A 56,642-nucleotide genomic window follows, 5' to 3' on the forward strand; every position below is an offset into this window, starting at 1 on the left:
TCCCATATGGCATATGCACGAGCTCGAAGTTGCTCTTCATTGGACTGCTGCATCGCGTGTTCCTCTGGTTGATTGGGTCATGTCTTCTTGGTGACGTTCGGTATTGCGACATCGCCTCAAGTCTGCTGCGGGAACAAGGCCGCGGCTGCCGCCACCTCCGCACGCATCGCGTCAAGCGATGCTCGGAGAACGCGGATGTCGGCGCTCAGGGCCGGTGCGGCCTCCTGCTCCTCCCAGTAGAGGAGAGTGTCATGCCATCCTGCCGCGGTCTGCAGCAGCCCGCGCATCCGTTGCAACGTCCGTTCATCCATCTGAATTGCAGCCCGCTCGGCATTGCGGGCGAGCTCGACGAGATCGTTGGCCTCCGTTCCCCAAACCGGCAGGGCGACCCTGAGCTTTGCCATCTGCTTTTGAATGTCGTCGACTTGAACTTGTTCCATCTTGGCCATGTATGGCTCCTTCGAAGCAGTGATATTCGAAATCCTGCGGCATTAGACAACTTCCCGGAAGATCAGCTTCGTCGCAGGTCGATCCGGCTGGTGACGACGGGCTTGCCTGTTTTCGGATCCGTGTCGATGGTCGTGAGACGCATGCCGGACGCTCCGACCTTCTCGATCGTCATCTGAGCTTTGCGATCGCCGTTCACTTCCTTCGCCCAGGTGATGCCCAGGTTGATGGTGTCGCCTGCACGTTGCCCGCGCAGGCCTGCGGTGCCGGTGCCCGCTCCGACATAGGAGCCGGAGTACCTGCTGCCGCTTGCCTGGAGGTCTGCGGAGATCGCACGGGAGAAGATGGCGAGGCTCGTGCACTTGCCGTCGAGGGCGAGCGAGGCAGCGGAAGTATCCGATTTGAAGCGGCAGGTGACATTGATCGTCGGCGCGTTGACGCGAACCTTGACAGTGCCCTTTCCGCTCCAGTTACCAGCAAGCGATTTCAGGAAAGGGGCCTCGTCGGCATGGGCGGCGCCGGAAGAGAGAAGGGTGAGCGAGGTAATTGCAATTGCCAAGGACTGCGTAAGGTATCGGTTCATGTGGTTGTCTTTCAGACCGCGGAGCGCCCCGTGTCGGGTACGCTGGTCATGGAGGAGGATGTATCGCTAACCTCGGCGCTACGCCTTTGTTCCACTCACCGAAAGTGTTCTTGTCGTGCGTATGAAGCCATTACAGCAGGGGACTTTCAATTCCTTCGGCGTCGCAGCGGTTCAACTCGTCCGCGATATCCTTCGCATCGCTCGCCGCGAGCTGAACGAACTCCTTGCCGTCCGTCGCGGCCGGAAGGCCGGTCGCCGAGTCTATGATCTGCCACGTCCCGGCCTGTTCCTCCATCACGACGTAGCGCTTGTCCTGGGTTGAAACTGCGCCTGAACGGAAGTCCTGGGAGCCGGAATCAGATGACATGGGAGGCCACCGCGCCGACGATGACGAGAGCCGCGACGCCGACGCAGAAGCTCCACAAGACTGCAGTTACCCGAGGGTTGATCGGTGCCCGCAAGGATCCGCCCTGGTCCGCAGCGTGGTGCTGTGACGCGTCTTCGGTTCGTGCCATGGAAACCTCCTACACCTGGTCCTTCGGCGGTTCGCCTCTGGCATCGCGCAAACCTTTTTCGGGCTGCTTCGTTAACTTCTCGCGACATTCATCCGCCGTCTTCGGGTCGGATCGGGCGGCGTCGCGCTTTTGGTCGGGCTTAGGGTCGGTCATTGGTTGCTCCTCGCTTCTCGCGGTTAAAGCCGAACCTCAAACCAGGCTGATTGTTCCGCCAGAAAAATCGGGTCGGTAAGCTCGGACGACGCTGCGGGYCACCCAGTCCCTCGAGTATTTGAACAACGCGGTCTCAGCTACCGCTTTAAGAAGGCACTTCTGTGCAACTTGTCCACGTCCGGAGATGAGGATCATCTTGCAGTCCGGCCACTCTTCGCCGACGCATCTGGCAGGCTCCAATTTGTCCATCGTGCCAGGTATGTCGATCTCGGTATCACGGTCGATGCGGTAGTTCGCACAGCACGAGATGTTGTCAGAAGCCTCGGTGATGTAAAGCACCGGTGAACTGAGTTCGACAACGTAGTCTGGAGAGTTTTTCGGGAACTTTGGGATGTCCCGCAGGTTGGACTTAAGCGGCGCATTACCGCCCGCATGAAGGAGAAGCTTTATGGGAAGCACGTCGGACAAAATCAGTGGAAAGGCGAACGAATTTGCAGGCAAAACCCGCCAGGCGGCCGGTAATGCCACCGGAGACCGCGAAATGCAGGCGAAGGGCGAGGCCCAGGAAACAAAGGGCGACGCCCAGCAGGCGAAAGGTAAAGTCAAGGACGTGGTCAAGAACGTCGTCGACAAGCGTTGAGCGTTGGAAAGCGCGGCCGGCATCGCGGCCCGCCTCCCTCTTCTCGATGTCATGCTGTCCCTGTCGCGGCTGCAAACAGATCTACCAGGAAGGATTTATCTGATGACGAAGACCCCGAAACCACCGGAGACGGATGATGCCCGAGCTTCCGATTCCCCCGATCCCGACAAGCGACGAGAGAAGCTTGCGGACGAAGCTGGGAAGGGTCTTCGCAAAGCCGTATCAGGCGGGGACGACAAGTCGGAGAAGAACAAACCGCCTCTTCGAACGGGCGCGTCCGCCGCGCTCGGCACGCCCGCCGAGGGGGCGGTTGAGGACGGCGAAGGACCATCTCCCGCAGAAGGGACGGGCGCCGTCCCGTCGGGCGGCAAACAATATTCTGATCGAAACTGACCACCTGGCCTGCGGTCGAGCGGCTTGCCTGCATAGCGCCGGCGGAGCTACTCACCCGCCAGTCGGCAAACCGCCAAGCTTGTCGCTCCAATCGCGTATGCGCCGGAAAAAGACGATAGCCAGAATCCTGACCAGAGGAGCACCGTGTAATCCGGGAAATTTCACGCTGCGGACGATTTCACGTTGCCGGGCGGGAAGCGGCATCGCGAAGATCATTTGTCCAAATCGACATAATGCGAGCCCTCGGCGTGATTGGCATCGAACATTGAGGCATGGCAATCACGTCGCTCAAAGCACTTGCAGTAGCGAAAAGAAATTTCCGTTCCTCTCGAGCTTCCGTTGCAGCCGCAGTGAACGAATCTGAAAGGAGTTGCTAACCAATCACCTTTCGCGTGTTTTAACGTTCCCTGTATTACGCTCTGCGAACATAAAAGGACGTAGTGCAGATGAATAGGCAGGCGCGGTGGCAATGGGTTTTGAAATGGATTCTCCCGGCGGCTACGTCAATAATCATAGGGTGCGTTCTTTTAATTACCCTCCATTGGGCCGCAGCGAACACAGATATAGTCGCGCAGGCTCGTCAACGGGATCTCGTCAGGCTGATCGTTTCCAAGATGCAGGTCAGCGTCGCTCATGATCAGGAAAGCGCGACAGTCTGGGACGATGCCGTTCGGAAAACCAGCGCGCGGGATCTGGGTTGGCTTCGATCAAACCTCGGCGACTGGATGCACACCTATTTTGGGCACGACGCAGCCATCGTACTTTCCGCCGACCATAGCCCGATCTACGAGTTCATAGCGCCCTCGAGTTCATTGTCGTCAGATGATCTGCGCGTCGCTTATATGCCGCTGGCCGATGTATTGCAGAAACGACTTGCTGCCAGCGACACCGAAGGGGTGACGGACCGGGTGCTCTCAATCGGCGAAAGCGATCTGGCATACGTCGGGCGACGGCCGGCGATTGTGAGCGCCAAGCCAATCGTCTCAGACAGCGGGGATATCGAGCAACAGCCGGGCGAGCAAAATCTCCATGTGGCTGTGAGGTTCCTCGACGAAAGTTTCGTATCCGAGATCGGAAAGGAATACCAGTTTACTGATATGCAGTTCGCGGAAGATGCTCCGACGGACGCTGAGCAATCATTTGTCCCCTTAACGGCTCGTTCAGGCGCGGCGATCGGCTACTTCACGTGGCGCCCATTTCGTCCCGGCGCGAGCGTGATGAAAGCGACCCTGCCGGCGGTCGGCATCGCAGCCTTTGCCATTTTCCTCGCGGCGAGCGTGTGTGGGCATGCGATCTGGAGACGTTCAGTTCGGCTCGCCTCAAGTCGTGAGGAGCTCCAACATCTAGCTTCGCGCGACCCGCTGACTGGTCTTTCCAACCGCGCTCATTTCAGCAACGGACTCTCCGCCCGGCTCGGGGCGGCTTCCCAGAACCAGAGCCACTGCGTGCTGTTCATCGATCTCGATCGATTCAAAGCAGTCAATGATACTTTCGGGCACGCGACGGGAGACAAGCTCATCTCACTCGTGGCTCAGCGGATGAATGAGATCATGCCAGGGGCGCTTATCGGCCGCATCGGGGGTGACGAATTCACCGTCCTGCTCGAGGAAGCCGACGATCAGGTGGCCGCCGCTTGCGCACAAATCGTGCAGCGCCTGCGGGAGCCTTTCGAGATAAATGGCGCCCATATTGTCATTGGTGCGAGTGTCGGAGCTGCGGTTGCTGCCGGCCCAGCGGATCCGTCGGAACTCACCCGTCAGGCTGACATAGCTCTCTATCACGCTAAGGCTGCGGGTCGAAACACTTTCGCGATCTTCGGCGGCCATATGGACGAGTTGCTGCGCAGGCGTCGGAAGCTTGAACACGACCTTCGGCTGGCGCTCGAAAAGAGGTCTCAAGTCGAGGCCTTTTTCCAGCCGGTGTATTCGGCGGAGCACAAGACCCTGTCATCGATGGAAGCGCTTGCCCGCTGGAAGCATCCTGAAGAAGGCTTTATCGCTCCCGACGTCTTCATCCCCATTGCCGAGGAAATCGGGCTTATCCAAGAGGTCGGCGCCATCGTACTCGAAGATGCCTGCAGTGTCATGGCGGACCTTCCTTCCATCTCTATGGCGATCAACGCGTCGGCACTGGAGCTCTGTTCCGACGGTTATCCTGTTCGTGTCTTGTCCAGATTGGCGAAATGGAACATCGATCCGAAGAGACTGGAGATAGAAATAACCGAGTCGTTGGCTTTGGGTGGAGAAGGAAATAGCGATCGTAACATTACTGTGCTCCGAAATGCGGGTGTGCGTATCGCCATCGACGACTTCGGAACGGGATACTCCTCCTTCTCGAGGGTGCAGAATCTCATGATAGACAGGATTAAGATCGACAAGTCGTTCATCGATGCAGTGCAGGGAGAGAGCAAGCCCCTCATAGAGGCGATGATTAAAATGGCCCGGGCGAAAGGTCTTAAGACAACGGCTGAAGGGGTGGAAACAGTTGAACAAAGCGACGCGCTGGTGGCACTTGGGTGCGATAGCCTCCAAGGGTTCCTGATCTCGCGGCCCCTTACCCGCGCGGCCGTTATCGACTTGTATAATGGAGCTGGGAAGCAAATGAGGCCCGCTTGAAGCGACGCCGCGAAGTCCCGCTGTTCGCGCTGGACAGCATTTGGTTCGAGTGCGGCAAGGCATTCCGCGCCGGCCGCGCCTCTTATCGACAGTCATCGCGTCGCCCGGCGCCGACATCGGACGCTGAGGCCTCGAGCCGTCGATGTTCACCGCATGCTCTGAACTTTGGGTATCGTTTGGCGCGGTATTGGACTTGACGGTCTGCACTTTGCGCTTCGTCGGCCCGCGAATAAATGTCTCTGGTCGAAGCCGGCATGCGAATCTCAGTATCGCTCAAGCGCAGATCGATCGACACTTTGGATATTGCTGCCGAACATCGGGTATTGCCGATGCGATAACGTGGATTCCAATAGGAAGGGAGGCTGCCACTTGCAGCGTACCGGCGGGCTCAGAGCGTGCCGCGATGGCCATCTGTTCAATCGCTTCCGCATCTTGGAGCAGCTTGAGCGCACGCGCCTGCACCTCTCGGTCCTCGGTTGGTAACACCAACGAGCGCGTGGTGCGCGTGAGGAGCGCAATACCCAGACGTTGCTCGAGGCGCTGAACGCTCTTACTGACGGCGCAGGAAGCAGCTAGCGAGAACGATAATGCCGATAATGATGGCGTCGTGAACTTCGCCCACGACGCCCGCGACGACGGCCGCAAAAACGAGCACCAAAACAAGCGGGCTTTTGAATTGCCGCGCGAAATCTGTGAGCGGGCCCCCTCCTGGCCCCTCATAAAGCGAGTTCGGGCCGAACCGCCGCAGCCGCTTTTGCGCTTCCTCCGAAGTCAAGCCATCTTGTAGGGACGTGCCGAGGATAACGCTTAATTCCGTTGGCGATTTGCTCCAATAATCGGTAATCGCTGCCTCTCGGGGGTCGTCGAATAGCGAAAGAGATGAGCGGGTATCCATGGCGGCCTCCCTCGGTATAGCCTGCCAATTGTCGTCTCCGCCTTCGGTATGTCATTGACAGACGTCAAGCGGGTCGAGCGGCGCTAGCCCGCAGCATGACTCAAATCAAGGCCCAGACCGGACATGCACGATATCTTCGCGAGCGTCAGGGGCGTCAGATCGTGCCGCAGCTGGGGACCCGCGCCTGTGTTCTACCAAATGCACTCATCGGGTCAGAATGAGACGCATGAGACAACTTGCCCGGCAGTTGGCCAGCACTATTTTAATGAGAAATGTGCAAGGGCGAGATGTAGATGGCTAATCCATACGAAACGCTGGGTGTCCCAAAAGACGCTTCGCAAAAGGACGTTCAGTCTGCTTACCGAAAGCTCGCCAAGAGGCTTCACCCCGATCTGAACCCCGGCGACAATGCGTCCGAGGAAAAATTCAAAGCCGTTTCGGCCGCTTACGCCATCGTTGGCGATGAGGAAAAGCGCGCAAAGTTCGACAAGGGCGAGATCGACGAAACCGGTGCGGAACAGGCGCCCCGTAGCTACTACCGCGAATATGCCCCCGGACGCAACGGAGATAACCGATATCAGAATTCCGGTGGATTTGCCGACTTTGGCAATAGTGATGACCTCTTTGCCGACTTTTTCACCGGTCGACGGGGAAAAGGCGGCGGCCCGTTGCGAGGTGACGATCGCCATTTCACATTGGACGTCTCTTTTCGGGAGGCTGCAAATGGCGGCACCAAGACGATATCCCTCCCCGATGGCGCGACTCTAGAGCTCCGCATTCCAGCCGGTGTTCGCGACGGACAGGTCCTTCGGTTGCGCGGAAAGGGTGCGCCTGGACATAACAACGGGCCGGACGGCGACGCTCTCATCGAGGTTCACGTATTGCCCGACAAGCAATTCGTCCGCGAGGGCGACGACGTAAGGATCGAGGTGCCGATTTCAATCCGGGAAGCCGTACTGGGTGGAAAGATCCACGTGCCCACACTTTCGGGCGCGGTGTCGCTCTCAATACCCCCAAACTCCAGCACGGGGAAAACGATTCGCTTGAAGGGTAAGGGGTTGCCAAACAGGCATGGCGGTCATGGCGACCAATATGTGAGCTTGAAGATCGTGTTGCCGAGTGAGCAGGATGACCAACTGAACGACTTCATGACCGGCTGGGACGCTGGAAAAGCATTCAACCCCCGCAGGCTTTAGGAGGATGCGATGAACGACCTTGAATTTTGCCGCATTCTGAGTATCGAAACGGCTACCTTAAAGGTCTGGGTGGAGCAGAAGTGGATTATTCCTAGGGGCACGCCGGAATCCGCCGCCTACGAGGATGCCGATGTGGCCCGTGGGCGTCTGATCTTGGATCTGATCCACAGCATGGGCGTCAACGAAGCAGGTGTGGATGTCGTGATCGACCTGGTCGATCAGGTCAACAGCCTGCGGGAACGTATGGGCCGGGTCATAGAAGCAGTAAGACAGCAAGACGTCGAAGTGCAGAGGAAGCTTCGCCAAGCGCTGGAGCGCAGTTAGCTCGCTAACCGACACCTCGTCCTTGTTCACGCGCTCTTTTAAGTGAATCGTGAATTGTCTTACTTGGGTCTTCAAATTCAGTCGCATACCAGCGCAAGTTTAGTGAAATGGGGAAATCTCGGAATCCGTAAAGCTTTTCCCCCCGTCAGTACGCTCTTTGTTCGTTAGCATGGCAGGGTAACTGGCGAGTTCCGTGCAAGGTGGGATCGCTGGCTTTCGCAACAGCGGCCATCCGAAAACAGGAGATAGGATCACCTAATCTGTGACAGAGGAATTCTAATAACCGGGTCGTTCGTTAGGATCATTTCAATATGGCGCGATGGCGCGAAGCATGATGGTCACGCGCCGCAGGGAGCGAGATGGGGGGTCGGATTTGTTAGTAGGTAGGGTGCGTAGAAAAGACCATCATGTGACGGCGAAGAGTTTTAATCAATGTGACATGAGCACGGGCAATATCGGCCCCGCTAAGACGCCATCGGTTGCGCTGCCCAAGACAAAGTCTCGCAACCTCGAGTGCCCAAAATCCACCCATGACCAGAATATCGGCACCGAGTTCCACCGCCGTCCGCTGTATGCCTAGACCGATGGATGACGAGGTAGATCGAGTTAGCGTTGCGCTTGCATTGACGCCGCTCGAAATCAAGATCTCAGCGAGGCGTGCCCCGGATGTCTTCGGCAGCGGTTTTTCGCCAGTCAGAGATAGTACCGAGACTCGCTTGGCCCTGTGAATGAACGGGTTTGCATCGCTGACCGCGCGGGACGCGGCTCGGCTTCGTCCAAGGCAATGACCAGATGATCGATCGGGCCTGCAAACGACTTGTTGGGAAAGATGATGGCTGGGCGGCCGGAGCTGAATATTATCGCTTCGGCAATGATGCGAGTATCCGGAACGCCCGCGATACATTCCAGCATAGTCAGATCGAAAAGCGTGCTTCGCTGGCTACCCTGTCGTGTAATAGAGGCAAAGTTGTTTTGACCGTTCGACAAGATAACTCAGTCTTGGCGTTCGCTGCGAGATTGGCGGCCGTTGCGATCAGCGTTGCGGCGAGATCGCGGCTCGAGGTTTCGGCATGCTCGATCATTTTGGGAGTATCGAGTAGCAACTATGACCATGCAGTGGGGATGTGTGGAATGTCCGCCGTTAGCGCGCATGCGTGAAGATTTGCACAGTAGTGCCCAGCAAATCGCTATAGCATTCGAAATGATCAGTCCGGAACTTGAATCGGGATGTGTCGCCAGCGGGAGAAAATATTGCGACGCCATGTCCTGCGCCTCCATGCGGACCCCATGGTCGCAATCATCTACCTCCATTCGTCGCGGCTCGGCATTGATGTAACGCAATACGCCGTCGCTGTGCCCTCAATACTGTGCACCTTTGACCGCGCGGGAACCTTCCGCCGTCTCGCTTGTTAAGATCGTTGTCCACGCAAAAAATCAAGTGCAGCAAATCGAATGAAAGATTGAGAGTACCTGATAAACTATCCATGTTCAGGAGCGATATTATAATGCTTAGAGCAAAGCGAGATAGCATCGGCGGCCCGCAAGGCAGCGCTGTACCTTCGTTTGGTGAAATTGAGGGCCGTGTATTCGTTCTTCGAATTGTCGCTATGACCGCTCTGACGCGGCTCTTGCGCCGTCGTGAACACAGCGGCCAGAGTGAATTAATAAGAGCACTCCAGCACGCGGTCGAACGAAAATGTGCGAAGGCAAAATTACCCTTGGCCGACATCGCGGCGTCTTCGGAATTTGCAAAAAACCTGTTTCAGGAAGCTCGAGATCGAACGGTCGCATCTCAGTATTAGGACGGCAGAAACCCCAATTAGGCGGCAAACAGGCGCACAAATGATGTCGATCTCGTTTACAAGCTATGGAATGTCCGAAATCCGCGGGATGCGGCCCTAATCGAGGCTGGGCAATTATGAACATCCAAGAGATGCCATACAACGACTGCATCGCGCTCGTGAAAAAGCAGCGGCTTGCACGCTTAGCATGCGCAAACGCAGACGTGCCCTACGTTGTCCCCGTCCAGTATGCTTTTGCCAATGACAGGCTTTACGTCTTCACATTGCCCGGCAAAAAGCTCGATATCATGAGGCGGAACCCAAATGTTTGCGTTCAAATCGACCAGCTAAAAAACCGGCACTCTTGGAAAAGTGTAGTCGTAGACGCAAGATATATCGATCTAGAAGTCGACGAGTGCCGCGAAGAGAAGAGTCAAGCTTGGTCCTTGCTTGCGCGACACCTCGATTGGTGGGAGCCAGGTGCGTTAAAGCCCCCATCGAAATTGACGGAAGCAACCATGAAGACGCACATCTTCTTCGCGCTGGACATGATCGATGTAAGCGGGCGCGCCACAGCGATTTAACCGACTGGATCCCGTAGGGACGAAAGCAAAATTCGTTTTGCTTCATCAAGGAACCTCCACATGTCAGAAGCTAAAGGCCGAAATTTCAATAAAAACAGTACTTCAGCTGCCCCGAGTGTTGGCGAGATTGAAGGTCGGCTGCTTGTTCTAGAGCTTGTCGCTTTGAACTGCACGGGGAGGTTGCTCAAGCTGCATGACGCACAGGAAACGGTAGAATTAACTGCAGAGATTTTGCGGAACATCGAGGTCGAAGGCCGGAATTTAGGCCTCCCATTCAGAGACATAGTAGATGCGCAAAAGTACGCGCAAGATTTGTTAAACAGTGCTCAAGCCCAATCAGATGATCTTGAAGATATCAAGCACGCATCACCGATTGGAAAAAAGTAGGCCATCAAACCCGCGATCAAAATTTCTATATTTGTCAGAAAAACGCACAACGGTCATTCGTCTCACGCCATCCGGTGGATCAACTGGCGTTTCGACCAGCGCAGGTGGTTGCAAGGTCGCGAACTCTGTCGCTTCCAAAGCAATTCACATCCACCCCCTGACAAGCCTCTTGCAGCGCCCGGCACGTCATTGACCGGGCGCCTCCTGTCAGGCGCTGGCCTTCATAGCCTCCACCAGTTCGTCGTAAATGCGGAAGCCTCTATTAAAATTGCCGCCGACTGCCGTCATGAGTTCCGCGACCGCCGCCGGATCCTTCGCTATACCGCGTTGGCGCGCGTCTTGACGACGTCGACGCATAGACGATGCGACTGACAACACGCTGGTAATCGACGCGCGCAACCCCACGAGAAAGCGGAAAATGCGGAGATATGCGAGCCATTTGGCGCCCGCTAACCGGGAACAATCATCCATCGGGTCTCCTTCGCCGGAACTCTGAATCACATCTCAACGAAATTAATAGGTCCTGACCCTAGCTCAATAATACAGGCAGCGCCAAAACTGCAACCGCAATGGCCGATGTCAGCGCGAGCTTGATGCGGCGAGAGCGCCGGGTACGAACGCCCGTCCGGTCATAAACCATACCGAAGATCCTCATGATCGACCGCGAGATGATGCTCGCGTCATTTCGCAAGCCCCCCTTCTTGAAGCAAGACGATCGCGGCCTTTCTTTTCACAATCGCCATCATTTGATGGTTGGCCTTCGTTAAAGCCTGCCGGGGCTGGGTCGACGAATAATGCCTAGGCTGCGCACCAGTAGGCAGCTGATCGTTAGCATGTCCGGGGAGAAAGCAAGAGACCTGCATCGCCGGCAACGTGGGGTGGCTTGCCTTGGACAACAAGTACAATGGGAGCCGCTCAGTGATTTTAACCCGGTGTTTTGGAAGATCTTTCCGCGCAGGAACTATTTCTGTAACCGCGCGGAAACGCCCCCGTCCAGTTTTAGCGGATAGGAACCACTACCCCGTTTTCGATGTGGCACCCGGATGGCTCCATGGCGCGGACAACCACGGTGTATAAGCAAATGCCATCCAGGCGTAACTGAGTGCCATCGTTAGTCTCAAAGGCTCCATCGCTCAGAATGCGAAGGGATCCACTATATCCGTCGTTTTGCGCGGAAACTGCAACGCGACGAGCTTCCCGCTCTTTGCGTTCTCTGCGCGGTCATCCGCTGGACTGTCGGGCATGCTGATATCCTTCCGAGAACCATAGTAGCTTCCAGAAGGTCCAAAGGTTCGGAAGAAACTACGAACGGCAATTGCTGCAGATCAGCAGTGCCGCCCACTGCAGCTCCGACAATCCAACAGGACGCCCCCTCGCTGGCACGCCCGCCATTCATGCCGCAGCAATCACCGTGGCATAGTTGCCGGCAAGCCGCGTAGAAAGCGCCAGAAACGGCCGCTGAACCAGCTTCCGGTCTTGGACCGCGCGGATCTTCTTTGCAGGTGGTATGGCACCACCATCTCGGACACGACCCCGCGCATTCGTGGCTTCGACCGAAGCTCCAAGACGCTGCCCGGTAGACGGAAAAGGCAGGTGGTAGAAAACGGGCGAAAACCTGCGCAGCCAAAACTATCGGTTGACTTCTTGGCCCACGTCGCTATTGATGGTTTATCGATCTTTTGCTTGCCGAGCTTTGTCTACCGCGCGATTGGCACCGCGCTCTAAACGAACTTCCTTTCAAAATAGTCGTTTCCACCGTCCGCGAAGCGTGGCTTCCGCGGTCCCGCACTCTATGCTTTGAAAGGGTTCATCATGACCACAGGCACAGTAAAATGGTTTAATTCCACAAAGGGCTTCGGCTTTATCCAGCCTGACAACGGCGGCGCAGACGCCTTCGTTCACATCTCGGCTGTCGAACGTGCTGGAATGCGCGAACTTGTCGAAGGCCAGAAGATCGGCTTCGAGCTCGAGCGTGACAGCAAGTCCGGCAAGATGTCGGCCTGCAATCTGCAGTCCGCTTAATTGATATCTGCTTCCCTTTGACCACGGATGTACTGGCACTGCCGGGAGCGTAAATCACCTTAAGCCAGGCATCTTGCCTGGCTTTTTTCGTTCCGGAGCGTCGGTCAAGCCGTCAGGAGTTTCAATGACTGAAACATACAGCAAATCCCGCCAAAAGGCTGAAATCGCATTTGGCAACGTCCAGATGCAGTTCGTTGCGAAGAATAACGCAGTTGAAGAACTCAAATCCGAGGCCGAGCGCCGAGAGGCCAAGACGGTCAGGCTGCGAGAGGCTCGTTTGGCGAAGGAACTGGCCGACCGAACCTCGGCCACGTCTGCCCTGCTTGCCAGACGGGCTGATCGGTGCCCCAACGAACTATCACCAACCGCAAGGCGAGACAGGCCTAGCTAGCCTCCGGCGTCCGCGCCGACATCCGTTGTCGGCGCCTCCCGATCCCCGGCGTGACGACGTCATGCTCAGTTTCACTTACACCATAGGAGCCCCCATGGCACCGGATACGAACGAACTGCAGTCGATCAACACGTCCTGGCAGATCGCGATCCAGGAAATTTTGCGCATGGTCATCCGTGACATGTACCACGGCGGCGGCGAGTCTATCTTCAAAGCGCATATCAAACGCATCGAAGAAGCAGCCGTCGATAGCATCTACACGGACCTGAGGCTCCGGGGCACGGATGAGTGGACGGAGGTGCTCGTCAAGGAAAGGGCGAGCAATTTCGTGACCACGCTGCTGACGTCATTCACCTACGACCGAGTTTAACACTTTATCGAAAATGCGGTCACCGGCGGCGGAGTGCCTGAAAATATGACAAGCGCGTTCGAACAGAATTCCTTTGTGGAAGTTATTCACTCTGGCGCCCCGTTCTGACTGAACGCGCGTTGCATACAATGCGTTGCCTGCCAACAAATGAGGGGCACGATGACACCTGACGTAAAGACGTCGCACACCCCGATGATGGAGGGGCGATATCGGCTGCTCGTGGAGGCAATTACCGACTATGCTATCTATATGCTCGACACAGATGGTTATGTCAGCAGCTGGAATTCGGGAGCGCAACGCTCGAAAGGGTACCGCGAAGACGAAATCCTCGGAGAGCATTTCTCCCGTTTTTACCTTCCCGAAGACCGCGACGCTGGCCTGCCTGCGCGGGCCTTGGCGACCGCAGCATCCGAAGGGCGTTTCGAAAGTGAAGGCTGGCGCGTACGCAAGGACGGGACGCCCTATTGGGCTCATGTGGTGATAGACGCGATCCGAGATCCCGCGGGCCAGCTGTTGGGGTTTGCCAAGATTACCCGCGACCTTTCCGAACGGAAGCTCGCCGAAGCGGAATTAAAGCGCAGCGCGGAGCAGTTCCGGCTTCTGGTGCAGGGTGTAACGGACTACGCCATCTACATGTTGGACCCCTCGGGTCACGTCGCCAGCTGGAACGCGGGGGCGCAGCGCATCAAGGGCTACTCGCCCGAGGAGATCATTGGGCAACATTTTTCAAATTTCTATACTGAGGATGACAAGGCGATCGGCCTCCCCACAACGGCGCTGGACGTCGCCGCAAAGGATGGCCGCTTCGAGAGGGAAGGCTGGAGGCTGCGCAAAGACGGAAGCCGTTTTTGGGCGAGTGTGATTATCGACGCCATCCGCGACAATGATGGGACCTTGCTCGGTTTCGCCAAGGTGACGCGCGACATCACGGAGAAGAAAGAGGCCCAGCGGGCGCTCGAGCAGGCAAGGGAGGAACTGTTCCAGGCACAGAAGATGGAAGCGGTGGGCCAACTCACCGGTGGCATCGCTCACGACTTCAACAACCTGCTGATGGCCGTGCTCGGCAGTCTGGAGATCGCCCATAAACGGGCCCTGCAAGGTCATGATGTTATCCCGTTGATCGAGAACGCGATCAAGGGCGCGCAGCGGGGGGCCTCGCTGACGCAGCGGATGCTTGCGTTTTCGAGGAAGCAGGAGCTGAAGCTCGAGCCGGTCGACGTTGTTGATCTCGTGCGCGGGATGACAGACCTGTTCCAGCGCTCGATCGGCCCCTCCATCATGATCGAGACCAACTTTCCACTGATCATGCCGAAGGCTCTCACGGATGCTAACCAGCTTGAAGGCGCGCTGCTCAATCTCGTCGTTAACGCCCGCGACGCGATGCTCAGCGGTGGGTCGCTGGTAATTGCCGCCAAGGCGCGCGAACTCAAACATGGTGAAGTCCCCGACCTCAAGGCAGGCAGGTACATTTGCCTGTCTGTCAGGGATGAGGGGGACGGCATGGATACGGAGACACTCGCCAAGGCCGCCGCGCCTTTTTTCACTACGAAGGGCGTCGGCAAAGGGACCGGCTTGGGGCTTTCGATGGTACAGGGCCTGATGGCGCAATCGGGCGGCAAGTTGGGCCTGAAATCGGAGCAGGGGCGAGGCACGACGGCTGAGCTCTGGCTGCCGCAGGCTGAAGCGGCGGTGGTAGAACCGAAGCCGCCGGATCAGCCGGCGCCGCAAGATCAGAACGTAAATCCTCTCACTGTGCTTGCGGTCGACGATGACCCGCTGGTGCTGATGAACACCGTACTCATGCTTGAAGATCTGGGACACAGACTCCTCCAGGCCCAGTCTGGAGATGAAGCGCTCCGGATGCTGTCCGAGAGGCCGGAGATTGGGTTGGTGATCACCGACCAAGCCATGCCGGTCATGACAGGTTCGCAGCTTGCAGCGAAGATCAGAGAAAATGGCCTTCGGGTCCCGGTCATTCTGGCGACGGGTTATGCGGAGCTGCCGGACAGCGGCGATCCCGGCCTCCCGAGGCTGGCCAAGCCCTTCACTCAGGCTCAGCTGGCGTCAGCGTTGGCCGAAGCGGCAAAAGAGACGCGATAAAGACTGGCAGTGAGACCGGCAGGTGGGGCAAAGTGCTGATGAGTTGCGAAGCAGGCTCACGCAAGACGAAGGACGCAAGCATGACGGATCTGACAATTCGACATCGCACGACGTACAGCTACTCTGAGAACATTCACCTCGCGCCGCACCGACTGATGCTTCGACCACGCGAGGGGAGCGAGCTAAAACTCGTGAACCACGACGTGTCGATTTTTCCGGAGGCGCAGATCAGCTGGTCAACGGATGTCTTCGGTAACGCTGTCGCCATGGCAACTTTCGACGGGCCGATCAACCGCCTCGTTATCGATAGCCATGCCAGTGTCGATCTGGTTGCTTCTGCATGGCCTGTCTACGACATCACAGCCGCAGCCGCGCGCTACCCCTTTCTCTACTCGGCCGATGATTGGACAGATCTTGGCGCCCTAGCCGCGCCCGGATACGTTGATCGTGCTGGGCGGCTCCGGGCGTGGGCGCAGGGCTTTGTCGCGCGTCAGCCGACTGACACGCTTTCGCTTCTACAAGATCTCAACGCCGGGATTTCCGCGTGGATCTCATACCAAAGTCGCGAAGACGAAGGGACCCGGACTCCGGTCGAAACACTTGCTCGGACACTGGGCTCCTGCCGCGACCTCGCAGTTCTGTTTGTGGAAGCGTGCCGTTGTCTCGGGTTCGGTGCCCGGCTGGTTTCGGGTTATCTATCGGATGTAGAACGAAGCATCGGGTCGTCTGATCGGGGCTCAACCCATGCATGGTCGGAAATTTTTCTTCCAGGCGCCGGTTGGATCGCCTTCGATCCCACGAATCGCAAGATGGGTGGTCACAACCTGATCCCGGTTGCTATCGGGCGAAACATCGATCAGATCATTCCTGTGGCAGGAAGTTTTGTCGGACCATCGGAGGCGTTTCTTTCGATGGAAGTGGAGATCGACGTTGTGTCCCGCAGCGGCCCGGCCCAAAAGACCTCCGATAGCCCGGAATACGATCGGAGATCAGCAACCTCAGCCGCCGGCGGCGAGAGGTCTATTCCAGGAGAAGCGTGCGCGTTCGCGGAAAGCTCCAATGGTGATCGATGGCTTCTTGAGCATGACGTTGTTGCGGGCGGACAGGTTATCATCCATCGCGCCAACCTCGCTTCCGGCGGTACCGAAACAAGAACGTCCGTGTCGCAGTTCCTCCAAGCTGCCGGTGATCATCCCGAAGGTCGGGCGCTGCGTGAGGCCCTTGACGACTTCGCTCCTCAAAGGGACTAGGTGGGGATGCGCCGTCATGTGAACTGCCTGAGCTGAACGCGGGATCGTGTTCACCGGACCTATCTTGCAAGCGGGCCGCTGAAGCTGAGCCCGTGCCGCTTGCGGTGGAGCATTCAGCAGCTTGCTCTTCAATTTCGTCGAGCTGCTGCGACGCCCGTACGCCCCCGGTGTGCCCCTGGAAGGACTGCAGGATTGGCGAGAGCCACGATCTTAACTTCGGCAGCCACCTCTTGGCAATCGGCCCGGTTCGGTAGTTCGCGGATCACCGACCCAGACATGACACTGGTCATCACCGCACTCGCGACGCAGCTTTTCCATCCAGAAATGCAGACCACGGTTCGCTGCCTCTCGTTGTAAGGCTCGTCGAGAACGGCGTCGGACATCTGGTTCCGCTCGACCTATGCTTCCCTGCGCGCCGCTTGTCGGAACGATAGAGAGGGATGGACCCAAGCTCTGGATCGGCACGGATCGATTGCGCAGTCCATTTCGTAAAGTCAGTGATCACGAGAGGCGGTTTTCCTTGATGGCACCAGGTGCCGTGACACGGTGAGGCGGCGACGCACGTGGTGCCCGGCATCTTCGAGCATCATCGCAAGCATGTGGGCGATCAAAAACTCATCTTCGGCAATGACATTCAGAGCCATCTAGAGGTTCACTTCCGCTACACTGACCGGCTGGTTGTCAAGTGTGTCGCGCCGACCCCCCGCGAGGCTCTGCAGCTCGGCGACGGCTCCTGGGGACTGAGAGCCGGTCCTCGAACGACAGAAATGATCGCTGAGACCCAAGTTGTTCGCGAGCGAGGGCAGATCAAAAACCGCGTGAACTGGTATCTCCACTTGCCGGGATAGGGCAGGATTTTCGTTTTTTCGATAAGTGGAAATGCGACGAAAGGCCGCCGTCCTCGGTCCGCTTGGAACAAGCGCGTGATTTGCCCTTTACTAGGGAGATACCGACGTCCAAGTCTCAGATGGGATCAAATTTGGAAGCGCCGCCCCTTCAGCGAAAACTTGCCGCCATCCTTGCCGCCGACGTCGAGGGCTACTCTCGCCTCATGCATCTGGACGAGGAACGCACACTGGCGATGCTGACTGCCCATCGGGCCGTGGTGGACGCATTGATCGAAAGCGCGAACGGCCAGATATTCGGAACGGCGGGCGACAGTGTCCTGGCAGAGTTTCCAAGCGTCGTGGAAGCATTCAACTGCGCAATCGCCATCCAGTTGGCCATCGCCCAGGCAAACGTCGATGTCCCGCCGGACAGCCAAATGAACTTTCGCATCGGCATCAATGTGGGTGACGTCATGGTCAAGAACGGGGACATTTTTGGTGACGGCGTCAACATTGCCGCGCGCCTGGAAGCCCTAGCAGATATTGGCGGAATCTGTGTGACACGAGGTGTGCGCGATCACATTCGCGACCGTGTGAACGCCAAATTCGACGACCTCGGAGAGCATACGGTCAAGAATATTGCGCGTCCTGTGCGCGTCTTCAAGGTTCTGTTTGACCCAAGCTACGAGCCGCAACTGGCGGCGAAGGCTCCGAGCGAGGGGCAGGGCGAGGATGTCACCTTGCAAACCGATGACGATCAGACCGAAATTGCTTTTTGGGAATCGATCCGCGAAGACGACGATGGAACCGAATTGAGACTTTATCTCGGGCGTTATCCGGAAGGCGTCTTCTCGAATCTCGCCAAGGCGCGTCTTGAGCGTGACCTGTCCCCGCCCGAGGATCCGGCCGTAGAAGTTTCCTTCTGGGAAAGCGTGCGCGACACCGAGAATGTTGAAATGATCAAAGCCTATCTTGAGCGCTACCCGAACGGAAAATTTGCCCGCCTCGCTGAAATTCTCGTTGATCAAAATAACGCCTGAACGGCACTACCGCGGCATTATTTGCGAAAGTACCAAATAGGGGCTCAGACGCGATGACAGGAAATAAGCGAAGTGCGAACCCGGCAAAAGCAAGGCATACGTGCGTGGAGCCACCTTTCGCGTCTCGTTTCTGATCGCTATCGCTCCGATGAATACACTGTATCAACTCTCGATGCGCGTTATGGCGGTCGGCTCGTTCAGGATTGCAAAAGCCAGGTTGGCATCGACCGACCGTCCTGACGCCGACATCTCGGTCGACAACAAACCGTTCCGACAGCTGCGATTGTCATCCCATCCCGGATGATTGACGACGGGATAAAGACATAGCCCCTCCATCGGCACGCCGACCAGCATGGCCGCGTTTACCTCTGCCGATACGTAGCGGAACCAGGCGGCGCGGCGGTCGCCCTCAATACCGGTCTCGGCGATCAGGATCGGCCTGCCATAGCGCGCGAAGGTTTCGGTCAGGATGCGGCTGAGCGGCTTGTAAAACGGCTGGCCGATGTCGATCGGCGGACCGCCATGTATCCACTGATTGTTGAAATAGTAATTGACACCGACAATATCGAGATAGCGGCCTTTTCCGCCGATCTGAGGCCAAATCCGCCCGGAAATCAGATCCCAACCCTGAAACTGCGATTGCCTATGGCCTTCCGCAACACCTGCTTCCCATGGGCGTGATGGGTCCACCACGACATTGATGACCGGATCGCAATGAACGAAACGGGCGCGTGGTTCGATGCAAAGGATTGCTTCCATGGCGGCGATTGCGGCGCGGGCCAGTTGAACCTTGAGCTCGAACCCTCGGCCGGTGGCGAACGGGTTTAGATATGCCGCGTCACCGCCACCCCAGGAAAAGAATGAGATCTCGTTGACCGGGCAATAAAAGGGGATCTCGTCACTGCTCTCTCGCACCATCCTCGCGCAAGCGCCGGCAAAGGTCGCAAAACGATCGACGAAGTTCGGAGACCAGATGTCGACACCGTCCGGATAGCCGTAATGCAGCAGGTCCCAGATGACCTGTGTCCCGGTTTGCCGGGCTGCGTCCAGCATCGGAAGGACACTCGACCAATCGTAGCTGCCGCCCTTGTCGATCAGGTGCCAGCGGAAGCCGTCGCGCACGGTGCGGATGCCGAAAACGCGGAGCTGGCGATAGTCCCGGGCGGCCCAGCGGTCGTGCCCGATGGCGGCAATCATGTCGAGGCGGCGGCCGATGCGTTCGTCGTCACGGGCCCGCAGACGATGGGTCGAGCATTCGAAGCCGCCCATCAGAAACGATCTGAAAATGCCGCTCGGTTGCGCAGCGTTCCGCTCTGCAAGAACCTCCGAAAACAGTTGCTGCCACCGCAAAAGGACGGCTTGAACCGAATAGCTGGTTTCGACCTTGCGACGCAGAGAGAGACCCAGCGAGCGGCGAAGATCCTCGTTGTCTATGAGCTGGCGGATTTTGCCAGCAACGGTTGCCGCATCGTTATAGGGAACGAATATCCCAGACACTCCGTCGTCGATCTGCTCGCAGGCGCCGTTGTCCGCTGTCGCTATCACCGGCAGGGCAGCGGCACCGGCTTCGGCGATGACGTGCGGCATGCCTTCGCCGCGCGACAGCCAGACGAAGATGTCGAGAGAAGATAGAAGGTCGGGAATGTCTTTGCGGTCGCCCAAGAACTGCAGCTTGTTTTCAAGCCGCAGCCGGCGCGCGAGATCCTTCAGTCCGTCGGCATATTCCGGCATGAAGGCATCAGGGCCGCCGACCACGAGGAAGCGGGCGTGATGATTGTGTTCAGCCACGAGGGCGGCTGCTTCAATGAAATCCTCGACATTCTTCTTCCGATCAAGCCGGCCGACCCAACCGATCAAGACGTTATCGGCAGTCAGACCAAGCCGAGACCGCATCGCGGCGCGGTTCCGAGGGTCGAATGTCGCCAGGTCGACCATGGATGGTATTTCGACGGCGTGACTTTCGCGTCCAGGCATACGGGAGGCGGCCGCGTCGCGGATGGAACGGCAGACGCCGACGTAGCGGGTGGTCAGGTGCTTTGGTCCTGCCAGCGCCTCAGCAACCAAGCCGCCATGCTCGATCAGCGGCGGGCGCAGATGCAGTCGTTCGAGCGCCGGATAGATGTCGGCGACGTTTTGGCAGGATATGACGATGTCATACCCGGCAATTTTGCTGGCCAGATAATCGACCGTGTCTTCGAATGAAAGCGCGTACGGCTTCGTATCGACGTCAACGCCGAGCGCGCGAAGCTGCTCATGCGTCTGCTCGGGCATTCCGTCCTTGCGAAAACAGGCAACGACATCAATCCGGTAGACAAGGGGATCGAGGTGTTCGGCCAAAAGCCGGACTTCCGTCTCTTCGCCGCCGACCACCAGCCACGCGAAAACGAACAGGATACGGACGGGTGCAGGCTCTGGTATCATTCGCCCACCTTGAATACGACCTGCAGGAATTCCGGGCGATTTCCGATCAGGTCGATCAGAAATGCGGGCGCATCCTCAATCGGCAAGACATGGGTGATCATGTGCTCCCGGATCGTGTCGCCAAAAACCCGCAGGAGGCCGACAGTAGCGAGTGCAAGCCTGCGCCGGCTCCACATGTGCGCCAAGCCGCTCGGCACCCGATTGATCTGTGCACAACGAATATTAAGGCCGTTGTGATGAAACTCCTCGCCCAGCCGCAGTGCATCGCTTCCGCCTTGGTAGAAGGCGAGGTCGATAACGGTTCCCTGCGGCCGCAGCGCTTTCAGCGCCATATGCAGGCTCTCTGGGTGGGCGCGGGTCTGGAAAACGAGATCTGCCCCGCGTCCGATCCCACCGACGTGCCAGCGAGCCTTTGCGTGCTGCCAGGCCTGATCCTCGGTCATGGCGGCAAGGCCCATGGCCTCGGCCTTGCCGCGCCGGAACGCCGACGGGTCGGTAATGACGATCTCGGAAGCGCCGACCGATCTGGCAAAAAGCGCCGTCATCAGTCCGACAGTGCCGGCGCCGCTGACGACAACAGGACGATCTTTCACGCCGGCGCCAAGGAAAGGAACCTGAGCGCCGAAGAATTCGGCATCGGCATGAAGGATGCCGTTGGCGGCGATGGGTCCCATCTGGGCGACGAAGACGCCGAGCAGGGGGTCGATCTCCGCCGGGAGGGGAACGAGCAGATCGTGGAACGGGTTTGCCGTATGTCCGGACTTGTGCGCATAGGTGGTGGCGACGACGTCGCCGTGCGCAAAACCGTCGGCGCGCGATTCTGATACGCGGGCGACTTCCATGTAGCCGAGGAATGGCACCGGATAATGCAGGTCGGGTTCGTTCTCGACGAAGACACCGCGCTCGCCGTCGAAGCGCGAACGAAAATAGGGATTGGTGTTTTTCAGGAACGTGAGTTCCGTCCCTGCCGAAAGGCCGGTGTAGAGCGTATCGAGCCGAACCTGTCCGTCTGCGGGGGGGCCTTCCTCATATTCAAGGAAATAGGGCTGGCCTGGCGCCTCAACGCCCAGCGAGCGAATGATGCGGTGGCCCGGCGCCAGCCCCGGCGGCGATGCTTGCGGGCGCGGCTGGAGCTGAAGCGGTGCCGGCTCCGGCCGCCGGGTTTGCGGTGGATTGAGGCGCACCGGCTCGCCCGCTTGCGCCGAGGCCATGACCGCAAGCGCGAGCCGATGCGTTTCCAGCGCCTCATCGTAGGGGCAGCGGATACGGTTCTCGCCGCCGCGCACTGCATCGATGAAGTCGCGATCCTCGCGCCATACCGGATCGCCGTCGGCACCGCGTACCGGGCGTCCACGACCGACGTCCACTATGATTTCGCGATCGGTCAATTCGATCGCGAGCCGATCGGCAAAGATGTGAAGTCCGACCCGATGGTTCCAGCCGAGAAGGCATGTCGATGCAATATTGGCGACGACGCCGGAAGCGAAGGTCAGGCTGGCGGTTGTCACGGTCGGCACGTCGAGGCCCGGAAAATCAGGTCTCTCCTTGTGGCCCGCACGCCCGTAGACATCCGTAACCTCTCCAACCAGGAACCGGACAAGGTCGAGGAGATGGGTGGTCTGCTCAACCATCTGACCGCCGGACTTGTCTTTTCTCCACCACCATTGTGGCGGCGGTGTCGAATCGAGCCAATAGCCAGACAGGAGCTGGGCCGGGTTGTCTTTGAGAAGCGCGCGCGCCTCATCTACGATATCGAGGTAGCGCCAGTGATAGCCAACGCCGGTGACAAGGCCCTTGGCCGTCACGGCCGCGGAAATTTCCTCCGCGGTCTTGAGTTCAAGAGATACAGGTTTTTCGACGAAAAAGGGAATACCGCGCTCGATGAGATCGCGCTCCGGGACGCCGTGGGCGAAGGGCGGCACGCAAATATAGACCGCATCCGGCTGGACGGCGTCCAGCATCTCATTGTGATGGGCAAACGACTTCGCTCCGAACCGCGCTGCCGCTTGGTCGGCGCGACCAAGATCTGGATCTGCAAAACCGACAAGCTCAGCGTCATCGAAGCGGGAGATGATGTCGAGGTGACGCTGTGCAATCCCCCCGACGCCGATAAAGCCAAGGCGCGTCTTGTGCATGGATGAATCCTTTTCCTGATGGGGCGCGGGTCGGGAGATGAAGCGGTCGTAAACCGCCATCGTTTCTGCGGCCATTCGGTGGGCAGAAAAGCCGGTGTCGAAGCGATTGCGCGCGGACATTGCGACACGCGCCAGCCTTTCCCGATCGGAGAGAGCATCGAGGATGGTGGCGGCAAGGGAGGCGGGGTTTTGAGGCTTCGCAAAAAACGGGTAGTCTTCGCCCAGCGCTTCCAGGGTGCCCCCGATCCGGGTTGCAGCCACGGGCAGGCCCACCGACATCGCCTCCAGAATGGCAAGCGGCAAGCCCTCGAACAATGACGGGAGGACGAAGAGATCGCTGGTGGCAAGGATATCGGCGACATCGGCGCGCTGGCCGAGGAAGCTGACATAACCTGAAACACCAAGCTCGCCTGCAAGCTCTTCCATGCCGGAGCGTTCCTCGCCGGACCCGACCAGCAGCAGGCGGACGCCAGGATAGACCCGGATTATTTCCGGCATGGCTCGAAGCAGCGTGGCATGATCTTTTTGCGCCGCAAACCGGCCCACCATCACGAGCACGATCTTGCCGTCCGTGTCCGAGCCTCGCGGCAGCGTAGCCATCGCCGCTGCGCGTTCCGGTGCGTAGACGCCGTTGCGCACCAACGTTAGCCGCTGGGATGGAACGTGCTCGATGAAGCTCAGTCGTGAGGCTTCGGAGACCACAATATGGTGGGCGATAGTCTGTGTGCGCAGCCTATATTGCTCCTGCTGCTCGCTATCGGTGAGAAGATAGGGGAGGTGTTCGGTCCGTATGGCCGGGACACCGGCCTGCGAGGCGGCTTCCCCCAGGTCATGGCCTTCCCAACCGATCCCGGCATGGACGTGCAGGAGGTCGATGTCGCTCTTGCACAGCCAACTGGCAAACTCTTGACTTTGGGCAGAAAGCTTCACGCCAAAGCCGAAGCGAGCTGCACGGGAAAGCAATCCTGAGCGGTCTTCGAACAAAAGCGCAATCGTGATGTCAGCCTGCCCTGAAAGTCCGCGGCCGAGCGCGAGCATGTGCTCGCCCATCCCGGAGGGGTTACAACTATCGGTCGCCAGGACGATGCGGGGTTTCTTAGTCAAGCCGGGTATTTACCATAGTGTCGGCCAGCCCATGCCGTTCCTGCAGGCGGCGGTGGGTCGCGAGTGCTTGCCCCACGACCTGGTCCATATTGTAGTATTTATAGGTGCCGAGCCTGCCGACGAAGGTCACATCACTGCGCCCGTGGGCAAGGGCTTTGTATTGCGTGTACAGAGCCTGGTTTTCGGGGCGGGGGATCGGGTAAAAGGGGTCGCCGTCTGCACAGGCGTATTCGTAGCTGATGCTGGTTTTGGGGTGCACCTGGCCCGTCAGGTGTTTATATTCCGTCACGCGGGTGTAGGGCACGTCTTCCGAAGGAAAGTTGATGACGCCTGCCGGCAGCATGCGCCGCATGTCATGCGTTTCGTGATGGAATTTTAGACTCCGATACGGCAACTGCCCGAGACGAAAGTCGAAATATTCGTCGATCGGCCCGGTGAAGATCACATGGTTCGCCATGCCCTGCTGGTGCAGTTCCTTGAAATCCGTATCGACCATGATGGTGATGTTTTCGTGGTCCAGCATCCGTTCGAACATCCGGGTGTAACCGTCGAGCGGCATGGCTTGGAACCTGTCAAGAAAGTAGCGATCGTCCGCGTTCGTGCGGGTCGGAATGCGCGCGGTGACGGAGCGATCTAGCTCGGAGGGATCAAGACCCCACTGCTTGCGCGTGTAGCCTTCAAAAAACAGGCGGTAGAGTTCGAGGCCGATCTGCGAAACGACAACGTCCTTCGAGGTGGTGATTTTTTCACAGGGTTCGGCCCGCGTTGAAAGGAAGCGTTCGGCTTCGACGTCGTTTGACAGGTCGAGGCTGTAAAGGGCATTGAGCGTTGTGCGGTTTATCGGAACCGGAAGTCTGAGGTTGCCGAGCTGGGCAAGTACGCGGTGCTCGTAGGGACGCCACGCGGTGAAGCGGGATAAATAGGCAAAGACATCCTCGCTGTTGGTATGGAAGATGTGGGGTCCGTATTTGTGCACCAGGATCCCCGCCTCGTCGCAATGGTCATACGCATTGCCCGCGACATGGGAGCGCCGGTCGCAGACCAGGACCCTGCGGCCGTCACTGGCCAGCCGCTCTGCCAACACCGATCCGGCAAAACCAGCGCCGACGACAAGATAGTCATAGGGCTTGAGGGGCGACATGCGGCTGCTGCGCTGATAGGATTTTTTGCCGTCAGAGAGCGGGGGCATGATCCTTGCGCTCACAGCCCGCTCGATAATATTCGCCATCCCCTCGAACGTTGCATCCCAAGACGAGCCCGCCAGCAAGGCATCCACCTGTTCAAGCCATGGCTCTCCCGAGCCTGCCAAGACGAGCGCATCATCGCAGCAGCGCGCGAAATCGTCTCTTTCGTCTGCAAGGAAGACGCCTCTCGTATCGCCATAGGTGCGCACGACATCCGCGATCCGGGTGCTGACGACTGGCCGCCCCGCCGCGAGATATTCGGGTGTCTTAGTGGGACTGATGAAGCGGGTCGCCTCGTTCAGAGCAAACGGCATGAGGGCTGCTTGCCAGCCTGAAACGTAGCAGGGCAGATCGGCGTAATTCTTCTGCCCGAGGTAATGGATATTGGCGGCCTTCGGCAGATCGGCGGGGGAGATCTTTGCGATCGGCCCCAGGAAAACGAAAGAATAGTTCGGTCTGGCAGCTGCGATTGTCCGGATCAGGTCGAGGTCGAGGCGCTCGTCGATGACGCCGCAATAACCAAGCCGCGGATGGGAAATGCCGGCTTGATCGGATGGATCTGCAAGTGTCGTGCGGGCTGTCTGGAAATGGTCGGTATCGACGCTGGAGGGGAAGGCATGAATATTGTCGTGCCGATCCTTTTTCGCCTCGTAGAGACTGACGCCTCCAGTGAAAACGGCGTCGGCTCGCGCCATCAGCGCCGCTTCCGTTTCCTTGAGATGCGGCGGCGCAAACCGGAAATTGGCAAGCTCGTCCATGCAGTCATAGACCACCGCGGCGGCATCCACATGCTCTGCGAAGGGAAACATCATCGGCGTGTAGAACCACAGGATCGGACGCTTTGCGCCATGTAGCGCGATGAGCTCATCAAGCAGTTGGGCGAGCGTCGTCTCCCGCTTGCCCTCGCTCCACCAGTGCGGAATGCGCGGCCGGATCGCCTTGACCGATGTCCCCGCAAAGGGATGGATTTCGAGATACGCGAGATGATGATCTGTCGGAATGAATTCCTCGAAAAAAAAGACTTGCCGGTCCCGGGAAAAACGCTGCATCAAATGCTGGGGTCTTTGCAGCACGAAGTCCCACCGCAGGTGAGAAAAGCAGATCAGTGGAGCAGCCGGCGGAAAAGATGTGGCGGGCGTTTGCGGGAAGGAATTCAGAATGTTCATAAAACACCTCGCGACAGAGAGTGCCTAACCACGGCAAACTGCCAAAGTTCCTGCGTTGCGGCTGAATTCGTCAGGGGCTTCCAATCAACTGGCGGAGCCGTCGAATGCTGTGCGGCCAACTCCAATTCGCAAGCACAACCTCGCGCGGCCGCAGGGTATCGGCCCGTTCCAGCAAGTCCCGTATTCCGTCGTGGAAGTCATCCGCCGCAGCCGTATGACCGGTTTCCGGCGTGATATACTGCAGGCCGCATCTGAGCGCGCTGTTGGCAAGAACGGGGATGCCGGCCAACATGTATTCGGTCAGGATCGCAGGTGCACCGTCGTCGACGCCGCAGACAACTCCAATCCGGGATTGATTCATCAGCCGATTGACCTCGTCGAAAGCCACGCCCGGCGGCCCGACGAAATCCACGTTTATACCAAGTTGGTCAGCATGGCTCCGCAGTTCATGGACAAGCTCCCCGTAGCCGAATACGCATAAGGCGCGCAACGAACGCGGTAACTTGGCGAGCGCGTCGAACAGGATATCATGACGCTTATAAGCCTGAGCCGCTGCGACATAGATCAAGTCGTAAATCTTCGGTAGGTGCAATTGATGGAAGGTCAATTCGGACGCGAATTCCGGGCCGATCGGCATGACAATGGTCCGCATATCGGGATGCCTCGATCGTACGACCTCCGATTGCCACTGCGCACCGGTGATCACCAGATCGAAATGGCGGCTGACCTCAATGGGCACGCGAAAAGCGGGGGCGTCGATAGAATTATATATCGTGAAACTGTCGCGACAGGCCAGCATGATCTCCTCACTCACTCCAAGCCCCCAGACGCAGAGGATGTCCGGCGGGCCAAACGCCTGGATATGTCCGAGCATGTCATTCGACGCGAAGGGAGCCTTCGGGCCGTCCATACGAAACGCGCGGCGCAGAAGCGATGGCGTCTTGTCGGTCCATACCGAAGGCGGATCCGAGCCTTGCCAGTGCGTCCAGATCTCGGCGCAGTCGACGATGCCAGCCTTCATCGCAGCCAGTGGAAGCCGCTCGAGATAGCCGCCGGCAACCTCGATGCTGTCAATGTCGAAGAGGCGCGAAGGTGGGGTCCCGCGCCGGCCGCTGATCCATTGCGATCGGAAGGCCTCAATAGTCGGAAGAGCGTCCTCTCCCCAGTGCCCGTCCTGAAAGTCGCTGATGACGACGATACGGCGCGATTTCATGCATATCCTTGTGCCGGTGCGGCCGGCGGGGGTTGAGACAGAACGCTCACCAACGTAAACCGAGAATGAGGATGCAGGTTCCACCGACTCGGCGAAGCTATGCACAATCGAAGGGGCAACTCGTGTCGCCCGGCCGCAAAGGATACGTGCGCCTCGCCGCAAAAAGACCATTGACGTTGGTGCGTCTCGCCGGGCCAGGACTGGCGCGGATCGGCGCCACGGCGGAAGTGCCCCACGGCAGCTTGCCGTACGAGATTGCCCCGGCGTGGTCGAAGGAACTGTTAAAACACCCCCTTGCGTTCGACGGGATCGCCTATCACGCGCGCCACGACGACACCGAACTCTGCTTTGCGCTCTACGAACGCGCGGCAGATGTAATTTATGAGGTTTCCCGAGATATCGAATTGGACCAGGATTGGTTCTGGGAGATCGGTGAACGTTATGGGATCGGCTTGGCACCCTAGCTGCGCTGCGGGACATGGTGCGCTCTCAATTGCCGTTATGTGGCTGCATGCAACCACGATCGATGACCGTGCTTTTTGTTGCTTTCGAACGCGCCGATCCGACCGTAGCTTCACCGACCCAAGCAATCGACGACTTCGAAATCGATCACTATCGATACCTGTTACTGAGCAAGATCGGTAGCAAGGTGTGCGACGTCAGCCATAGCGCCTCGCTGTCGGGGTGACACGTGCTGCCTGACTGCGAATGTTGCCAATCGCACGCTTCCCGACAACCGAAAGAGCGGCGTTCTGGATGTTCTGGCCATTGGCAACGCCCTTTACGAAAGCAAGCGCATCGGCCGCATAGGGGGAGGGCGGCAAAACCCGACCGGCGGCCGCAAAAGCCGCATCCTGCAGCTTCTTGCCTTGGGCGAGCGCCACGGCTCCGTCGAATGCCGCCTTCGCGGCGGGGCCGCCGGGCAGGCGGTCGCGTGCAGAAGCCAATAATGACTGTCCGATGTTCTTGCCACTGGCAAGATTGAGCGCGACGTCAAAGGCGGTCTGGGCGATTGCCCCTCCGGGGACAGCGCTGCGCGCTGCCGACAAAAGCGCCTGCGTTATCGGCTTGCCGGCAGCAAGCGCATTGGCAGCACCGAGAGCGGCTGCGACCCCGGTGCCGATACCCGGCACGAAGGGAGCGACCATCTCAGCCAATCGAAGCTGATCGCGTGCCGCGTTGATCTGGCCCTTGACTGCTCCCTTCAGAGCACGGTCGAGGCGCTCTCCCTTCGCAACCCTCACGCCAGCATCAAGCGCAATGGCAGCCGGGCCGGCGGCGAGCCTGACCGCACTGGCGCCTATCCGGGCGATATCGCCGATCACCGGGATACGGCCGACGGCCTTGGCCGCACTGCCGACGACATTGGATACTTTCTTGACAACCTTGCCCACGCTGCGCACGAGGCCACCGAGAAAATACTCCATCTGCGGGTCATAATCGAAAGGGTCGAAGGAAGGCATCTGTTCGCTTTCCCATTCGCCTTCGGATTCGAGCACAGTTGCGAGGGCCGGCGCATAGAGTTCCGCTGCAGCCGCCAGCGCGCCGAGTGCTTCGCGGCGGCCGCCATAGCCGCTGAACTCTTCGATCGCGTGGCGTGCGGCCTCACCGGAAAGCCGTACGAAGCGTCGGCTCTCGGCCAGGGCGCGGCGACGGCTGTCAGTCTCGCCGAACTCCATGTCGAACTGGCTGTCCGGGCTGTCGCTCAACAGCCGGCGGCTGGCGATATTCTTGAGAAGGCCGCCCATCGCGGCGCCGAGTTGCGGGCTGAGCATCCCGCCGGAGCTTGCGGCAGCATGGGCGAGTGTGGCGCCCAGCAGGTGATCGAAGTTCTCTTCCGATCTGCTGCGCAAAAGGCGAATGCCGAGTTCGAATACCTCCGCGTCACTAAGCGCCTGGTCGAATATCGGGGTCCGGCTGCGGCGCAGGATGTGGCTCCCATAAGATGGCTCAATTGCGATCGTCATCTCAATTTCTCCGCGGTTGATCGGCTTGGATGGCCGGCGATCTTCTCCTGCAAGCGGGGTGCCAAGCCGAAGGATCGACGCGCATGACCGCGAGCAAGGTGGCCGAAAGAGAGCGGACGAGCGGTCGCCGGCCAGGAAGCATGAATGAAAACAGTTTCTTGGCCTTGCGTCCCTTGCTGCGCGGGCTGGTTCGTTTGCCCCTTGCAGATCCGCTGATCCCCTCGTCCATACCGAAAGTACTTTCGCAAGAATCCGTTGATACCTGACCGACGGCGAAAGCTGTTTCGGTGCCTCTCGATAATGAAATAAATAAAATCAATGGGTTAGATTTGGCACGGAAGTTGCGATGCTCTCTTTGTCACCGCAGGCATCGCGCCGGCGAAACGAGTTTCAAAACTGGAGAGCATGACGATGAACGGTTTCGAGAAGGAAGCATTCGTAAGGGATGCATTCGAGTTGAGCCCGCAGAACGAAGCTTTCGAGAGCGAGTTCGAATGGGGCGGCGAGGCGGAGGCCGAATGGGGCCATGAAGCCGAAACGGAATGGGGAGGCGAGGCCGAAACCGAATGGGAGGCCGAAGGAGAGGGCGAGACGGAGGCTGAATGGAGCGGCGAATACGAATGGGAAGCCGAATCCGAAGCTCTCGGCGAAGCCGAGGTGATGGAACTCGCCGGTGAACTCCTCGAAGTGACCAGCGAAGCCGAACTCGATCTCTTTCTCGGCAATCTCATTAAAAGTGCCGGTCGTGCCATCGGCCAGGCGGTGAAGTCGCCTGTCGGCCAGGCGATCGGCGGATTCCTGAAGAGCGCGGCAAAGAAGGCTATTCCCCTTGCCGGTGGCGCGCTCGGCGGTCTTGTCGGCGGTCCGCTCGGCGCGCAGATCGGTAGCGGACTTGCGTCTGCAGCCGGCAATGCGCTGGGTCTGGAGGCCGAGATGGAAGCAGAGGATCGTGAATTCGAAGGCGCCAAGAACTTTGTGCGCATGGCCGGCGATGCCGTCAACAAGGTGCTGACGTCCTCTCAGGGCGGTGATCCGACCGCAGCCGCCAAGGCGGCCGTCACGGAAGCCGCAGGCAGATTCGCACCCGGTTTGTTGTCGGGCGCCGGCGGTGGTCGCCGCCATCATCGTCCCCAAAACGGCCGCTGGCATCGCCAGGGACACAATATCGTTATCGTCGGTATCTGATGGCCGGGAACCCTCAAAGAGGAGGCTGCGATGCCAACATCGCTCAGGCCCGCCGACGGCAATTTTCGCGCCCGCCGCAGGGCAAGGCTCTCGGGCAGCGGTCCCATGCATTGCACCGGATGCGGCGAGCCCGCGGGTCAGTGCAACTGCGGTCCACAGGCCTCCGGCCAACACGGCACAACCTTATGGAGAAATTCGATGCATGATCTGGATCGCGTACGCCTTGAACTCGGCGCGCGGGAACGCGAGCTTGAAGCCGAACAGTTCGAATTCAACGAGACGGAGGCGTGGAGCGGCGAAGCCGAGACCGTCTTCGGCGAGATGGAGAATATGGAACTGGCCAGCGAATTGCTGGAGGTCGGCAACGAGGCCGAGCTCGAATATTTCCTTGGCGGGCTGATCAAGAAGGCGGGCCACGCGTTGGGTGGCTTCATTAAGTCGAGCGACGGCCAGGCGCTGGTCGGCATGCTCAAAAAGGCCGCTGGCAAGCTTTTGCCGCAAGCCGGCGCAGCACTCGGTGGGGCAATCGGTGGTTCCGAGGGCGCGCGCCTTGGTGGCCAGGCCGCTTCACTTGCCGGCCGTGCCTTTGGCCTTGAATTGGAGGGATTGAGCGATGAGGACCGTGAATTCGAGGTGGCGCGACGCTTCGTCGATCTTGCAGGCGAGGCGGTCAAGAACCTCGTGCAGGCTTCGCCGGGGCAGGCACACGGCGGCAGCGCTGCCGGCGCTCTTGCGGCTGCCATCCAGGCCAGGGCACCAGGTCTCGTTTTGTCGATGCCAGGTCCACGGCACCACGGGCGCGCAAAAAGCGGCAGCTGGGTTCGGCGCGGCCACTCGATCATTCTCATTGGAGCGTGAGAGCCATGTCCGCCGCTCCCCTTGCGCATTGGATGCTGGAACAGGAGGCGAGGGCTCTGCTCACCAGGCTCGCCCGGCTCAAGCCCTTCGTGCTCAACCAGCCGATGGTGCCGGCGGCGTGCTTCCTGCCCACGGCCCAGCTCGCGATCGAACGCTTTCTCGCCAAGGGGCGCAGCGAACTGAAGGCGCGAATTCGTCAGTTCATCGTCTGGGTGAACGGCCCGGGCCGGCGGGTTCCGGCAGCCGACGCACAGCAACGTTTCGTCTTTCTCAGGCTGCGCTTCAATGCGGTCCTGTCACAGCTCGATCTGTTCGACCATGTGCTCGCGCAGCGCGGACAGAACGAGCTTGGCGTCTGGCTTTCGGGCCTCGACGCGGTGTCTTCCGACGCCTTGGCGCTGCCGCAATACTACAGGGCGCCTCCGGTGATCTGCTATCTCGATCGGGGCGTGGGGGCGGCGATCCGACGCGCCCGCACACGCCTGCCTGGTGGCGGTGAGAACCCGGTCTCGATCATCCGCATTCCGCGCGAGCGCATGATCAGCAGCGGTATTTCCTCGTCGCTGATCCATGAGGTGGGACATCAGGGGGCCGAACTTCTCGGACTTGTCGCCTCGTTGCGGCCAGCAATCCGCCAAAGGGCCGAACGCTCCAACGATCCGGTGGTTTGGAACCTTTGGGAGCGCTGGGTTTCCGAGGTGATCTCGGATTTCTGGTCGATCGCCCGTCTCGGGATCGTGTCGACCCTGGGTTTGATCGGTGTGGTCGGCCTGCCGCGGCCGTTCGTGTTCCGGCTCAATGTCGACGATCCGCACCCCATGCCCTGGATCCGGGTCAAGCTCAGCTGCGCCATCGGCGACGCGCTCAACCCGCATCCGCAATGGCAGCGCGTCGCCCGCGTGTGGGAAAGCTACTATCCGCTCGACAGGCTCTCCGGAAGCCAGCGGGACCTGATCCTTCGGCTGGAGGCAAGCCTGCCGGCTTTCGCCGAACTTCTGGCGGGTCACCGACCTGCCTCGCTCAGAGGACGCTCACTTGCCGAGGCGCTGGAGGCACATGACCGTCGCCCCGAACGGCTCGGCTCCCTGTTCCAGACCTGGCGGCGCGAACCCGCGCAAATGTATCGGGCTCCTCCATCGCTGGTCTTCGCCGCCATCGGTCAGGCAAAGGCGGACGGCCGTCTCGGCCCAGAGGACGAGAGCGAGCTTCTGGCGCGCCTCCTGACCCATTGGGCCATCGGCAGCACATTGAATGTCGTCCCGGTCTGGACTGGTTTGTCCGGCCGGCAACCGAAAACCATCCCTGCAATCTGACGCTGGAGTAACGAGCATGACATCCGTAGCCACTTCTTCGCAGACCGATTGGAACTGCCGTATCATCTATTCGCCCGCGAAGCTCCATGAGGGTTTGCCGGTCGATGTTGGCGTCTTGCTGAATCACCTCGAGATCGGAGATGTGGACATAGGCACGCACCCCGAACTTTATGGTCTTTACGAATACCGGTTCACGCTTGACGGCAAAACCCTCCTCAATGACGATCAGCTGGAGTTTTTCGACAACCCGGATCAGTTCAAGGTGCCGGACGTCTTTCACGGAAAGCATGTCCTGACGGTCACGATGCGTCGGCTTAAGGATTTTCCTGCCAATATCAGGCGGCTGAAGCGCTACTCCGATCTGCCTGCACTCCCAGACATCCTGGAGAATAGCTGCGATATCGAAATCTCGGCGAGGCACGATCTGCCCACGAAGGTGGCATTGCAGCGTTCGGGCGCTTCACCGACGCCCGACCAAGCGCTTTGGGCGGCGATCCGCAATCGCACGTCGGCGATGAGCTTTCCCCGCTATCAACGCTTCATCAACACGCTGCTGGTCGACAAGGGCGGTTTCGACAAGGCGGTCCAGACGGTGGAGCGCGAACTCAGCGATCTGGACGTAGATGGAAGACGCCAGTCGCTCGGTGTGTTCGGTCCACATGCATACGGAATTCTCAAACTCGCAACCCAGGCTTTTTTGACGCTTGAAAGCGGCGTTGCGATCCGTGAACGCGATGCCTTCGGCGAAAGTGATGACATTTTCAGCGCCGAACATGAAGACGTGCGCATGGAACGGGAGGGCGTCACCGCGCGCGGTCTGGAAAGGCGCCTGCGCAGTTATCTCAGGACGTCCGACGGACAGCCCGTGGCTTTGCCCTATCTCAAACGCATCGTTCGAGCCTTCATCAGCCTGGATAGGGATGATCCGGCAAAACCGGAGACTTCGCCGTTCGGCGAAGGCATCCTGAAACACCGTTTTACCGCTCCCAGCATGCTAGAGCTGATCTGGTCCTACTGGCTGGAGGAGGGCATGCTGGTCCAGACGATCAACGCGATTGCCCTGCGATTCCAGAACCGCCGCAGTTCACCGCAAGATCCGCTGGGCGAGCTGGAATTCGATCCGCTGCGACCGCTCAACAATCTTCTCTGGGGCTATATCCAGGACGAGCATAATCGCCTCACGGTGTCGCGCCGTGCCTATGAATACCAACATCATTATGGTCTCATCCTGCAGGGCAAGGCGGTCCGCGGCATGGTTCCGGCTGATACGCGTTCCAAATTCATTGAGGCGTTCCATAATCTGCTGTATCGCGCCGGCCTGTTTTATCGGGAAGATCGCGACACGACCGTTATCGCTGATGCCTTCCCGCTGCTGAACGCGTTGAAGGAGGTTCATCTTATTCTCGCCGAAGGTGCCCATAATCAATTCGGCGATCTGACCTGGACCGCGCGCGGTGAAATGCTGATCAATCAATGGATGCTCGCACGACCCGAGACGCGCGAATTCCTGCGCGGCCGCCACATGGTACCCTATCAGGAAGGGTGGATGGGTGCGGTCGACTGCATGAAGAAGCTGCAAGGCTGGTCCGATACGTCGATCACGCATTTCCACGAGTTGGCCGTGACGGGCGAGCGCATCCTGCTGTCCATCCGTTACGGGGATTGGGTCGATATCAACAATATCGAAGAGCAGGCCAAAAACTGGGCCCGGAGCTGCAAACCCGAGATCCAGCGCTATCTGCACGGCTATCAGGCCGTCACAGGTGTCGATCTTGGCGCCGAGACGACCGAGGCGCAGGATGGCGCAGGACGGCTCACCCAACCGTCGAAGCTGCTGCAGCGACGCCTGTTGGCCCAGCACAGCGGTTCTCCAGGACGGCGGCCGGGCGGCATGCGCACGATCGGTTCGTCTGCTGGTTCGCCTGAGGAAATGCAGCCGCTGCGCCCTGCCCAGAAATATCTCGCCGAGAAGTAGGGCAGGACCATGCCCGACTTTACTTCGGCCCTTTATCTGGGCTTGACCCACAACCATGGCTCGCTCCGGCCGTGGCGGCAGCTGACAACCGGGCGCCCGGCGGCGCTCGGCTCCCTGCGGGAGGTCGAAGACCTCGAATCCGCGCTCGCCGAGTTTCTCGGCTGCGGCGCGGTTGCGGTCGGCCCTTCGACATTTCACCTGTTCTGGGACCTGTTCGACATGTTTGCCGACGACATTGCAATCCATAGGGATAGCGGCGCATATCCCATCGCGCACTGGGCGGCCGACGCCGTTGGCGCACGCGGAGCGCCGCAATTTGCCTTCGCCTCCCACGATCGCAGCGCGCTTCGGGCCTCGCTTGCGTTGCGGTCGGCAAACCGGAGGCCTCTCGTGCTCGTGGATGGATTGAACCCGCTCACGGGGCAGCCAGCTCCACTGCCGGACTATCTTGATCTTGTCCGACAACGCAAAGGATGGCTCGTCCTTGACGACACACAGGCAATTGGCATCCTTGGCAGACAGGCAAGTGCCGCCCGTCCCCTGGGCATCGGTGGGGCGGGCACGCCAGCATGGTTCGAGCTGGCCGACCCGCACCTCATCCGTGTCGCCTCGCTTGCCAAGGGCTTCGGGGTGCCACTTGCCCTGATCGGCGGCAGCCGTTCGCTCATCGAACGCTTCAAGGCGATCAGCAAGACGCGCGTGCACTGCAGTCCGCCCTCCCAGGCGGACATTGCAGCGGCGCGGCGAGCGTTGATGATCAACGCACGGCATGGCGAAACGCTTCGCCAGCGCTTGATCAACGTGATCTCATCGTTTCGACAGGGGCTGAGCAGCTTGGGCCTGGCGGCCCATGGCGGGTTTTTTCCGGTCCAGACCCTAATCCTGCCGGCGCGCATGAAGGCCACCGGACTGCACGCGGCACTCGACTGGTTGGGGGTTGCCACCGTTCTCCATCGTGCACGTCGCGGCGGTCGAGCCCTCGTCAGCTTCATTTTGAACGCGAGCCACGGGCTCGCAGACATAGAAGTGGGGCTTGTCGCCCTGCATCTGCTCCTCACTGCCTGCACGCGACAGAAACCAGCCTTGCAAATCCAGGAGTAACAGCCATGGACAGATTGTTGCGCTTCAATCCCGAGCCCTTCGGCCCGGAACTGGAAATGGAATATTTCGAGCACGAGTTCGAAAACGAAGCCGATATGGAGGAAGAATTCCGTGGCCGCGGCGGAAGGAGAGGTTCGATGGGGCCCGGCCCCGCTCACAGTCCTCCATCGCGCTATCGCATGACGTCTCGCATACCGTTGCGGAAATCGGGCCCCCGTCCCCAGTTTCGAACGGGGCAGGGCCGTTTCGGTGGTCAGACGGGTTCGTCCTTCCAGACACCAGGAGGTGGTTTCGGGCCATCCCGCAGAGGCGGCGCACAACAACGCCATCCGTGGGCAACGCAGCACAGCCAGCGCCATTTCGGCCGTGGCTATCACGGCTGGCGCAATCCGTGGCGGGATGGGATTTTTGCCCCCACAGTCCCCTATGAAGGCGGCGTGCCGTCCGATTTCGTGAGCTGGATCCAATCCAGCCTCAACGATCAGCTCGGACTTCGTCTGCCTGTCGACGGGGTCATGTCGGCGGCCACGCGCGGCGCGGTGCGCAGTTTCCAAGAGCGACAAGGACTGCCCGTCAACGGTCTCGTCGGACCCGAGACTCAGGCTGCTCTGAGACAAGGGCCGGGTGGGGCCGGCTCCACGGGTGCCCCCGGCCCGGGCGGCCCGCCTGCGGCAGAACCCGCGTCGCCGGCCCCCGAGGCCTCGCCGCCTGGCTCCGCGGCGCCACCCACCGACGGCGCAGCTCCCGGCGAACTGGAATTCGATATCGAGGCCTATCACCCGCAGCGCCGTCGCAAGCGGCCGGCGCCGAAGAAGACAAAACCCTCACCTGCTCCGGGGCCTGCACCCCTGCCGGCCGCGACGATTGCGGCCAATGCGGCAAGCATCGCCCAGAAGCAATTCGACCTCTGGGACAAGGGTAAGCTCTCCGAGACACAGCCTCGCGCCTTGCCGATGCTCCAGGACTATTGGAAGACAGGGCTCGGCATCAGCTACACCACGACGCAGCTGGCCTCTCCGGCTTTCCAGAAGGCACATTACTGGAGTGCTGCCTTCATCAGCTGGGTCATGCGCAAGGCCGGGGCCGGCAGCGCCTTCAAATATGCAGCCTCCCACTCGGTCTATTTTGCGGCTGCGCGCAAGAATCGCGCGGAAAACAACGACAATCCGTTCAAGGCCTACCGTCCGACCGAGATCGCGCCGCGACCGGGCGACCTGATCTGCAACTGGCGTGACAGGCCGGTCACCTATGATAGCGTCAAACCGGGTGATCCCGGTCATTGCGACGTGGTCGTCGCCGTCAAGCCCGATCACCTGCTGGCGATCGGCGGCAACAAGGGCCTGAACGGCACCGTGTTGATGGTCAAGGTGCCGATCGATGCAAATGGCCGCCTGAAGGGTCCCAAGTTCTACGGTATCATCCGCGCCGAAGACGCGGGCGGATCCATCAGGCCGGGACCTTCGCCCCAACCTCAGCCTTCTCCGGGACCTGGTCCGTCCGTCGTGCCGCTGCCCAGCGTCGCCGTGCCACCGGTCACCAGGACCGAGCGTGTACCGCCGGGTACAACGCTCTACACCAAGATCGATCTCGCCATTGTCGACAAGTTCGGTATCAGGGCCGAGCCGATAACCGGCATCTTCGTTCCCAACGGCTTCGTCAGCGGCCGCGCCACGGACATCGCCCTCTGGCTGCACGGCCACAAGGGTGACAGCAACCGTCGGCTCACGATCGATCAATACTGGAACGCCAGCCGCGTTCCCTATGGCGCCTTCCGCGAGGGCATAAACGACAGCGATCGCAACATCGTGCTGGTCGCCCCAACGCTCGGGGCGCGTTCGGAGGCCGGGACGTTGGTGAAGGCCGGCGGACTGGACAAGTTCCTCTCTCAGGTCCTGGGGGTCTTGGGGCAGGGCGTGCCGTCTGCGCTCGGCAATCTCATTCTGGCCTGTCATAGCGGTGGCGGTTCGCCGATGCGGCGGATTGCCGGCGGTAGCGACAAGGCGCTGGCGAACCTGCGTGAATGCTGGGGGTTCGATTGCACCTATAACAGCGGCGACGACAGTTTCTGGGCTGATTGGGCCAGAAGGCGTCCGAGTGCGCGTTGCTTCATCTATTACATCAAGGGGTCGCCCACCGCGAAACTGGCCGAATCCCTGCGCAACAAAGGCGTTGCCAACGCGATCGTTCTGCCGTCGAGGGATGCGCGCCACAACTACGTTCCCATCACCCATTGGAAGGAGCGCCTTCAGGGAGCAGCCTTCTTGCGGCAGCGCGGTTCGCCCGGTCCCGGACCATCGCCGCAACCAGGCCCGCGGCCGGCTCCATCAGACGAACCGGATGACCTGAAATCGCTGAGTCACGCCGCATTCATCGAATTCGTTGGTGTCAGGGCTCGCAAGGCGATGGTTGCAACCGGAGTGCCGGCTTCCGTTACGGTGGCCCAGGCGATCGTCGAAACGGGCTGGGGCAAACACACGATCGGCTCGGCGAAAAATCTCTTCGGCATCAAGGGCAAGGGCCCGGCAGGCAGCGTGACCGTGCCGACTAAGGAATATGTTCGAGGTCAATGGGTGACGATCCAGGCTGCCTTCGCCAGATACAACAGTTTCGAGGAAAGCATTACCGAGCACGCGCGCTTTTTCCTGCGCAACAAGCGCTATGCCAAGGCTCTCGCTGTGAAAGGCGATGCGGAGGCATTCGCGCGCGAGATCCACAAGGCTGGATATGCGACGGGCCCTGATTACGCCACCCAGCTGATCAAGATCATGCGCCAGAACAACCTCCGCCGGTTCGATAGCTAGGCCTCGATCGATGGAGCACCTGTGTGGCGATAGTGGCAGGAAACTGCCGCTATCGTTTGTCACCGATCATCCACGACATGGATCTGATCGCGCGGACTCTTTATCGCGGCGGCATCGATGCGATGACCGAAACGATCAGTTGATAGGTCTGACGTCATCAAGTCGTCGATCTGGAAGGTCGCGGGTGTGGGCTCGCCGGATCTGCAGGGCTCGATCGGTGACGCCGAGCCTTTGAGCGGCTTTTTGCAGGCTGCCATTCTCAAGGCGCGTCGCGCACCGAATGGCGCATTCTTCGGCGGCGCGTCCGATTTCCTTCAGTCCGACGCCGAGCAGAACCGCCCGCTGGATGAGGGTCTCGAATGTGTCGTCCGGCCAGTCCTGGAGCCTTGCCGGATCGACCGGGCGCTCGTTGCGCGGCACACAGCCAATGCTGATGATGCCGTCGTCCGCGCAACGATACATGAGGCGTGCGATGACCTGCTGGAGGTCCCTGATATTGCCCGGATAGCTGCGTTCCATCAGGTATCGGCAGACAGCTTCATCGAGCACCGGCGGGCGGTTCGTGCCGGACATCTTGCGAATGAAATAATGGGCAAGCGGGATGATGTCTTCGGTGCGCTCGCGAAGCGGCGGCAGGCGCGTCACGAAACCGGCAATGCGAAAATAAAGATCGGCGCGGAAAGTGCCTTGCTCAACCATGTCGCCAAGATCGCGATTGGTGGCACAGACCAGCCTGAAACGCGTGCGATGCCAGGTGCTTCCACCCACACGCTTATAGGCGTGCTCCTGGATGACACGCAGCAGCTGGGCCTGCAACGCAAGCGGAAGTTCGCCGACCTCGTCGAGAAACAGTGTGCCGCCATCGGCGAGCGCGAATGCCCCCTGACGGTCGCTCAGCGCACCGGTGAAGGCGCCGCGCTCATGGCCGAAAAACTCGCTTCCGGATAGTTCCGGAACGATGGTCGAGCAATCGAGGATCACCATGTCGCGCTTTTGAGGACGTGGATCGAGGTCGTGAACAAGCCTTGCCGTCACTTCCTTGCCCGTGCCGCTTTCGCCCATCAGCAGGATCGGTGTGTCGCCGAAATGGGCTGTCTCGGCAATGTCGCGCAGAAGGCCGCGCCACTTGTGGCTATTGCCGACGACAACATTTTCTGACACGGATTTTTCAAAAAGCTGATCGACGGACAATTTTCGCTGGAAGCGGGCCTTGATCTGGGACACGACTTTCCCGAGATCGCTCCAGTAGATGACGTCGGCTGCTCCGGCCCGGAGCAGGTCCCAGCCTTCAGCTCTGGAAGTATTGGCTGATTTCAGGACGACTGCGATGACGTAGTCCGCGTCCTTGCCAAGCAGGATTTTTAATGCCCCAGCCGAAGGCGCGATAAAACACAATCCGAGTGATCCCGTATTGCTGTCATGCGCCGAGACAACCACGATGCCTTCCTTTGCCAGAGCAGCCGCGATCTGTCCTTTCAGATCGTCGGCAATCTCCCCCGAGTACTGCACCCAGCAATTCGCTTTCATGGCTATTGCTCCTGCGCGAGGGTAGGGGGATTTGTCGACCGATCGGCCCTGGTAGCGAGCGACAACGATCAGGCTTCGACGAGAGACAACCCCTTTCCGGACACGAAACAGTTCTTCGCGACAATGTGAGTCGATGAGATATGAGATGTCGTCTGCGAGGCTTTCCTGGACAGCAATTGCGGCCTGTCCGCCGTTTGAAAGGCCAAGGGCGCGCAAGCCGTTCTCGCGCGCAATCAGCCGATAAGGGTCGGCCCCCGGGGAGGGGCCAGGCCTGTTCGTACGTGGGAGGCGGGTCTCGAACAGCCAAGTCACCGCAAGACCTGATCGCAATCACAGATGCTGCGCAGCACGCGTGAACCACTGGTCCAATCACGACTGTTTCGGCTCGACGGCCAAATTCAAGATGATGTCATTGCGAGCAATAAAGCGGCAGTACCAAGCTGCTGCTGAACAGCATACCCCTCCCAGCAGATGATAAGCCCAACCCTGACGAAGTAAACAATAAGCTGTCACGGTCAAAACGTCTACTATAGGTGGGCACTTTTCAAGATTCTTTTGGAAGTCCAAAAACACCGAGCAGGTCGATCGCGGGAAAGGTCCGCGGATGGGAAGGCCGACCACTGAATGGGGCGCTCGATCGGCTTGGCGATGTCCTCGCCTTTCTCTCTGGCCTCTATGATTGCATGGCAGACTTTCGAAATATCCTTCAGGGGCTTCTGCGCCTCTCGAACCGACCGCGTCACGTGAGCGGCCGCCCGATTGAGGCCAAGGCATCCGGCGTGAAGATTGATCGGCTTGGGATGGCCGATGCCATTCGCTGTCTCCGGGACGGAGGTACGCTCACGGTCCGGAAGCTCGATCGCCTCGGCCGATCGATAAAGCACCGCATCAAGATTATCGCCGAGCCGGAAGCCAAGGGTGTCGGGTTGCGCTCCATCACCGAAAACATCGACACCACGACATCCAGCGGGCGCCTGGTTTTTCCACCTGTTCGGGGCATTGGCGCAGTTCGAGCGCGATCTTATCCGGGAGAGAACCCGCTCCCGCCTGCAAGCCTCAGAGAAACGAGGCCGGCGCGATGGTCGCTAGGTGGTGATAACCCCGGAGAAGCTCGCGAAAGCCCTTCAGTATCCGGCATCCGGCCCCAATCTTCGTGAAGCTGCCGCTCGTGTAAAGATCGGCAAGACCGTGCTTTACCAGCGCTCAAAGTCGAAAATCAGCCTTGTCGAAGGTCAACTAGGCTTGGGTCACGTCGTTGACCCGACCAGCAACGGGCTCGCGGTTTGGCAAATATTAAATGATGAAGGTGTGCAGGTTGCAGTATACTGTGGTTCGGCGTGTCCCGATTTACTCGATGGCAAGCCATCAGGTGCCATCATGATGGCAGGTGGCCAATGGCTTATATTTGGCCAAAAGGAGACCATCACAATGGCCGCACCACAACTCTCTGTCCGAAGCTCCAAGGCAAGGGATCTAGCTCACAGGCTAGCACGCCGTGAAAATCGTTCGATTGCCGAAGTGGTTGAACGTGCGCTTGAGGCATACGAGACGCGTGAGGCGGGGCGCGAGCCTGCTTCTAGTTTTTATGCGCGTATAAATGCAGAAGCTGCCACGGACATCCATCTGGATGCTGTCATCCGTGAAAATCGCCATCCTCATCAAGGCATCGAGCTTTGATATTTCTCGATACCAACATCGTCTCCGAGACGTTGAGGAAGGCTCCAGACGAAGCTGTCATGGCTTGGCTGGTTCGTTCGATGCCGAATTGGCCCTGCCAATTGTGACAATCGCCGAGATTGCTTTCGGTATCCAGAAGATCAGACCGGACCAACGAGCCGATCGTCTGGAACAGGGTCTTGTAGAGTGGCGTCGCCGGTTTGCCGATCGGATCTATGAGCTGATGGAAGAAGCGCCCTCGCTTATGGGGAAATCATGGCGGAGGCGGTTCGTCGAGGACGCGCAATGTCAGCAACTGATGCAATGATCGCTGCAGTCGCCCGGGTGAATGGCGGACGGCTGGCCACACGCAATCTCAAGGATTTCGAAACGACGGGTCTCAATCTCCTGTGCCCGTGGGATTTCTGATCGTTCCTATGCTTCCAGTTGCTCGTTGGTGGTGAGATGCCGGCCGTTACACTTTTTGGAAAAAAGGCATAGCTGCGGGACGGCGGCGGAAATGTGTTTCTCCACATCCTATTAAGCCCCTTTCTCGTCCGTAATCTCCCGACGATTTCCCCTTTTTGCAGCCTCAAATCAATCTACTATCGATAAGTATCCCTTATCGATGATAGACAATGAGATAACAATGTTGCATTGAGACCGCGTCGTGCGGCGGTTGCCACCAGTGAACCAACCAACCGCAGCCGAGCACCGACATCAGTGCGAGGGCTTCCGTGTTGCGCTTGACCGCGCCTGACGCGAGCTGCAGCGACAGCGGGCAGGGAAATATATATGATCGTCGAGTGCCGAACTAAGCGGCGATGAAACTCTTTGGGGGCGCTGTTGCGAGTAGTTCAAGAACCACTGCTGACCGGCCTGGGACCTGCCATGTCGGCTATGGAGGTAGTGCGCGACGCGGACCTAACAGGGCTGGTTGCAGTCGTAACTGGCGGTTCGTCGGGTCTCGGGCTAGAGACGGTCCGCGCGCTTGCTTCCTCCGGGGCAAGTGTACATGTTCCCGCTCTCGACCCTGTCGCTGCCCGCGCGGCGTTGAGCGGAATCGACAAGGTCGATGTATGGGCCCTTGATCTTGCGGACGAGGCATCAGTTAAAGCTTTTGCGAACGCTTTCCTCGACCGTCAGGATCGGATCGACATTCTCATTCTCAATGCTGGCATAATGGCTCAGCCGCTTTTCCGTGACAGGCGTGGCCATGAGGGCCATTTCTCTATCAACTTCCTCGGACACTATCAGCTCACGGCGTTGCTGTGGCCAGCATTGCTGGCCGCCCGGACATCGCGAGTGATCGTCCTGTCATCCCGAGGACACCAGATATCCGACGTCGATTTCGAGGATATTGATTTCGTTCGACGTCCCTATGATAAGTGGATCGCCTACGCTCAATCAAAGACTGCGAACGCTCTTTTCGCGGTGGCGCTTGACAGGCGCGGCCGAGCAAATGGAGTTTGCGCATTTTCTGTTCATCCGGGGATGATCGTCACACCAGGAATCCGGCATCTATCTCAATCCGAGTTCGACGCTGTCGGGGCGCTCGAACCGGACGGGACTCCCGTGATAGACCCAGCTGCGGACAAGAAAACACCCGGGCAGGGGGCGGCTACAACGGTCTGGTGCGCAACTTCCCCGACACTGAATTCTCTAGGAGGCGTCTACTGCGAGAACTGCGATATTGCTTCTGTCGAGACCGAAGGGCCCTATGGAGTGCGCCCTTATGCGATCGACCCAGAGAAGGCAGAAAGTTTGTGGCAAATGGGCGCGATTTTGACGGGGCTGGACATTGCAATAGCCTGACGCAGAGTGTTCTCTAACAGTACCTTGCGACGACGGCACGGCACATACTGATCCCATACATTATCGAGCCGGGATCTCGTATATGGAGCGTCATTCTCCGACACGACAGGATCGGCTATGATACGCTGCACTCCCGTTGGCAGGTTACGTCAGGATGGAACAACACGCATTGCCTAGAGCATCCGCCGCGTCGGATGTGGTGACATTCTTCGGCGAATTCCGGCTTTATCCGGCGCGACACCTCCTTGCCAGAGGCCAGGAGCCGATCGCAATCGGGTCCCGAGCACTGGACATCCTCATTGCGCTGACGGAGCGGCCCGGCGAGCTCGTGACGAAAGATGAACTGATTGCGCGCGCCTGGCCCAATTCGATCGTTGAAGAATCAAATCTCAGGGCGCAGATCGCGGTGCTTCGCAAGGCGCTTGGCGAGGAGCAATCCGCGGCGAGCTATATCGCCGCCGTTCCTTCGCGGGGCTATCGGTTCGTTGCGCCATTTTCGCGCTCGGAACTTCCGAACGGGGCTGCCGCGTACGCAGCGTCGAATAATCTTCCAAGGCAACTGACGCGACCGATCGGACGGGAGGAGGCGATCGAAATCCTTGAAGGACGGGTTCAAAGGTCTCGTCTTGTCTCCATTGTCGGTCCTGGTGGCATCGGAAAGACAACGGTCGGCATCCGTGTGGCGGAAGAGTTATCCTCATCGTATGAGCATGGCGTGTGCTTTCTGGATCTGGCACCGCTCCGGGATCCTTCGTCGCTTCCGTCCGTACTGGCATCACAACTTCGGCTCCCGGAGATTACGGGCGATACCGTGTCCCTGCTGACCGCGCACCTGCGTGACAAGCGGATGCTTCTGGTGTTCGACAGTTGCGAACTCGTTCTCGACGCCGCTGCAGGACTGGCGGAGATCCTGCTCCGGGAGGCTCCGGGTATCGGCATTCTGGCTACCAGCCGAGAGGCATTGCGGGTGGAGGGTGAGAGCGTCTACAGGCTTCCCGCCCTCGGTATGCCCCCGCTTGGCTCGGGCCTAACAGCGGCCGATGCCTTGGTGTTTCCCGCCATCCGACTTTTTGTGGACCGGGCAACTTCGTCCGGAGGTGAGTTCACGTTCGATGACGACGAAGCTCCGATCGTCACCCATATATGCCGTCAGCTCGACGGAATTGCCCTGGCAATCGAGCTCGCTGCGGGTCGGGTAGAGGCGTTTGGCACTCGAGGAATAGCGGAGCTTTTGAACGACCGGTTACGATTGCTGACGGGTGGCAGGCGCACCGCTCTTCCACGTCACCAGACGCTGGCTGCCATGATCGACTGGAGCTACGGCGCGCTTTCGCGCGAGGAGCAGACGGTGTTGCGAGGGCTCGCCGTGTTCGCTGGTGAATTCGGACGCGATGCAGCGGAAGCTGTTGCTTTCGATGCTCACGCAAACGAGCGCGATGTACCGGGGCAACTTGCGCAACTTGTGGCGAAGTCCCTCTTAGCTGTTGATACGCACGGCAAGGCGGCACGATACCGACTGCTCGATACGACACGCGCCTTCGTTGCAAGCAAATTGCAGGAAGAAGGGGAGGTATGCCTCGTCGTCCAGCGCCTTGCGAAATATCTGTGCGACACCCTCGAGCATTCGGCGGAGGACGTGGAAATCCTGTCAAGCGAGGATTGGTTGCTCAAGTACGGGTCTCAAATCAACAACGTCCGCTACGTCCTCGACTGGGCGTTCTCTGACAACGGCAACGCCGATATTGGGGTCGCCGTAACTGTTTCGGCCATTCCGCTCTGGTATCAATTGTCGCTGGTCGATGAGTGCCTGACGTGTGTGCGCCGCGCATTGCTTGCCATCGATCCCGGGGAAAAGCGGGATAGGCGCGCCCGTCAGGTCATGCAGCTTTATAGGGCGCTCGGTCTCTCGCAGGCCTTCAAGGTCGGGTTCGCGCCACAGGCTCCTGCAGCGTTCGCAAAGGCACTGGAGATAGCCGAGGAGCTAGGCGACGTCGACGCGCGGGCAGAAGCCCTATGGGGCTTGTGGATCGCGCAGGTGGGTATGGGCGAGTATCGGGCGTCGCGCGACAATGCCGATCGGTTCGTGAGGCTTGCTCGCAACAGCCTCGACAGGTTCATCGGCGACCGCATGCTGAGCATGACGCTCTTCTGCATAGGAGATTTACGGGGGGCCCGTCGCCACGCCGATCTCATGCTGGAGCACGATGTCTCGACCGAGCTGCCCCCTGGGGGGTTCGTTCGGTTCAGATTTGGTCAGTCGGTTTCGGCGCGAATACAGCCCGCTCAGCTCCTGTGGATGCAGGGCTTCCCGGATCAGGCCGTGCGCGCCGCCGATGCCGCCGTGGAGGCGGCACGCACCTCCGGCCACGCAATTTCGCTTTGCGAAGCGTTGGCCCGGTGGTCATGTCCAACCCTGGTTCATGTCGGGGACCTCGCGGCGGCTGATTGCGCGATCACGGAACTGCTTGATTTGGCCAAACTGAACGGCCTTGGTCCGTGGGAGGTATTCGGCCGTTGCTGGAAGGCGGCCCTGCTGATCCAGCAAGGACAGCCCGAAAGAGGCGTTCCGCTTCTCCGCAGTGGACTGGCGGAACTGCGGCAGGTCAAGCTTTTCAACCTCTACAACGTCAGATTTGTCTGCTTCCTGGCCGAAGGTCTCGCCTTGCTCGGCGAGCACGCCGAAGCGCGTGCCCTAGTGGAGGCGGCCATTGCCGCAAGCGAGCACAAGGAGGAGCTCTGGTATATTACGGAGCTCTATCGTCTGAAAGGTGAAATCCTTGCGCAATGCGGACATGGCGACGAAGCCGAGCAGTGCTATCTCCATTCCTTGGAACTGGCACGGCAGCAGGACGCACTTTCCTTGGAATTGAGAGCCGCCCTGAGCCTTTCTCAATCAGTCGCGGGTCGCGGCGACAGAGCTGGAGCGCGCGAGCTTCTGGCCACGGTCTATGAACGTTTCAGCGAAGGTTTCGATACCGCAGACCTGCGCACGGCAAAAGCGATGCTGGCGGAACTGTCCTGATCCAGACTTCTTGTTCCGCGGACGCCCGCTTGACCGTCCCACAAGAATTCACCGCGATTCACTGGCTGGTGGCCGCCGTGTTCTGCCATCTTGTGCCCGTCGCCGGATTGTCGGCAACGCATAAAGGGCAGACCGATGATGACCACCACGCCTACAGAAATGGACGCACTCGTCCTCACCGAGACCAACTCGGACCTTGTTCGTTCCCGCATGGTCTGCCCTGCTCCCGCGGCGGGGGAGGTTCTCGTCCGCGTCAAGGCGAGCAGCGTCAACCCGCTCGATCTCAAGATCAAGAGCGGACAGGCCCCGCACGCCCGCCATCCGTTGCCCGCAATCCTCGGAATGGACTTGGCCGGAGTCGTCGAGGCAGTCGGCCCGGGCGTAACGTCCTTCAGGCCTCAGGACGAGGTCTTCGGCTTGACCGGCGGCGTTGGCGGCCTGCAGGGATCACTTGCGACCTTCGTTTCTGTCGATGCCGACCTGCTCGCACCTAAGCCAACCAACCTCACCATGCGCGAGGCCGCCGCACTGCCGCTGGTGTTCATTACGGCCTGGGAAGGGCTGGTGGATCGCGCTACCGTCCAGGCACGGCAAAAGGTGCTCGTACTCGGTGCTGGCGGGGTCGGGCATGTAGCAATCCAAATCGCGCGCGCCTTCGGAGCTCAGGTCTTCGCCGTGGACAAGGCGTCGAAGCATAAGCAGATCGAAGAGCTGTGCGCGACGGCGATCGATCGCCATCAGACTACCGTCGAGGAATACGTGAAAGACCACGCGGGCGGACGTGGCTTCGATGTGGTCTATGATACCGTCGGCGGCGCAGGGATAGATGCGGCGTTCAACGCCGTGCGCAGGTTCGGCCACGTTGTCAGTTGCCTCGGATGGGGCACACATTCGCTCGGACCGCTTTCATTCCGTGCGGCAAGCTACTCGGGTGTTTTTACGCTCCTGCCGATCCTGACTGGCGAAGGCCGCTCTCATCACGGGGCAATCCTGAGGGAGGCGAAGCGCTTGGTCGAAGCCGGAAAGGTCACGCCACTTCTGGACCCGCGACGATTCAGCTTCGAGACTGTCTCGGCAGCCTATGCCGAGGTCGAAAATCGCACCGCCAGCGGAAAGATCGTTATCGACGTTGCCGACTAGGTGGACGTCTCACTACAGCCAAGGAGAAGACAATGCCATTCGTTAACGTAAAGCTCGCCGACGGCGTCTTCACGCCAGAGGAAAAGCACGCCATGGCCAAGGCGCTAACCGATGTCATGGTCAAGTTCGAAGGCTCTGAAGCCTTCCGCGAGGTCGTCTGGGTCTTGATCGAGGAACTACACACGGATGGCTGGCACATCGGTGGCAGGCCGTTCGAGGGGCCGAAGTCCTTGATGACCACGCTTTCGAAATCGAAAGACATCGTCGAGACGATCGACGGCCATCCGACGACGCGCAAAGAGTGGTCCGAGGCCGCGCCAGTCGTCGTCTGACCACCCGCGATCTGTACAGCGGCGAGGACAGAAGGTCACGCAAGACTTCCGCCTTGCGGAGCCATCCGGCCATGAAGGAACAGGACCATGACTTCGAAGGAAAATTTGCCGATACCCGCCGTCACGAGACGGGAAGTTCTGATCGGGACGGCCGCCACAGCATTTGCCGCCCTGCCGGTGCAGGTCCTGGCGGCGACGATGTCTTCAAATCCAACCAGAGCAGATTTCGAAACCGGGAGTGAGATCATGAGCAGCATCACGACGAAAGACGGCGCGCAGATTTTCTACAAGGACTGGGGTTCCGGTCAGCCGATCGTATTCCACCACGGCTGGCCTCTCAGTGCGGACGACTGGGACAACCAGATGCTGTTTTTCCTAAGCAAGGGTTTCCGTGTCATTGCGCATGACCGTAGGGGCCATGGCCGCTCGAGCCAGACATCCGGTGGCAACGACATGGACACGTACGCGGCCGACGTCGCCGCCCTGGCCGAGGCTCTCGACCTCCGCGATGCCGTTCACATCGGCCATTCGACCGGGGGCGGGGAAGTCACCAGGTATGTGGCCAAACATGGGAAGGGCCGGGTCGCGAAAGCGGTTCTTGTCTCCGCAATCCCTCCGGTCATGGTCAAGTCCGACAAGAATCCGGGCGGGCTTCCGATCGAGGTGTTCGACGGCTACCGGGCGGCGTTGGCCGCGAACCGCGCGCAGCTCTACCTCGATATCGCAAGCGGGCCGTTCTATGGCTTCAACCGCCCTGGGGCGACCGTCTCGGAAGGTACCATCCGCAACTGGTGGCGACAGGGCATGATGGGCGGTGCAAATGCACACTACGAATGCATCAAGGTCTTCTCGGAAACCGACTTCACGGAGGACCTCAAGGTCATCGACGTCCCCGTGCTCGTGATGCACGGCAGCGACGATCAGGTGGTTCCGATCGCCGACTCTGCGGAGCTGTCGGTAAAGTTGCTCAAGAACGGGAAGCTAAAGGTCTACGATGGCTACCCGCATGGTATGTTCACGACGAACGCCGACGTGATCAACGCCGATCTGTTGTCCTTCATCAAGGCTTGACGGCAGGGCAGGCCGCAAGGCCCGCCTCGACCTCTCCAACTCCAGTTCAAAGCCGTCGGCTCGTTTGATCCGGCTGCGGAAAGGTATGTCATGAAAACCGAACACATGCTCTCGCGCCGTGGATTTTGCCTCTGCTGCATCGGTTCCGGATTCGCCGCCACGGGAGGATGGTTGAGCCCCCGCGAGGCCTATGCCGAGGCGCGCGGCCTGGTGAGCCTCATAAAGGACAGCGCCGCCAAGTCGGCCATCTCCACCCACAAGCTGAGGAATGGCATCACCATCCTCGAAGGGTCGGGTGGCAACATCGCGGTGTCGGGCGGCAAGGACGGCCTCGTCATGGTGGACGCCGGAATCAGTGTCTCGCAGAAACAGATGACCAAGGCGCTATCCGACATCTCGCCGGACCCCGTGTCCCACTTGATCAACACCCATTGGCATTTCGACCACGCGGATGGAAACCCCTGGATCGGTTCCGACGGCGCAAAGATCATCGCGCACGAGAACACCCGCAAGTATCTTTCGCAGGTCCAACGGGTAGAGGACTGGGATTACAATTTTCTACCGCTGGCGCGGAGCGGCGTCCCCCAGCATGTGTTCTCGAAGGAGCATACGCTCAAACTCAACGGTAACACACTCGATCTGAAATATTACGGCCCGGCCCACACGGATGGCGACATCTACGTGATGTTCGGCGAGGCGGATGTCCTGCATGCCGGCGACACATACTGGAACGGCATCTATCCGTTCATCGATCACTCGACAGGCGGAAGCATCGACGGAATGATCGCTGCCGCTGAAGCGAACCTCGCCGCGTCCACCGACAAGACCATCATCATTCCTGGACATGGAAACCCGGTGAGCAATCGCGCCGAGTTGCGTGACTTCCGTGACATGCTGGTCGCCATACGCGAGAACGTAGCCAAGCTCAAACGGCAGGGACGATCCCTTGACGAGACGGTTGAAGCAAAGCCCACGGCTGCGTTCGACGAGAAGTGGGGCCAGTTCGTGATTGATCCCGCCTTCTTCACGAGGCTCGTCTACGCCGGCGTCTAGGTGGGCCGACCTCACGAAACCCTTTCGGCGCGCTCCTCCCACCGCTCCCTCGCGCGCCTCCGGGGCGCCGCTTTGGCGTCCCGGATCTATTCGCAACCAGTGATCTCGAAGGAGACGAACATGCCGGATGAAAAAAGCGGGCTCGTAATCGATATCCCTGTCGAGCTGCGAGAAGTGAAGTCAGTCCACAGCATCGGAGGTTTGGAGTTCGAGGGTGATTTGCCTGCGGCTCTATTCCATCTTCAGTTGATCACGACGGACATCGCGAATTGGAAGGCGGCTTCTGAAGTGATCGTGGTGTTCCACACCAACGCCGGCCACGTCACGCTTGGCGATGAGGCCTACAATGCGTCGCGGAACATCGCCACCGGCAACCCCTACAAAAAGCTGGTCGCGGACCTCATCGACATCGGCGTCAAGATCGAGCTTTGCGGAGCGACTGCGAAGGTGAACGGATGGGGCAACGCCGATCTTCTGCCCCGCATCAAGATCAATCTCGACGCCATGGCGCGGACGATTCAGCTCGTCCAGCAAGGATTCGTCAAGATCACCGAGTGACCTTTCGGCTCCCTGTCCTGCCAAGAATCGAACGCCCAAGGAGAGTGCCATGCTTCAACTGCCATTTGGGTTTCATTCAACGGCCCCGGATGTCCTGAAGGGAATTGTTCTCCATGGAAAGACAACAATCGTGACCAGAGGCGCAAGCGGGATCGGCACTGAGACGACGGCAACTCTAACCGCCGCCGGCGAGCCCGTTGTCATCGCTAGTCAGCGCGCCTCGCGGGTTCGTTCACCCGCTTGAACATGCCCGGCGTGTATCCGGTTATTCGCTTGAACACCTTATTGAACGCCGCATCGGATGAATATCCCGTCTTGTGGGCGATCTCCGATATCGGCGCTTGGGATGTGAGGAGAAGCGTCGAAGCGCAGTAAACTCGCCAGGAGGTCATGTATTTCAGGGGAGTCTGGCCGAGAACGTTTTTGAAACGCGCGGCGAAAGCGGACCGAGACATGCCCGCCATTCTGGCAAGGGAATCGATGGTCCAGTCCTTCCCGGGATCCGCATGGATCGCCTCGATAGTGGATTTTAGGCGGCCATCCGATGCAGCGGCCAACCAACCGCGTTTCTGGTGCCTGTCATCGCCAACGTAGGCTCGGAGCGCATGGATAAACAGAAGCTCGAACAGCCGGATCACCGCTGCGTCTGCGCCCAGACCAGAAACGGAGGTCTCAAGTGCAAGCATGTTCAGGATGGTCGCGAAGCCCTCCGTCCGTCCAACGCCTTTGGTCAGATGCAGAAACGGCGGAAGCACGTCGAGGACGTAGTTGCGCCCGAGCGGCTCCATCTCGAAGGACCCGCTGATGAATGTCGTCGTGGCTCCGCCGCCGCCGAACTTGATACCGTTGCCGACGCGAGCTCGCTCCACGTCGACGCAGTCGATGAGTATCGAACGTTCGTCGTCGAAAATCTGGTAAGCGGCATCGGCCAGCAGGATGAAAACGTCACCGGTTTCCAACCGTGTGGGCAGAGCCTGGTTGGGCGTTGTCAATACAGCCGAGCCGCTCACGACATGTACGAACTTCACCACGGGCTCGCCGGGGGAGATTATCCCCCAGGGTGCGCTGGCCTCCAGGCGGGTGAACTTCGCCTCTCTAATGCGGGGGGCAGTGAAGATTTTCGAAAGCGCGTCCATGTCGCCTCGCCAGAGTTGGACGATCCGACAACAATCCGAGAATATCATATCTCAACCGTCCGGAGCGGGCGACTTATGTAGGCACCCTAACGGAGATTTCAAATGCAGAGCGACATAGAGGCATTCGAAGCGATCGGGCTTCAGAAGGCCCGGTATTGCCGATACATCGATATTAAACGCTGGGATGAGTTCGGGAAGCTGTTCTCGGCCGAACCAGAAGTGCGGTTCATGGACCCTGAAGGAAACACAGTCGGCGCGTTCAATTCTGTCGCCGATTTCGTCGCGATAACCGCCCGCTACCTTGAGGGCGCCCGTACGATCCACCAAGTCCACAACGCCGAGCTGGAACGAGTGTCCGCCCACCAGGTCACGGCGATCTGGTCCATGGAGGATTACCTCGTCTTCCCGGTGGACGACGAAACGCGTCCGGCCAGCATGCACGGCTACGGACACTACCACGAAACGTGGGAGCTGGCGGATGGACAATGGCGCATTGCGAAGCTCGCCCTCCATCGCACCATTCTTGAAATCAAGCCCAAGGAGCGCGTTCAATGACCCAAGCACCAATCAGAGTTGGCATCATCGGGGTACACCCCGACCGTGGCTGGGCATCTACCGCCCATGTCCCCGCTCTTCAGGAACTGCCGCAGTTCCGGCTTTCGGTGCTAAGTCACAGCCGGATTGAGGTCGCACAGGCAGCGGCCCAGAAGTTCGGGTCCGACCACGCTGTTTCATCGACCGAGGAGCTCGTGAACCATCCCGACGTGGACCTCGTCGTCGTTACAGTCAGGGTCCCGGAGCACCTCCAGCTCGTGACCGCCGGCCTCGAGGCCGGGAAATCAGTGTTCTCCGAATGGCCTCTCGGCATGAACCTCCGGGATGCGGAGGCCATGAACGAGCTCGCCGCCGCCAGGGGTGTGTCGACGATGGTCGGTCTCCAGACCCGAGCCAACCCGGCAATCAGGCATACCCGAAAGCTCATCGGCGACGGGTATGTTGGCGAGGTTCTGTCGGCCTCCGTTATCGGTTCCGGAATCAGCTGGGGGGAAGAACTCGAGGAAGCCTTCCGGTACACCCTGAACCCATCCAATGGGGCGAGCATGCTGCACGTTCCGTTCGCGCACACAATGGACGCCCTCGGGTTCGCGCTGGGCTCTGAGTTCCTCAGCGTTTCAGGGACGCTCGCAACCCGGCGGCCCACAATCAGAATGATGGAGAGCCGCGAGGTTGCTCCGCTCACTGTCGCAGACCAGGTCGCCTTTAACGGAAGGCTTGGATCGGGCGCTCTTGTGACAAGCCATTTCCGCGGCGGCCTGTCGCGCGCGACGAATTTCCATATGGAGATCAACGGAACCAAGGGAGACTTGCTCCTGACCAGCCCCGTCGGCTACGTGGGCGTTGGCGGGTTCAACCTTTCTGGCGCGCAAGCGGGCGAGAACCTGCATCCAATCCCCGTTCCAGGCGACTTCGGGCCGGATGAGAATGTCCTGATTGGCAACGTTAAGAAACTTTACGAACTCTTTGCCTCCGACAAACTGTCGGGTACACGCCAAACCCCGACGTTCGACAGCGCCGTCAAGCTGCATCGGCTGATAAACGCGGTCGAACAGAGCGGAGGGGGGTGGCGCGATGTCTGAGAAGATGCGTGCGTTGGTGCTGGACACCCCCGGCGGACCTGAAGTCCTGCAGGTGCGGGACATACCCATGCCGAAAATCGAGAGACCTCAGGATGTTCTCATCAAAGTGGTCGCAGCCGGGATTAATCCGGCCGATTGGCAGAATAGAAAGAGTGGACAGAGGCCGGATCCCGATGCAGACGCCGGATCGCCGACAATCCTCGGCATCGACGGCGTTGGCGTTGTCGAGGATATCGGCGACGCTGTCGACAACGTCGCGATCGGGGACGAAGTTTGGTACATCGATGGCGGCTATCCCGGCAACCCGGGCAGCTACGCGGAGTACAAGGTGATACATGGTGGGTATGTTTCGCGAAAACCGAAGAACCTCGATTTCGTGCAGGCTGCCGCGCTCCCTGTGGTCGGCCTGACCGCGTGGGAAGCCGTCTTCAACAAGGGGAGGGTCAAGCCGGGCGATCACGTGCTGGTGCACGGTGGAGCGGGCGGCCTTGGCCACATCGCCATACAGTACCTTTCGGCCATCGGGGCGCGGACGGCTACTACTGTTTCAAGTGAGGAAAAAGCCGCCCTCGCGCTGAAGCTGGGTGCAGACCTGGCAATCCTTTATCGGACGGAAGACGTCGGCTCGGCACTGAAGTCTTGGAGTGGCAAGGACGGCGCCGATGTTGTGTTCGACTTTGTCGGACATGACAACTTCGCGCGAAGCTTCGGCCACGTCGCGCCATATGGCCGCCTGGTGAACACCGTGGTCTCCAATTGGCCGAGCGGCGGAAACGGGTTTGCGGAATGGCGAAACCTGGACATCTCGTTCGTCAATATCGGCCTGCCGCAGATCGCTCGCGACCATCAGCGTAGACTGAGACAAGTCCGCGTTCTCGACGAGATATCCGAAAGGGCCGACCAGGGCACGCTTCGTGCCCACATCGACCGTGTTGTCTCATTCGAGGGGGTGGGCGAAGCCCAGAGGGCACTGGAGGCCGGAGAGACTTTGGGGCGAGTGGTATTGAGAATTTGATGCCCTCGTTCGGAGGAGGTTGGCTCTCGCACCAAGGCGATACCAGAGGCTGCTGACGATCGACCGACAAGATTCAAGCTAGGGTAATACCCTTCGGTTGCTTGAGTACGCGGGGCGTCCCTTCACGCGCTGCAGTTTACTACCGAGCCTAAGCTCTTAAAATCGTGAGGAGATGTGATGTCTATGAGCCCGGATGTGATCAGGGGTTATCAGGCAATCGGCGGAGCGGCGCGTAAAACCAATCTCTTGGGTACCAAAGTCAACGAACTGATCGCTCTAGCGGCTGCGGTCTCGTTGCGCTGCGATGGCTGCATCGTTGTCCACACCGACGCCGCGCTAATGGCGGGCGCCACGCGTGAAGAGATCGCCGAGGCGCTCGGAACGGCGATTGGTGTCAACGCTGGGGCAGGACTCGTTTATTCCACGCGGGTGATGGATGCTGTCAAATCAAAGACTTCATGAACGCACGCGGTACATCGAGGGTCAGCAAGGAAATGCAGTTGGATTAGGGACACTGTCCAAGCTCAGGCACGCCCGGGGGCCGCTTGCGGCCTTCGGGCACGATGAAGATCTGCGTCGATGTGTAATTGCGCAGCCCGGTCCGGCCCGGCAGATCATGGCATCGGAACGCGATGGGCTCTCAAGCGAAACGGACGGATGTCCGCCGCTTTCCGGCCACGATCTCTTACTGCAGACGCTGGACCAGCGCCTCCAGTCCGTCGGGGCCTTTGATCGCCCATTCCTGGACAGCCGTCGGATCAACGCCTTTCCGACGCATCGCTGCCGCGAATTCGTCGACGTCCGCCCGGTTCAGCTCGGCGATATGTACTGCGTTGCCCACCGTCACCTTGGTGCCCAGAGCCTGCAGGATGAAGCTTCCGCCGCTGCTGTGATCGAACGCGTCTCGGAGGCCCGCGAGGGAGACGCCCAGCTTCTCCGCCATCGCGAACACCTCGACAATGTTACGCAGGTTCGAGACTGTAAGAGCGTTGTTACAGAGCTTCGCCATCTGGCCTGAACCGACCGGACCCATTGAGACGATATGAGTGCTATGGCACTCGATAACAGGTCGGCTTGCGTCAAGTGCCTCAGCGCGGCCTCCGACAAAGCAGGTTAGCGACCGCGCTTCCGCACCAGGTCGCCCACCACTGACGGGCGCATCGAGAAAGTGCACGCCGAGCTCCTCGGTGATACGTTCAAAGTTCTCGGCTTCAGCGGGATCGCCGGTTGCATGGTTCACGATGGTCGCCCCTTTGCCCAATGCCTGGAGCAACGAACGGTCAGCTAAGAGGTCATGCAAATCGCTATCGCCACGCAGGCACAGGCACAGCAGGTCAACGTTTGCCGCAAGTTCGACAGGGTCAGCCTCTTTTACGTGCCGGGCGTTGCCAAGAGCATCGAACGAGACAGCACGTCTCGCCCAGACGTGTAAATCGAACTTGTCGGCGATCGCAGCAGCCATGGGCGCACCCTGGTCGCCGAGGCCGATGAATCCTACGCGAAGGGCGTCGCTCATTTCGGCTCTCCCACGATGCGCAATGCCATCTCCCAAAGCCGGTCCGCATTGGCGCTGTCGAGCGCGTAAGGCGCAACACCTTCGAGCTTCCCCTCCGGTCGGCGTGCGGTCAGAGGCGCCTCGTGGCAGTTGTCGAAATATCGACCGTTGACGCCCTCGACAAGCGGCGAGGCGGCTAGCAGCACGGATGTCGCGGCGCCTTGCTGAGAGTTCTTGCGAAGATGCTCG

At 59.6% G+C, this 56,642-nt stretch carries 53 protein-coding genes and 3 pseudogenes (2 of these 56 cut by a window edge); 36 read left to right on the forward strand and 20 right to left on the reverse strand.

Features of this window, described 5'->3' with window-relative positions; genetic code table 11:
* The 6 genes from AC1DUP_RS30330 to AC1DUP_RS30355 form a co-directional block, all read right to left on the reverse strand.
* Positions 1-53, reverse strand: the 5' end (the start) of a protein-coding gene (locus AC1DUP_RS30330) for a DUF2934 domain-containing protein (protein WP_113297678.1). The gene continues 217 nt to the left of window position 1, outside the view; only the first 53 of its 270 coding nucleotides appear in the window; its start codon is at positions 51-53; the stop codon falls past the left edge of the window.
* 63 nt (positions 54-116) lie between these two features.
* On the reverse strand, positions 117-449 hold the full coding sequence (locus AC1DUP_RS30335; protein ID WP_477836412.1) for a hypothetical protein: 333 nt from the start codon (positions 447-449) through the stop codon (positions 117-119).
* Between the two features lie 62 nt (positions 450-511).
* Entirely contained in the window at positions 512-1,030 is a 519-nt protein-coding gene (locus tag AC1DUP_RS30340) for a hypothetical protein (RefSeq protein WP_477836414.1), read from the reverse strand.
* Positions 1,031-1,160: 130 nt separating this feature from the next.
* Complete coding sequence (locus AC1DUP_RS30345) at positions 1,161-1,397, reverse strand: hypothetical protein (protein WP_113297681.1); 237 nt, start codon at positions 1,395-1,397, stop codon at positions 1,161-1,163.
* Positions 1,387-1,545 carry a hypothetical protein gene (locus tag AC1DUP_RS30350; protein WP_162748581.1) on the reverse strand — a complete coding sequence of 53 codons (159 nt, stop codon included), beginning with the start codon at positions 1,543-1,545 and terminating at the stop codon, positions 1,387-1,389. Before AC1DUP_RS30350 ends, AC1DUP_RS30345 begins: the two co-directional genes overlap by 11 nt.
* Positions 1,546-1,554: 9 nt before the next feature.
* Positions 1,555-1,698 carry a hypothetical protein gene (locus AC1DUP_RS30355; protein WP_477836417.1) on the reverse strand — a complete coding sequence of 48 codons (144 nt, stop codon included), beginning with the start codon at positions 1,696-1,698 and terminating at the stop codon, positions 1,555-1,557.
* 448 nt (positions 1,699-2,146) lie between these two features.
* On the opposite strand from AC1DUP_RS30355, the gene AC1DUP_RS30360 reads away from it, so the two are divergent.
* The 3 genes from AC1DUP_RS30360 (at position 2,147) to AC1DUP_RS30370 (ending at position 5,346) form a co-directional block, all read left to right on the forward strand.
* Positions 2,147-2,338: a CsbD family protein gene (locus AC1DUP_RS30360; RefSeq protein WP_477836419.1), complete on the forward strand. Its 192-nt coding sequence runs from the start codon at positions 2,147-2,149 to the stop codon at positions 2,336-2,338.
* A 102-nt stretch (positions 2,339-2,440) separates the two neighbouring features.
* On the forward strand, positions 2,441-2,731 hold the full coding sequence (locus tag AC1DUP_RS30365) for a hypothetical protein (protein ID WP_477836421.1): 291 nt from the start codon (positions 2,441-2,443) through the stop codon (positions 2,729-2,731).
* A gap of 446 nt (positions 2,732-3,177) precedes the next feature.
* On the forward strand, positions 3,178-5,346 hold the full coding sequence (locus AC1DUP_RS30370) for a putative bifunctional diguanylate cyclase/phosphodiesterase (RefSeq protein ID WP_477836423.1): 2,169 nt from the start codon (positions 3,178-3,180) through the stop codon (positions 5,344-5,346).
* 273 nt (positions 5,347-5,619) lie between these two features.
* On the opposite strand, the gene AC1DUP_RS30375 is transcribed toward AC1DUP_RS30370, so the two are convergent.
* The gene (locus tag AC1DUP_RS30375; RefSeq protein WP_477836425.1) at positions 5,620-6,009 is read right to left on the reverse strand and encodes a LysR family transcriptional regulator; all 390 of its coding nucleotides are present in this window, start codon (positions 6,007-6,009) and stop codon (positions 5,620-5,622) included.
* On the reverse strand, positions 5,897-6,241 hold the full coding sequence (locus AC1DUP_RS30380; RefSeq protein WP_113310816.1) for a cation-transporting P-type ATPase: 345 nt from the start codon (positions 6,239-6,241) through the stop codon (positions 5,897-5,899). Before AC1DUP_RS30380 ends, AC1DUP_RS30375 begins: the two co-directional genes overlap by 113 nt.
* 293 nt (positions 6,242-6,534) lie before the next feature.
* Here AC1DUP_RS30380 and AC1DUP_RS30385 point away from each other — a divergent pair, with 293 nt between their 5' ends.
* Together AC1DUP_RS30385 and AC1DUP_RS30390 are read left to right on the forward strand one after the other, a co-directional pair.
* A complete protein-coding gene (locus AC1DUP_RS30385; protein ID WP_477836428.1) occupies positions 6,535-7,437 on the forward strand; it encodes a DnaJ C-terminal domain-containing protein in 903 nt (300 codons plus the stop codon).
* Between the two features lie 9 nt (positions 7,438-7,446).
* Positions 7,447-7,761 (forward strand): chaperone modulator CbpM, encoded by a 315-nt coding sequence (locus AC1DUP_RS30390; protein WP_113297693.1) that lies wholly within the window; start codon positions 7,447-7,449, stop codon positions 7,759-7,761.
* Positions 7,762-8,190: 429 nt separating this feature from the next.
* On the opposite strand, the pseudogene AC1DUP_RS30395 reads toward AC1DUP_RS30390, so the two are convergent.
* A pseudogene (locus AC1DUP_RS30395) lies at positions 8,191-9,072 on the reverse strand (universal stress protein).
* 607 nt (positions 9,073-9,679) lie between these two features.
* On the opposite strand from AC1DUP_RS30395, the gene AC1DUP_RS30400 reads away from it, so the two are divergent.
* Positions 9,680-10,126 carry a pyridoxamine 5'-phosphate oxidase family protein gene (locus AC1DUP_RS30400; protein ID WP_113509968.1) on the forward strand — a complete coding sequence of 149 codons (447 nt, stop codon included), beginning with the start codon at positions 9,680-9,682 and terminating at the stop codon, positions 10,124-10,126.
* Between the two features lie 60 nt (positions 10,127-10,186).
* Positions 10,187-10,513 carry a hypothetical protein gene (locus tag AC1DUP_RS30405; RefSeq protein ID WP_115038135.1) on the forward strand — a complete coding sequence of 109 codons (327 nt, stop codon included), beginning with the start codon at positions 10,187-10,189 and terminating at the stop codon, positions 10,511-10,513.
* A 207-nt stretch (positions 10,514-10,720) separates the two neighbouring features.
* Here AC1DUP_RS30405 and AC1DUP_RS30410 read toward each other — a convergent pair whose 3' ends face one another.
* Entirely contained in the window at positions 10,721-10,984 is a 264-nt protein-coding gene (locus AC1DUP_RS30410) for a hypothetical protein (RefSeq protein WP_477836431.1), read from the reverse strand.
* Between the two features lie 1,341 nt (positions 10,985-12,325).
* Here AC1DUP_RS30410 and AC1DUP_RS30415 point away from each other — a divergent pair.
* The 5 genes from AC1DUP_RS30415 (at position 12,326) to AC1DUP_RS30435 (ending at position 16,646) form a co-directional block, all read left to right on the forward strand.
* Entirely contained in the window at positions 12,326-12,535 is a 210-nt protein-coding gene (locus AC1DUP_RS30415; RefSeq protein WP_113297697.1) for a cold-shock protein, read from the forward strand.
* A gap of 124 nt (positions 12,536-12,659) precedes the next feature.
* Positions 12,660-12,926, forward strand: coding sequence for a hypothetical protein (locus AC1DUP_RS30420; protein WP_113297698.1), 267 nt, complete (start codon positions 12,660-12,662; stop codon positions 12,924-12,926).
* Between the two features lie 94 nt (positions 12,927-13,020).
* The gene (locus AC1DUP_RS30425; protein WP_477836434.1) at positions 13,021-13,296 is read left to right on the forward strand and encodes a hypothetical protein; all 276 of its coding nucleotides are present in this window, start codon (positions 13,021-13,023) and stop codon (positions 13,294-13,296) included.
* Between the two features lie 159 nt (positions 13,297-13,455).
* The gene (locus AC1DUP_RS30430) at positions 13,456-15,396 is read left to right on the forward strand and encodes a hybrid sensor histidine kinase/response regulator (RefSeq protein ID WP_477836436.1); all 1,941 of its coding nucleotides are present in this window, start codon (positions 13,456-13,458) and stop codon (positions 15,394-15,396) included.
* An 80-nt stretch (positions 15,397-15,476) separates the two neighbouring features.
* Positions 15,477-16,646 carry a transglutaminase family protein gene (locus AC1DUP_RS30435; protein ID WP_477836438.1) on the forward strand — a complete coding sequence of 390 codons (1,170 nt, stop codon included), beginning with the start codon at positions 15,477-15,479 and terminating at the stop codon, positions 16,644-16,646.
* A 494-nt stretch (positions 16,647-17,140) separates the two neighbouring features.
* Here AC1DUP_RS30435 and AC1DUP_RS30440 read toward each other — a convergent pair whose 3' ends face one another.
* A complete protein-coding gene (locus AC1DUP_RS30440; protein WP_477836440.1) occupies positions 17,141-17,290 on the reverse strand; it encodes a hypothetical protein in 150 nt (49 codons plus the stop codon).
* Positions 17,291-17,625: 335 nt separating this feature from the next.
* Here AC1DUP_RS30440 and AC1DUP_RS30445 point away from each other — a divergent pair, with 335 nt between their 5' ends.
* Complete coding sequence (locus AC1DUP_RS30445) at positions 17,626-18,513, forward strand: adenylate/guanylate cyclase domain-containing protein (protein ID WP_477836442.1); 888 nt, start codon at positions 17,626-17,628, stop codon at positions 18,511-18,513.
* Positions 18,514-18,675: 162 nt separating this feature from the next.
* Here the strand turns inward: AC1DUP_RS30445 and AC1DUP_RS30450 are convergent, their stop codons facing one another.
* The 4 genes from AC1DUP_RS30450 to AC1DUP_RS30465 all read right to left on the reverse strand — a co-directional run bounded on the left by AC1DUP_RS30450 (position 18,676) and on the right by AC1DUP_RS30465 (position 27,736).
* Positions 18,676-20,934 carry a glycosyltransferase family 4 protein gene (locus tag AC1DUP_RS30450; RefSeq protein ID WP_477836444.1) on the reverse strand — a complete coding sequence of 753 codons (2,259 nt, stop codon included), beginning with the start codon at positions 20,932-20,934 and terminating at the stop codon, positions 18,676-18,678.
* Positions 20,931-24,173: a glycosyltransferase gene (locus AC1DUP_RS30455; RefSeq protein ID WP_162748583.1), complete on the reverse strand. Its 3,243-nt coding sequence runs from the start codon at positions 24,171-24,173 to the stop codon at positions 20,931-20,933. The genes AC1DUP_RS30450 and AC1DUP_RS30455 overlap by 4 nt, the downstream gene beginning before the upstream one ends.
* Positions 24,166-26,523 carry a UDP-galactopyranose mutase gene (gene glf / locus AC1DUP_RS30460; protein ID WP_113297704.1) on the reverse strand — a complete coding sequence of 786 codons (2,358 nt, stop codon included), beginning with the start codon at positions 26,521-26,523 and terminating at the stop codon, positions 24,166-24,168. The genes AC1DUP_RS30455 and glf overlap by 8 nt, the downstream gene beginning before the upstream one ends.
* A gap of 70 nt (positions 26,524-26,593) precedes the next feature.
* Positions 26,594-27,736 (reverse strand): glycosyltransferase family 4 protein, encoded by a 1,143-nt coding sequence (locus AC1DUP_RS30465; protein WP_477836521.1) that lies wholly within the window; start codon positions 27,734-27,736, stop codon positions 26,594-26,596.
* A 122-nt stretch (positions 27,737-27,858) separates the two neighbouring features.
* On the opposite strand from AC1DUP_RS30465, the gene AC1DUP_RS30470 reads away from it, so the two are divergent.
* Entirely contained in the window at positions 27,859-28,200 is a 342-nt protein-coding gene (locus AC1DUP_RS30470) for a hypothetical protein (protein ID WP_477836447.1), read from the forward strand.
* A 195-nt stretch (positions 28,201-28,395) separates the two neighbouring features.
* Here the strand turns inward: AC1DUP_RS30470 and AC1DUP_RS30475 are convergent, their stop codons facing one another.
* Entirely contained in the window at positions 28,396-29,703 is a 1,308-nt protein-coding gene (locus tag AC1DUP_RS30475) for an Rpb4 family DNA-directed RNA polymerase subunit (RefSeq protein ID WP_113310824.1), read from the reverse strand.
* Between the two features lie 83 nt (positions 29,704-29,786).
* On the opposite strand from AC1DUP_RS30475, the gene AC1DUP_RS30480 reads away from it, so the two are divergent.
* The 7 genes from AC1DUP_RS30480 to AC1DUP_RS30510 all read left to right on the forward strand — a co-directional run bounded on the left by AC1DUP_RS30480 (position 29,787) and on the right by AC1DUP_RS30510 (position 38,936).
* Positions 29,787-29,969, forward strand: a complete 183-nt coding sequence (locus AC1DUP_RS30480; RefSeq protein WP_162748584.1) for a hypothetical protein — start codon at positions 29,787-29,789, stop codon at positions 29,967-29,969.
* A 145-nt stretch (positions 29,970-30,114) separates the two neighbouring features.
* Positions 30,115-30,888, forward strand: coding sequence for a hypothetical protein (locus tag AC1DUP_RS30485; RefSeq protein WP_162747123.1), 774 nt, complete (start codon positions 30,115-30,117; stop codon positions 30,886-30,888).
* Between the two features lie 198 nt (positions 30,889-31,086).
* On the forward strand, positions 31,087-31,746 hold the full coding sequence (locus AC1DUP_RS30490; protein WP_113297708.1) for a hypothetical protein: 660 nt from the start codon (positions 31,087-31,089) through the stop codon (positions 31,744-31,746).
* 5 nt (positions 31,747-31,751) lie between these two features.
* Entirely contained in the window at positions 31,752-33,059 is a 1,308-nt protein-coding gene (locus tag AC1DUP_RS30495) for a hypothetical protein (protein ID WP_113310825.1), read from the forward strand.
* Positions 33,060-33,075: 16 nt separating this feature from the next.
* A complete protein-coding gene (locus AC1DUP_RS30500) occupies positions 33,076-35,034 on the forward strand; it encodes a hypothetical protein (RefSeq protein WP_113297710.1) in 1,959 nt (652 codons plus the stop codon).
* Between the two features lie 9 nt (positions 35,035-35,043).
* Positions 35,044-36,135 (forward strand): aminotransferase class I/II-fold pyridoxal phosphate-dependent enzyme, encoded by a 1,092-nt coding sequence (locus AC1DUP_RS30505; protein WP_113297711.1) that lies wholly within the window; start codon positions 35,044-35,046, stop codon positions 36,133-36,135.
* Between the two features lie 5 nt (positions 36,136-36,140).
* The gene (locus tag AC1DUP_RS30510; protein WP_477836451.1) at positions 36,141-38,936 is read left to right on the forward strand and encodes a DUF2272 domain-containing protein; all 2,796 of its coding nucleotides are present in this window, start codon (positions 36,141-36,143) and stop codon (positions 38,934-38,936) included.
* A 135-nt stretch (positions 38,937-39,071) separates the two neighbouring features.
* On the opposite strand, the gene AC1DUP_RS30515 is transcribed toward AC1DUP_RS30510, so the two are convergent.
* On the reverse strand, positions 39,072-40,463 hold the full coding sequence (locus AC1DUP_RS30515; protein ID WP_477836453.1) for a sigma 54-interacting transcriptional regulator: 1,392 nt from the start codon (positions 40,461-40,463) through the stop codon (positions 39,072-39,074).
* 800 nt (positions 40,464-41,263) lie between these two features.
* Here AC1DUP_RS30515 and AC1DUP_RS30520 point away from each other — a divergent pair.
* From AC1DUP_RS30520 to AC1DUP_RS30570, 11 genes and pseudogenes are all read left to right on the forward strand, one after another.
* Positions 41,264-41,356, forward strand: a pseudogene (locus AC1DUP_RS30520) (recombinase family protein); the annotation flags it as partial.
* Positions 41,357-41,381: 25 nt separating this feature from the next.
* Entirely contained in the window at positions 41,382-41,552 is a 171-nt protein-coding gene (locus AC1DUP_RS30525) for a recombinase family protein (protein WP_477836455.1), read from the forward strand.
* A 339-nt stretch (positions 41,553-41,891) separates the two neighbouring features.
* On the forward strand, positions 41,892-42,140 hold the full coding sequence (locus AC1DUP_RS30530) for a type II toxin-antitoxin system VapB family antitoxin (RefSeq protein WP_477836523.1): 249 nt from the start codon (positions 41,892-41,894) through the stop codon (positions 42,138-42,140).
* Positions 42,137-42,548: pseudogene (locus AC1DUP_RS30535) on the forward strand (PIN domain-containing protein). The gene AC1DUP_RS30530 and the pseudogene AC1DUP_RS30535 overlap by 4 nt, the downstream one beginning before the upstream one ends.
* Before the next feature lie 462 nt (positions 42,549-43,010).
* On the forward strand, positions 43,011-43,934 hold the full coding sequence (locus AC1DUP_RS30540) for an SDR family NAD(P)-dependent oxidoreductase (protein ID WP_477836457.1): 924 nt from the start codon (positions 43,011-43,013) through the stop codon (positions 43,932-43,934).
* 154 nt (positions 43,935-44,088) lie between these two features.
* Complete coding sequence (locus AC1DUP_RS30545) at positions 44,089-46,956, forward strand: ATP-binding protein (RefSeq protein ID WP_477836459.1); 2,868 nt, start codon at positions 44,089-44,091, stop codon at positions 46,954-46,956.
* Between the two features lie 135 nt (positions 46,957-47,091).
* Entirely contained in the window at positions 47,092-48,096 is a 1,005-nt protein-coding gene (locus tag AC1DUP_RS30550) for a zinc-dependent alcohol dehydrogenase family protein (protein WP_477836461.1), read from the forward strand.
* Between the two features lie 32 nt (positions 48,097-48,128).
* Positions 48,129-48,428, forward strand: a complete 300-nt coding sequence (locus tag AC1DUP_RS30555) for a tautomerase family protein (RefSeq protein ID WP_477836463.1) — start codon at positions 48,129-48,131, stop codon at positions 48,426-48,428.
* Between the two features lie 246 nt (positions 48,429-48,674).
* The gene (locus AC1DUP_RS30560) at positions 48,675-49,499 is read left to right on the forward strand and encodes an alpha/beta fold hydrolase (RefSeq protein ID WP_477836465.1); all 825 of its coding nucleotides are present in this window, start codon (positions 48,675-48,677) and stop codon (positions 49,497-49,499) included.
* A gap of 90 nt (positions 49,500-49,589) precedes the next feature.
* Entirely contained in the window at positions 49,590-50,552 is a 963-nt protein-coding gene (locus AC1DUP_RS30565) for an MBL fold metallo-hydrolase (protein WP_477836467.1), read from the forward strand.
* A 120-nt stretch (positions 50,553-50,672) separates the two neighbouring features.
* A complete protein-coding gene (locus AC1DUP_RS30570; RefSeq protein ID WP_477836469.1) occupies positions 50,673-51,110 on the forward strand; it encodes a DsrE family protein in 438 nt (145 codons plus the stop codon).
* A gap of 206 nt (positions 51,111-51,316) precedes the next feature.
* On the opposite strand, the gene AC1DUP_RS30575 is transcribed toward AC1DUP_RS30570, so the two are convergent.
* Entirely contained in the window at positions 51,317-52,246 is a 930-nt protein-coding gene (locus AC1DUP_RS30575; protein ID WP_477836471.1) for an AraC family transcriptional regulator, read from the reverse strand.
* A gap of 102 nt (positions 52,247-52,348) precedes the next feature.
* Here AC1DUP_RS30575 and AC1DUP_RS30580 point away from each other — a divergent pair, with 102 nt between their 5' ends.
* From AC1DUP_RS30580 to AC1DUP_RS30595, 4 genes are all read left to right on the forward strand, one after another.
* Positions 52,349-52,801, forward strand: coding sequence for a nuclear transport factor 2 family protein (locus tag AC1DUP_RS30580; RefSeq protein WP_477836473.1), 453 nt, complete (start codon positions 52,349-52,351; stop codon positions 52,799-52,801).
* Positions 52,798-53,883: a Gfo/Idh/MocA family protein gene (locus tag AC1DUP_RS30585; protein WP_477836475.1), complete on the forward strand. Its 1,086-nt coding sequence runs from the start codon at positions 52,798-52,800 to the stop codon at positions 53,881-53,883. The genes AC1DUP_RS30580 and AC1DUP_RS30585 overlap by 4 nt, the downstream gene beginning before the upstream one ends.
* Positions 53,876-54,898, forward strand: coding sequence for a quinone oxidoreductase family protein (locus AC1DUP_RS30590; protein WP_477836477.1), 1,023 nt, complete (start codon positions 53,876-53,878; stop codon positions 54,896-54,898). Before AC1DUP_RS30585 ends, AC1DUP_RS30590 begins: the two co-directional genes overlap by 8 nt.
* Before the next feature lie 177 nt (positions 54,899-55,075).
* Entirely contained in the window at positions 55,076-55,360 is a 285-nt protein-coding gene (locus AC1DUP_RS30595; RefSeq protein ID WP_477836479.1) for a carboxymuconolactone decarboxylase family protein, read from the forward strand.
* Between the two features lie 223 nt (positions 55,361-55,583).
* Here AC1DUP_RS30595 and AC1DUP_RS30600 read toward each other — a convergent pair whose 3' ends face one another.
* Both AC1DUP_RS30600 and AC1DUP_RS30605 read right to left on the reverse strand, forming a co-directional pair.
* Positions 55,584-56,414, reverse strand: a complete 831-nt coding sequence (locus AC1DUP_RS30600) for an NAD(P)-dependent oxidoreductase (RefSeq protein WP_477836481.1) — start codon at positions 56,412-56,414, stop codon at positions 55,584-55,586.
* Positions 56,411-56,642, reverse strand: partial view of an SDR family NAD(P)-dependent oxidoreductase gene (locus AC1DUP_RS30605; protein ID WP_477836483.1) — the 3' portion only. Its footprint extends 692 nt past the window's final position; the window shows 232 of its 924 coding nt (coding positions 693-924); its start codon lies beyond the right edge, outside the window; the stop codon is at positions 56,411-56,413. Before AC1DUP_RS30605 ends, AC1DUP_RS30600 begins: the two co-directional genes overlap by 4 nt.

This window comes from Rhizobium sp. 01L419 (assembly GCF_056400025.1).

Coding starts and splice junctions, on each gene's coding strand:
- AC1DUP_RS30335 (WP_477836412.1), bottom strand. CDS start 449: ATGGCCAAGATGGAACAAGTTCAAGTCGACGACATTCAAAAGCAGATG.
- AC1DUP_RS30340 (WP_477836414.1), bottom strand. CDS start 1,030: ATGAACCGATACCTTACGCAGTCCTTGGCAATTGCAATTACCTCGCTC.
- AC1DUP_RS30345 (WP_113297681.1), bottom strand. CDS start 1,397: ATGTCATCTGATTCCGGCTCCCAGGACTTCCGTTCAGGCGCAGTTTCA.
- AC1DUP_RS30350 (WP_162748581.1), bottom strand. CDS start 1,545: ATGGCACGAACCGAAGACGCGTCACAGCACCACGCTGCGGACCAGGGC.
- AC1DUP_RS30355 (WP_477836417.1), bottom strand. CDS start 1,698: ATGACCGACCCTAAGCCCGACCAAAAGCGCGACGCCGCCCGATCCGAC.
- AC1DUP_RS30360 (WP_477836419.1), top strand. CDS start 2,147: ATGGGAAGCACGTCGGACAAAATCAGTGGAAAGGCGAACGAATTTGCA.
- AC1DUP_RS30365 (WP_477836421.1), top strand. CDS start 2,441: ATGACGAAGACCCCGAAACCACCGGAGACGGATGATGCCCGAGCTTCC.
- AC1DUP_RS30370 (WP_477836423.1), top strand. CDS start 3,178: ATGAATAGGCAGGCGCGGTGGCAATGGGTTTTGAAATGGATTCTCCCG.
- AC1DUP_RS30380 (WP_113310816.1), bottom strand. CDS start 6,241: ATGGATACCCGCTCATCTCTTTCGCTATTCGACGACCCCCGAGAGGCA.
- AC1DUP_RS30385 (WP_477836428.1), top strand. CDS start 6,535: ATGGCTAATCCATACGAAACGCTGGGTGTCCCAAAAGACGCTTCGCAA.
- AC1DUP_RS30390 (WP_113297693.1), top strand. CDS start 7,447: ATGAACGACCTTGAATTTTGCCGCATTCTGAGTATCGAAACGGCTACC.
- AC1DUP_RS30400 (WP_113509968.1), top strand. CDS start 9,680: ATGAACATCCAAGAGATGCCATACAACGACTGCATCGCGCTCGTGAAA.
- AC1DUP_RS30405 (WP_115038135.1), top strand. CDS start 10,187: ATGTCAGAAGCTAAAGGCCGAAATTTCAATAAAAACAGTACTTCAGCT.
- AC1DUP_RS30410 (WP_477836431.1), bottom strand. CDS start 10,984: ATGGATGATTGTTCCCGGTTAGCGGGCGCCAAATGGCTCGCATATCTC.
- AC1DUP_RS30415 (WP_113297697.1), top strand. CDS start 12,326: ATGACCACAGGCACAGTAAAATGGTTTAATTCCACAAAGGGCTTCGGC.
- AC1DUP_RS30420 (WP_113297698.1), top strand. CDS start 12,660: ATGACTGAAACATACAGCAAATCCCGCCAAAAGGCTGAAATCGCATTT.
- AC1DUP_RS30425 (WP_477836434.1), top strand. CDS start 13,021: ATGGCACCGGATACGAACGAACTGCAGTCGATCAACACGTCCTGGCAG.
- AC1DUP_RS30430 (WP_477836436.1), top strand. CDS start 13,456: ATGACACCTGACGTAAAGACGTCGCACACCCCGATGATGGAGGGGCGA.
- AC1DUP_RS30435 (WP_477836438.1), top strand. CDS start 15,477: ATGACGGATCTGACAATTCGACATCGCACGACGTACAGCTACTCTGAG.
- AC1DUP_RS30440 (WP_477836440.1), bottom strand. CDS start 17,290: ATGGCTCTGAATGTCATTGCCGAAGATGAGTTTTTGATCGCCCACATG.
- AC1DUP_RS30450 (WP_477836444.1), bottom strand. CDS start 20,934: ATGATACCAGAGCCTGCACCCGTCCGTATCCTGTTCGTTTTCGCGTGG.
- glf (WP_113297704.1), bottom strand. CDS start 26,523: ATGAACATTCTGAATTCCTTCCCGCAAACGCCCGCCACATCTTTTCCG.
- AC1DUP_RS30465 (WP_477836521.1), bottom strand. CDS start 27,736: ATGAAATCGCGCCGTATCGTCGTCATCAGCGACTTTCAGGACGGGCAC.
- AC1DUP_RS30475 (WP_113310824.1), bottom strand. CDS start 29,703: ATGACGATCGCAATTGAGCCATCTTATGGGAGCCACATCCTGCGCCGC.
- AC1DUP_RS30480 (WP_162748584.1), top strand. CDS start 29,787: ATGACCGCGAGCAAGGTGGCCGAAAGAGAGCGGACGAGCGGTCGCCGG.
- AC1DUP_RS30485 (WP_162747123.1), top strand. CDS start 30,115: ATGAACGGTTTCGAGAAGGAAGCATTCGTAAGGGATGCATTCGAGTTG.
- AC1DUP_RS30490 (WP_113297708.1), top strand. CDS start 31,087: ATGCATGATCTGGATCGCGTACGCCTTGAACTCGGCGCGCGGGAACGC.
- AC1DUP_RS30495 (WP_113310825.1), top strand. CDS start 31,752: ATGTCCGCCGCTCCCCTTGCGCATTGGATGCTGGAACAGGAGGCGAGG.
- AC1DUP_RS30500 (WP_113297710.1), top strand. CDS start 33,076: ATGACATCCGTAGCCACTTCTTCGCAGACCGATTGGAACTGCCGTATC.
- AC1DUP_RS30505 (WP_113297711.1), top strand. CDS start 35,044: ATGCCCGACTTTACTTCGGCCCTTTATCTGGGCTTGACCCACAACCAT.
- AC1DUP_RS30510 (WP_477836451.1), top strand. CDS start 36,141: ATGGACAGATTGTTGCGCTTCAATCCCGAGCCCTTCGGCCCGGAACTG.
- AC1DUP_RS30515 (WP_477836453.1), bottom strand. CDS start 40,463: ATGAAAGCGAATTGCTGGGTGCAGTACTCGGGGGAGATTGCCGACGAT.
- AC1DUP_RS30530 (WP_477836523.1), top strand. CDS start 41,892: ATGGCCGCACCACAACTCTCTGTCCGAAGCTCCAAGGCAAGGGATCTA.
- AC1DUP_RS30540 (WP_477836457.1), top strand. CDS start 43,011: ATGTCGGCTATGGAGGTAGTGCGCGACGCGGACCTAACAGGGCTGGTT.
- AC1DUP_RS30545 (WP_477836459.1), top strand. CDS start 44,089: ATGGAACAACACGCATTGCCTAGAGCATCCGCCGCGTCGGATGTGGTG.
- AC1DUP_RS30550 (WP_477836461.1), top strand. CDS start 47,092: ATGATGACCACCACGCCTACAGAAATGGACGCACTCGTCCTCACCGAG.
- AC1DUP_RS30555 (WP_477836463.1), top strand. CDS start 48,129: ATGCCATTCGTTAACGTAAAGCTCGCCGACGGCGTCTTCACGCCAGAG.
- AC1DUP_RS30560 (WP_477836465.1), top strand. CDS start 48,675: ATGAGCAGCATCACGACGAAAGACGGCGCGCAGATTTTCTACAAGGAC.
- AC1DUP_RS30565 (WP_477836467.1), top strand. CDS start 49,590: ATGAAAACCGAACACATGCTCTCGCGCCGTGGATTTTGCCTCTGCTGC.
- AC1DUP_RS30570 (WP_477836469.1), top strand. CDS start 50,673: ATGCCGGATGAAAAAAGCGGGCTCGTAATCGATATCCCTGTCGAGCTG.
- AC1DUP_RS30575 (WP_477836471.1), bottom strand. CDS start 52,246: ATGGACGCGCTTTCGAAAATCTTCACTGCCCCCCGCATTAGAGAGGCG.
- AC1DUP_RS30580 (WP_477836473.1), top strand. CDS start 52,349: ATGCAGAGCGACATAGAGGCATTCGAAGCGATCGGGCTTCAGAAGGCC.
- AC1DUP_RS30585 (WP_477836475.1), top strand. CDS start 52,798: ATGACCCAAGCACCAATCAGAGTTGGCATCATCGGGGTACACCCCGAC.
- AC1DUP_RS30590 (WP_477836477.1), top strand. CDS start 53,876: ATGTCTGAGAAGATGCGTGCGTTGGTGCTGGACACCCCCGGCGGACCT.
- AC1DUP_RS30595 (WP_477836479.1), top strand. CDS start 55,076: ATGTCTATGAGCCCGGATGTGATCAGGGGTTATCAGGCAATCGGCGGA.
- AC1DUP_RS30600 (WP_477836481.1), bottom strand. CDS start 56,414: ATGAGCGACGCCCTTCGCGTAGGATTCATCGGCCTCGGCGACCAGGGT.